The 57,671-nt window shown below is 36.0% G+C and carries 49 protein-coding genes (1 of these 49 running past the window's edge); 33 read left to right on the forward strand and 16 right to left on the reverse strand.

Annotated features, from left to right (window positions below):
* Positions 1-661 precede the first annotated feature (661 nt).
* The 4 genes from WC614_10825 to WC614_10840 all read right to left on the reverse strand — a co-directional run bounded on the left by WC614_10825 (position 662) and on the right by WC614_10840 (position 5,480).
* Positions 662-1,006, reverse strand: coding sequence for a DUF488 family protein (locus tag WC614_10825; protein MFA5033497.1), 345 nt, complete (start codon positions 1,004-1,006; stop codon positions 662-664).
* 94 nt (positions 1,007-1,100) lie between these two features.
* Positions 1,101-4,430: a P-loop NTPase fold protein gene (locus WC614_10830; protein ID MFA5033498.1), complete on the reverse strand. Its 3,330-nt coding sequence runs from the start codon at positions 4,428-4,430 to the stop codon at positions 1,101-1,103.
* A gap of 257 nt (positions 4,431-4,687) precedes the next feature.
* Positions 4,688-4,960, reverse strand: a complete 273-nt coding sequence (locus WC614_10835) for a hypothetical protein (GenBank protein MFA5033499.1) — start codon at positions 4,958-4,960, stop codon at positions 4,688-4,690.
* Positions 4,961-5,057: 97 nt separating this feature from the next.
* A complete protein-coding gene (locus tag WC614_10840) occupies positions 5,058-5,480 on the reverse strand; it encodes a hypothetical protein (protein MFA5033500.1) in 423 nt (140 codons plus the stop codon).
* Positions 5,481-5,642: 162 nt separating this feature from the next.
* On the opposite strand from WC614_10840, the gene WC614_10845 reads away from it, so the two are divergent.
* Together WC614_10845 and WC614_10850 are read left to right on the forward strand one after the other, a co-directional pair.
* Entirely contained in the window at positions 5,643-5,822 is a 180-nt protein-coding gene (locus WC614_10845) for a hypothetical protein (protein MFA5033501.1), read from the forward strand.
* Between the two features lie 200 nt (positions 5,823-6,022).
* The gene (locus tag WC614_10850) at positions 6,023-8,761 is read left to right on the forward strand and encodes a hypothetical protein (GenBank protein MFA5033502.1); all 2,739 of its coding nucleotides are present in this window, start codon (positions 6,023-6,025) and stop codon (positions 8,759-8,761) included.
* On the opposite strand, the gene WC614_10855 is transcribed toward WC614_10850, so the two are convergent.
* Positions 8,758-9,411 (reverse strand): hypothetical protein, encoded by a 654-nt coding sequence (locus WC614_10855; GenBank protein MFA5033503.1) that lies wholly within the window; start codon positions 9,409-9,411, stop codon positions 8,758-8,760. The genes WC614_10850 and WC614_10855 overlap by 4 nt on opposite strands.
* Before the next feature lie 127 nt (positions 9,412-9,538).
* Between WC614_10855 and WC614_10860 the strand changes: the two genes are divergently transcribed.
* From WC614_10860 to WC614_10895, 8 genes are all read left to right on the forward strand, one after another.
* Positions 9,539-9,772 carry a hypothetical protein gene (locus WC614_10860; protein MFA5033504.1) on the forward strand — a complete coding sequence of 78 codons (234 nt, stop codon included), beginning with the start codon at positions 9,539-9,541 and terminating at the stop codon, positions 9,770-9,772.
* Entirely contained in the window at positions 9,751-11,304 is a 1,554-nt protein-coding gene (locus WC614_10865; GenBank protein ID MFA5033505.1) for a hypothetical protein, read from the forward strand. The genes WC614_10860 and WC614_10865 overlap by 22 nt, the downstream gene beginning before the upstream one ends.
* Positions 11,301-11,771 (forward strand): hypothetical protein, encoded by a 471-nt coding sequence (locus WC614_10870; GenBank protein MFA5033506.1) that lies wholly within the window; start codon positions 11,301-11,303, stop codon positions 11,769-11,771. Before WC614_10865 ends, WC614_10870 begins: the two co-directional genes overlap by 4 nt.
* A gap of 8 nt (positions 11,772-11,779) precedes the next feature.
* Positions 11,780-12,298, forward strand: coding sequence for a hypothetical protein (locus WC614_10875; GenBank protein ID MFA5033507.1), 519 nt, complete (start codon positions 11,780-11,782; stop codon positions 12,296-12,298).
* Positions 12,295-13,557 (forward strand): hypothetical protein, encoded by a 1,263-nt coding sequence (locus WC614_10880; GenBank protein ID MFA5033508.1) that lies wholly within the window; start codon positions 12,295-12,297, stop codon positions 13,555-13,557. Before WC614_10875 ends, WC614_10880 begins: the two co-directional genes overlap by 4 nt.
* Entirely contained in the window at positions 13,547-14,503 is a 957-nt protein-coding gene (locus WC614_10885; protein ID MFA5033509.1) for a hypothetical protein, read from the forward strand. The genes WC614_10880 and WC614_10885 overlap by 11 nt, the downstream gene beginning before the upstream one ends.
* Positions 14,504-14,564: 61 nt before the next feature.
* Positions 14,565-14,747: a hypothetical protein gene (locus WC614_10890; protein ID MFA5033510.1), complete on the forward strand. Its 183-nt coding sequence runs from the start codon at positions 14,565-14,567 to the stop codon at positions 14,745-14,747.
* 49 nt (positions 14,748-14,796) lie between these two features.
* The gene (locus WC614_10895) at positions 14,797-16,608 is read left to right on the forward strand and encodes a recombinase family protein (protein MFA5033511.1); all 1,812 of its coding nucleotides are present in this window, start codon (positions 14,797-14,799) and stop codon (positions 16,606-16,608) included.
* 113 nt (positions 16,609-16,721) lie between these two features.
* Here the strand turns inward: WC614_10895 and WC614_10900 are convergent, their stop codons facing one another.
* Together WC614_10900 and WC614_10905 are read right to left on the reverse strand one after the other, a co-directional pair.
* Positions 16,722-18,224, reverse strand: a complete 1,503-nt coding sequence (locus WC614_10900) for a hypothetical protein (protein MFA5033512.1) — start codon at positions 18,222-18,224, stop codon at positions 16,722-16,724.
* A 1-nt stretch (position 18,225) separates the two neighbouring features.
* A complete protein-coding gene (locus tag WC614_10905) occupies positions 18,226-22,932 on the reverse strand; it encodes a P-loop NTPase fold protein (protein MFA5033513.1) in 4,707 nt (1,568 codons plus the stop codon).
* A 406-nt stretch (positions 22,933-23,338) separates the two neighbouring features.
* Here WC614_10905 and WC614_10910 point away from each other — a divergent pair, with 406 nt between their 5' ends.
* The 7 genes from WC614_10910 (at position 23,339) to WC614_10940 (ending at position 30,086) form a co-directional block, all read left to right on the forward strand.
* The gene (locus WC614_10910; protein ID MFA5033514.1) at positions 23,339-23,917 is read left to right on the forward strand and encodes an ATP-binding protein; all 579 of its coding nucleotides are present in this window, start codon (positions 23,339-23,341) and stop codon (positions 23,915-23,917) included.
* Positions 23,918-24,254: 337 nt separating this feature from the next.
* Positions 24,255-25,460 (forward strand): aconitase/3-isopropylmalate dehydratase large subunit family protein, encoded by a 1,206-nt coding sequence (locus tag WC614_10915; protein MFA5033515.1) that lies wholly within the window; start codon positions 24,255-24,257, stop codon positions 25,458-25,460.
* Between the two features lie 95 nt (positions 25,461-25,555).
* Positions 25,556-25,936, forward strand: coding sequence for a four helix bundle protein (locus WC614_10920; protein ID MFA5033516.1), 381 nt, complete (start codon positions 25,556-25,558; stop codon positions 25,934-25,936).
* A gap of 64 nt (positions 25,937-26,000) precedes the next feature.
* Positions 26,001-26,492 (forward strand): 3-isopropylmalate dehydratase, encoded by a 492-nt coding sequence (locus WC614_10925; protein MFA5033517.1) that lies wholly within the window; start codon positions 26,001-26,003, stop codon positions 26,490-26,492.
* A 212-nt stretch (positions 26,493-26,704) separates the two neighbouring features.
* Positions 26,705-27,244 carry an HD domain-containing protein gene (locus WC614_10930; protein MFA5033518.1) on the forward strand — a complete coding sequence of 180 codons (540 nt, stop codon included), beginning with the start codon at positions 26,705-26,707 and terminating at the stop codon, positions 27,242-27,244.
* Between the two features lie 223 nt (positions 27,245-27,467).
* Positions 27,468-29,030 (forward strand): L-aspartate oxidase, encoded by a 1,563-nt coding sequence (gene nadB, locus WC614_10935; GenBank protein MFA5033519.1) that lies wholly within the window; start codon positions 27,468-27,470, stop codon positions 29,028-29,030.
* Between the two features lie 93 nt (positions 29,031-29,123).
* On the forward strand, positions 29,124-30,086 hold the full coding sequence (locus tag WC614_10940; GenBank protein MFA5033520.1) for a PfkB family carbohydrate kinase: 963 nt from the start codon (positions 29,124-29,126) through the stop codon (positions 30,084-30,086).
* A gap of 178 nt (positions 30,087-30,264) precedes the next feature.
* On the opposite strand, the gene WC614_10945 is transcribed toward WC614_10940, so the two are convergent.
* A complete protein-coding gene (locus WC614_10945; GenBank protein ID MFA5033521.1) occupies positions 30,265-32,190 on the reverse strand; it encodes a S8 family peptidase in 1,926 nt (641 codons plus the stop codon).
* 454 nt (positions 32,191-32,644) lie between these two features.
* On the opposite strand from WC614_10945, the gene cutA reads away from it, so the two are divergent.
* The 6 genes from cutA (at position 32,645) to hypF (ending at position 40,326) form a co-directional block, all read left to right on the forward strand.
* Positions 32,645-33,028: a divalent-cation tolerance protein CutA gene (gene cutA / locus WC614_10950; GenBank protein MFA5033522.1), complete on the forward strand. Its 384-nt coding sequence runs from the start codon at positions 32,645-32,647 to the stop codon at positions 33,026-33,028.
* 158 nt (positions 33,029-33,186) lie between these two features.
* The gene (locus tag WC614_10955; GenBank protein ID MFA5033523.1) at positions 33,187-34,341 is read left to right on the forward strand and encodes a hypothetical protein; all 1,155 of its coding nucleotides are present in this window, start codon (positions 33,187-33,189) and stop codon (positions 34,339-34,341) included.
* Entirely contained in the window at positions 34,341-34,478 is a 138-nt protein-coding gene (locus tag WC614_10960) for a hypothetical protein (protein ID MFA5033524.1), read from the forward strand. Before WC614_10955 ends, WC614_10960 begins: the two co-directional genes overlap by 1 nt.
* A gap of 92 nt (positions 34,479-34,570) precedes the next feature.
* Positions 34,571-35,821, forward strand: a complete 1,251-nt coding sequence (locus WC614_10965) for a 3-isopropylmalate dehydratase large subunit (GenBank protein ID MFA5033525.1) — start codon at positions 34,571-34,573, stop codon at positions 35,819-35,821.
* Between the two features lie 159 nt (positions 35,822-35,980).
* Complete coding sequence (locus WC614_10970; protein MFA5033526.1) at positions 35,981-37,459, forward strand: T9SS type A sorting domain-containing protein; 1,479 nt, start codon at positions 35,981-35,983, stop codon at positions 37,457-37,459.
* Entirely contained in the window at positions 37,456-40,326 is a 2,871-nt protein-coding gene (gene hypF / locus WC614_10975; protein ID MFA5033527.1) for a carbamoyltransferase HypF, read from the forward strand. Before WC614_10970 ends, hypF begins: the two co-directional genes overlap by 4 nt.
* Before the next feature lie 122 nt (positions 40,327-40,448).
* Here the strand turns inward: hypF and WC614_10980 are convergent, their stop codons facing one another.
* Complete coding sequence (locus WC614_10980; protein ID MFA5033528.1) at positions 40,449-41,720, reverse strand: citrate (Si)-synthase; 1,272 nt, start codon at positions 41,718-41,720, stop codon at positions 40,449-40,451.
* A gap of 220 nt (positions 41,721-41,940) precedes the next feature.
* On the opposite strand from WC614_10980, the gene amrB (WC614_10985) reads away from it, so the two are divergent.
* The 4 genes from amrB (WC614_10985) to WC614_11000 are packed head-to-tail and all read left to right on the forward strand — an operon-like array spanning position 41,941 to position 45,056.
* Entirely contained in the window at positions 41,941-43,467 is a 1,527-nt protein-coding gene (gene amrB, locus WC614_10985) for an AmmeMemoRadiSam system protein B (GenBank protein MFA5033529.1), read from the forward strand.
* A 1-nt stretch (position 43,468) separates the two neighbouring features.
* Entirely contained in the window at positions 43,469-44,287 is an 819-nt protein-coding gene (gene amrB, locus WC614_10990) for an AmmeMemoRadiSam system protein B (protein MFA5033530.1), read from the forward strand.
* A gap of 2 nt (positions 44,288-44,289) precedes the next feature.
* Entirely contained in the window at positions 44,290-44,721 is a 432-nt protein-coding gene (gene smpB, locus WC614_10995; GenBank protein ID MFA5033531.1) for an SsrA-binding protein SmpB, read from the forward strand.
* A gap of 2 nt (positions 44,722-44,723) precedes the next feature.
* A complete protein-coding gene (locus tag WC614_11000; GenBank protein MFA5033532.1) occupies positions 44,724-45,056 on the forward strand; it encodes a hypothetical protein in 333 nt (110 codons plus the stop codon).
* 9 nt (positions 45,057-45,065) lie between these two features.
* Here the strand turns inward: WC614_11000 and WC614_11005 are convergent, their stop codons facing one another.
* The 3 genes from WC614_11005 to WC614_11015 all read right to left on the reverse strand — a co-directional run bounded on the left by WC614_11005 (position 45,066) and on the right by WC614_11015 (position 47,923).
* Complete coding sequence (locus WC614_11005) at positions 45,066-45,746, reverse strand: fibrobacter succinogenes major paralogous domain-containing protein (protein MFA5033533.1); 681 nt, start codon at positions 45,744-45,746, stop codon at positions 45,066-45,068.
* A 106-nt stretch (positions 45,747-45,852) separates the two neighbouring features.
* Positions 45,853-46,746 carry a D-2-hydroxyacid dehydrogenase gene (locus tag WC614_11010; protein MFA5033534.1) on the reverse strand — a complete coding sequence of 298 codons (894 nt, stop codon included), beginning with the start codon at positions 46,744-46,746 and terminating at the stop codon, positions 45,853-45,855.
* Positions 46,747-46,774: 28 nt separating this feature from the next.
* Positions 46,775-47,923, reverse strand: coding sequence for an alanine--glyoxylate aminotransferase family protein (locus WC614_11015; GenBank protein MFA5033535.1), 1,149 nt, complete (start codon positions 47,921-47,923; stop codon positions 46,775-46,777).
* Between the two features lie 203 nt (positions 47,924-48,126).
* On the opposite strand from WC614_11015, the gene WC614_11020 reads away from it, so the two are divergent.
* The 3 genes from WC614_11020 to dacB all read left to right on the forward strand — a co-directional run bounded on the left by WC614_11020 (position 48,127) and on the right by dacB (position 50,663).
* On the forward strand, positions 48,127-48,666 hold the full coding sequence (locus WC614_11020) for an FxLYD domain-containing protein (protein MFA5033536.1): 540 nt from the start codon (positions 48,127-48,129) through the stop codon (positions 48,664-48,666).
* A 237-nt stretch (positions 48,667-48,903) separates the two neighbouring features.
* Positions 48,904-49,242, forward strand: a complete 339-nt coding sequence (locus WC614_11025) for a cupin domain-containing protein (GenBank protein MFA5033537.1) — start codon at positions 48,904-48,906, stop codon at positions 49,240-49,242.
* A 26-nt stretch (positions 49,243-49,268) separates the two neighbouring features.
* Positions 49,269-50,663, forward strand: a complete 1,395-nt coding sequence (gene dacB, locus WC614_11030) for a D-alanyl-D-alanine carboxypeptidase/D-alanyl-D-alanine-endopeptidase (GenBank protein ID MFA5033538.1) — start codon at positions 49,269-49,271, stop codon at positions 50,661-50,663.
* Between the two features lie 30 nt (positions 50,664-50,693).
* Here dacB and WC614_11035 read toward each other — a convergent pair whose 3' ends face one another.
* The 3 genes from WC614_11035 to WC614_11045 all read right to left on the reverse strand — a co-directional run bounded on the left by WC614_11035 (position 50,694) and on the right by WC614_11045 (position 53,688).
* Positions 50,694-51,590, reverse strand: coding sequence for a PorV/PorQ family protein (locus tag WC614_11035; GenBank protein MFA5033539.1), 897 nt, complete (start codon positions 51,588-51,590; stop codon positions 50,694-50,696).
* A gap of 35 nt (positions 51,591-51,625) precedes the next feature.
* The gene (locus WC614_11040; GenBank protein MFA5033540.1) at positions 51,626-52,408 is read right to left on the reverse strand and encodes a UbiA family prenyltransferase; all 783 of its coding nucleotides are present in this window, start codon (positions 52,406-52,408) and stop codon (positions 51,626-51,628) included.
* 122 nt (positions 52,409-52,530) lie between these two features.
* Positions 52,531-53,688, reverse strand: a complete 1,158-nt coding sequence (locus WC614_11045) for an NAD(P)/FAD-dependent oxidoreductase (GenBank protein MFA5033541.1) — start codon at positions 53,686-53,688, stop codon at positions 52,531-52,533.
* Between the two features lie 123 nt (positions 53,689-53,811).
* On the opposite strand from WC614_11045, the gene WC614_11050 reads away from it, so the two are divergent.
* From WC614_11050 to WC614_11060, 3 genes are read left to right on the forward strand one after another with little or no spacing between them, the layout of a single operon-like run.
* Entirely contained in the window at positions 53,812-54,699 is an 888-nt protein-coding gene (locus WC614_11050) for an electron transfer flavoprotein subunit beta/FixA family protein (GenBank protein ID MFA5033542.1), read from the forward strand.
* A gap of 5 nt (positions 54,700-54,704) precedes the next feature.
* Positions 54,705-55,742 (forward strand): electron transfer flavoprotein subunit alpha/FixB family protein, encoded by a 1,038-nt coding sequence (locus WC614_11055; GenBank protein MFA5033543.1) that lies wholly within the window; start codon positions 54,705-54,707, stop codon positions 55,740-55,742.
* Between the two features lie 2 nt (positions 55,743-55,744).
* Positions 55,745-57,490 carry an acyl-CoA dehydrogenase family protein gene (locus tag WC614_11060; GenBank protein ID MFA5033544.1) on the forward strand — a complete coding sequence of 582 codons (1,746 nt, stop codon included), beginning with the start codon at positions 55,745-55,747 and terminating at the stop codon, positions 57,488-57,490.
* Between the two features lie 58 nt (positions 57,491-57,548).
* Here WC614_11060 and WC614_11065 read toward each other — a convergent pair whose 3' ends face one another.
* Positions 57,549-57,671 carry the end of a hypothetical protein gene (locus WC614_11065; protein ID MFA5033545.1) on the reverse strand. It continues 645 nt past the right edge of the window, so the window shows 123 of its 768 coding nt (coding positions 646-768); its start codon lies off the right edge, out of view — the gene reads right to left on this strand; its stop codon occupies positions 57,549-57,551.

Consider the following 57,671-nt stretch of genomic DNA (forward strand, 5'->3'; position numbering starts at 1 on the left):
TCTTATTTCCGTTAAATTCCATTCAGTACTCTCCAACCGCTATGGAGTACATCGAAAAATTTGGAATTGAACCTGAAAATTTAAGCCTGATGCTGACATTTGTAAACGATTAAATTCCACTGATTATTTAATTCCAATTCCATAGCTCATATATCTCTCTCCCCTCTCCTGGAATCAAATCAAAACCTCTATCAATACTCAATCTATACAATCCCACACACTATCTCCTATCACGTTCCACGTACACACCCCGTCGGGCATCAGCCCGACGCATATATTTATTATATCGGTCTATTATTTTTCTCTGCCAACTGCTCTCTATTTTCCTCTATTTATTTCTGCCTTATTCTTACTCTTTTTTTACCCTATTCGTTTACCTCTCTTACTAGCCATTGCTATTTTATCTTATTCTACCTATTCTATTTTGCTTGTACTATTTTACTACTCTATCAATATCAATCTGCGAGCCTCAGCGAGCACTAACAGCTGAGCGGAGCGAATGCTGTACAGCTCCTGCAAGAAGCTCTATCTTATCTGTGCGCCCTCCTGCGAGGTGTAAGTTAGACCTCCAACTTTGAGAGTGGAGCAAAGCGACCTCCAAAGGTGAGAGCTGGAAAACTGACCTCTGCGAGCGGAGCACACTAATTATTCTATAATATCTCTATGTTTTATCAATCAACTCTTTCAATAATCTTCTATGACAATGTTCATCGGACTTCTCCCAACAAAGCAAGGTTACTGCCTTTTTCTCTGACAATTCGGCTATCTTCTTAATTGCCTGCTGTCTTTCAGCATCTTCTATTTCCCGTTTGTATCTTTTTTCGTATTCTACCCAGTCAATCCTGTGTTCAATCCAATCTTCTAATAGTTCTGTGCTTGGTCCCAATTCTTTTATCCATCTATCTACATTAGCCTTCGGCACACCTCTTGGCCATTTTCTCATAACTAATATTCTTATCCCGTCTTCCGGTTCTTTATCTTCATACACCGATTTCGTTTTTAACATATCTTCTTTTTATTTTTTATGATTAGCTGAACTGAAGTGAAGCGCCTTTTATGTTTTTTTGATTAGCGTATCAAAAATATGGGAACACTTACTATTAATACATTTTGTCTTTCCACTTTAAATATCTCAATCCTTCTTCATAATATGTTTTTATATATTCAGGCACTACTACTTCTTTTAATATTTTATAAGGTCCGATTTTTGAATCAAAGTAATGTTCCTCTGCTGAATTAGGCCACATTCCTATGTAACAATCCCCACTGTAATCCTCTGGCCAATCAAAAACTCCCTCAATTTGACCTCTAAGTTTATTATCTATATAGAATCCAATAAATCCTCCATGTTTTGTTTTTGACCAGCAAACAGTAAATAAATGCCACTCTTCAGAAAGTTTTTCAGAATCAGGTGAGCCAACAAATAATCCTTTATGTTCATGTTTTCCCTTGCTCCAGAAACTCCAAGATTTTTCATCTCCAAATCTGGCAATTGCAAATACATTTATATAAGTATTTTTACCACCTATGTTTGTATACTCCCCTTTGTTTGTTGCATATCCTATTATATACTTATTTCCTGTAGTGGAGTTAAGTTTTTCTGTAACTTTAGCCCATATAAAGAAAGTGCCTTCACTATTGCTAATAAAAGAGTTATTAATTTTAACCGCATTCTTACTAGAATAACTAATATCTTTAATTTCTAGAGATTCCCCTATATATTTCTCATAATAGGTTGAAAATTCTTTTATTATATTCTTCTCGTCATCACTTAGAAAGTCATTGTTTTTAAACTTCTCCGCTAATTTTTGAAGTTCAGTAAGATAACATTGCTCATTAAGAGAGGTTAAATCTATATATTGTGGATGTCTAGATGAATTAAGGAATTCAATAAATTTTTTAGCATCTTTTTCAAGGAGAGAGACTATATATTTGCTTACAGTTTCCTTATTATTTTCTGTAGGTGTTTCCCAGTTAGTTGCCCATTGGTACAATACGAACCCCCATTTCCTTTTAACCAGCAATTCATCAAATATATCTCTTCCACTGTCGACAAAATATTTCTTTAACCTATCATTAAGCTTATCTTGCAAATCATCAATTTTTACTGTTTTATAAATACTTTCTTCTTTTCTTTTTAAATCATGTATAATGTTAACAGCAAAATAAAGGCTTGGCGTTTCAGTAATTATTTTTTCTAACATACTTTGTGTTTTTTTTGTATCTATCGTTTCATTAATTAATTTCATTAACAAAATATCTGCCTTGTCGTATTCGGAAATAAAATTCTCTTGTTTTTTTGTCGAGAAATTATCTACATTTGCATAGATAATTTCTATTATATCAATAGCCATACTTTCTTCTATTTGATATATAAAACTAACAAGTTTGTTGAAAAAATTTGAAAGCCTATTCTCTTTTTGCAATTTAAAAATCTGATTGCGGATAGCTTCTTTTCTATCATTATTATTTGTTATTTGCCGCCAATTACCTAATGTCGTTTCTATATATCCGTCAGCCAATTCTAACAAAGGGATTTTCCCAATAAAATATTTTGGGAAATATTCAGAATGCATAAGTCGCTTATCTTTCCTGTTCTTTTCTGTATCTCTGGAATATATTTCTCTTTCAGCAAAAGCATCTTTTACTTCAGTAAATATAGCTTCAAGTAAGTTCATTAAAATATCTTTATCTTTTTCATTATTAAGAATCTCTTCTGCATGTTTTTTTATTTTTGGGTATCTATCTTTTTTATCTATTGCCCAAAATGGAGAAGAGAGATAATTATATTCGGGAACATAAAACCACCAATTCTCCCATATATCATCATAAACCTTTGGATAAAAAATTCTTATTATTTCTAAAATAAAAAAATCATATAGATTTACTTCTAACTTCCCTTCAGTTACAACCGATGGAAGAGTTGAATATACGCCATTTAAATATCTTTTGATTATACGTAAAGTTCTAAATAGTCTTTTTAATTGAAAAGTATAGATATTGGAGAATTCTTTTGCAAAGGATTGCCTATCTTTTTCCGTAATCTTAAGCTTATCGAAAAGATTATTTTTTGATTGCGCCCATAATTCTAATATTTCATTTCTATCTTTTTGGTTTGAGATAAAATTGAAATCCTTTTCTATCAGTTCACGCTTGAAATAAAGATAATCATCTTCCGGTTCTATGTTAACGAATATTTTAACCCAGTCATTTTTAATATCGCCAATTTTCTTAAAAATATCTTTAAGTAATTCTATATGAAAACTTCCATCAATATGAATATTAAAAAATTGTTCAATATATATATGTTCTATAGCTGGTAAATTAATAGGACATTGAACGATTTTATCGATAAACTCTGATTTTACTACAGATTCATGGCTAATATCATGTTTTTCTTTCAAAATTTCCTTAATTGCGTTTACATCGAAGCTTAAAACAAAAATCGTATTTTTGAACTTTGTGTTTAAACGGATAAGTTTGAAAACCAGCAATACTTCTTCTAACTGAAGCCTATCAATATCGTCAATAAAGATAATAATTTTTTTCCCCGTCCATTCGATATATTTACCTATTTTTTCTCCGATTTTTTTCGCAGATTCATCTGAATGTGGAAAATTAATCTTAATTCCTGTTTGTGGAATTCCCACGGAGATAAGATTCAGATATTTTTTAAACGTCTTATTAAACTCTGGCGAGAAAATAAATTCTTTGCTTAAAGTATTCTCAAGTTGAGTATAAAAGGCAGTTAAAATCGCCTCTTCGTCTTTAAAATACCAAGGTTCAAAACTCATAATTAGATATTCGGCATTAGCTTCAAGTTTGTTTTTTAATAGATTAATCACTGAGGTTTTACCTTCACCCCAGCTTCCATAAAGCCCATAAACAAAGGAGTCCTTGAATGGAAGGTTTGTAATAGAATTATGGAAGTCTTCAATAAACTTACCTCTTCCAAATAAATCCTGTTTAGAAGTCTCAATGGGTTCATCAGAAAGTGAAAAGATATTTTCCTCTTTTGTATTGGTCCCTGCTTTTTTATTCCAGAGGTAACTTGATAAAAACCATATAAATACAAATATGAAATTTAGCGCTATTAATTTAAAAGTATTGCCCCCCATAAAAATGGGTATAGGTTTAGGAAAATAAATCAAAAAGCAAGTTAATAAAAAAATAAAACTAAAAAAAATAGTTAAAATTATACAATTGAGACTGCTTAAAACTTGTCTATTTAATTGTTTAGTATTCTTATATTTCTGCCAGAATTCTTGTGTTTTACTCCAAGAATGAAAAAGGAAAAACAATAGGAGAGAAGAAATGGCTACACTTATAATTTTATTAGAAAAATTTTTTATTAAGCCACAATTTATCCAAATAAGTAAAATCAGACAGGTAATAAAGATAGATAATAAAAGATATTTAATTTTTTTCATAAAAATTTGTAGCAATAATATTATTTTTTTTATTGTATATAGAATAAATAATATAAATTCCAATATAATCAAGGATTTTTTTGTATCCGAGAAGATAATTTTTAGAGTATTCCTAAAGTTTCTCTTTATAAAAAACGTATAAAAAATATTATTTTGTATATTTTGACAATATTTCACATACATAAGGAATAGATAATGTTTTTTCTATAAAAGACAAGCAAAATAAATAAAAAAATCATCATTCAAGCAGTAGCGGGCTATCTGCCCGCTACTATTTCGTCTATACGCTTGGAAGCTTCCGCTTTCGTCATCCCTTCGACTGGCTTTATGCCAAGTTTTTTTAGATAAGCCATCTGCTTGGGTGTTGCCGGCTTATTGCCGTTACCGTTCCCATTGGCTTTTATCTCTTCCATCCTTCTGTCTTTCGCAAGTTCCTGCATTATCGCTAATGCTATCCCTTCCTTGTCTTTCGCTTCCGGAAGCTTCTGCTGAATGCTTTCAAACAGCTCTATGTATTCTTCTGCGTTCATTTTAATCACCTCCTGCCAATTTTATTTGAAATTACCTCGCAATTCGAGGCGTAATAAAAAAACAAAAAAATAAACAAGTTTGCCGGATTTGCTATCGTCATCTTAATGACATATCAGCAAACTCGGAGTTCCATAGCTCACGGTGCAAATCTGACAAACAGGCATGAGCAGCAGTCAACGCATCATTGTCTATTGCACGAATTGCATATCCGACTTCGCTTTTCACGTTCTCGACGAAATTCCGCACTCGCTCAAGCGAAACCCTTTTCGCTCTTGGCTTTGCTTGTAAAACGTTGCTCCTGCGTTGTTTGACGAAGTTTTTCTTCAAGCCAATCAGCGATGTCAAAAAGCTTATAAGTTTGCTCGCTGAATAGCTTGTAACTTCATTTTGCAAAGCTTTCTCTACAAACTGCTTATATCTTTTTTCGATTCTCTCTGACTTCAGCAATTGCTCAATCAAATGCCTCTGCTTCTCTGTAATCAGCTTCATATTGCTCTGTTCTATGATTTCAGTTTCCATTTTTTGTTCGAATTTATCCTCCATATCAATTTAGTTCCAGACTTGACGGTCTGATTCACCCTTTGAATTGGGCTTAAACATTATCTCAAAAATCCCGAAGGGATTGGAGCGGTTTCTCGAGCGGTGAAGAGAACTGAGCCACAAAATATTTAATGTCCCTGGATGCGAACAAAGTATCGCACCGAAATTGCGAATAGAAATTTCGGCTTTAAATATTTTAGAGACACTGCGGGTTCTTGCGAGATTGGGGTGCTTGCTCCCAATCGTGCTTCTTACAGAAGAAGCGAAACCGAACTCGTGGTTGATGGGGACTTGGACACATCAAAAATTATTATAAGTTAAGGGCTGGTGTGGCTGGCTGAACTTGTAATAGTTTAACGAGTTCGGAGAAATAGAAAGAGTAGGAAAAGTTCAAAAGAAAAACCATAGAGAAAACATCGGTTGTCTTTGCGGTTTGTCTTTTTGTAGAAAGATGCGAAAAAACTTGCCAAATTAGAATTATGTATGTAATAAAAATTATATATTTTTTCAGGGATAAAGAGATGAAAAACAAAGGAGAGAAAAAAAAGAAAAAATTTGAGAAAATATTAACACTTATCAAGAAAACCATATTAGACTCTACTGAATGGGCAGGTTCTTGGTATTACGAAGTCGCAAAAATCTACTATATAGAACAACTTTCCGGTGAAGCCCAAAAAATATTAAAAAGATTAGTACAATTGTATGATAAAAAAATACTGGAAGAGAGGGCAAAACCAAGTATAGGAGTTGGATATCTGGGAATACTTGAGGAAAGTGTAAAAGCTTACAGCCTCTTAGTCTTAATCTTCATAGAAAAGAACGAGAAGCAAGAAATTATAGAACTCTACCCTAGAATAGTTGAGATAGGGACTGAAATCGCTATTTGTGAAAAATGTCAAAATACGGCATTTTATTTAAATTCCCGATATGAAGAGACGGTGCATATTTATAATAATTTGATAAATGTATTGGTTAATTATCCTTTGGAAAGGCAATATCTTAATGACAATTATTCCGAATTGACTTATGAAAAAGCGCTGAATTTACTCAAAAAAATAATATCAGTGGATTCTATAGAAGTATTAGATACTGGTCAGAAAACTACAATAGAAATCCCAGAAGTTAAAATTGAAAAATCTCCCGAAGCACTTGCGCTAGACAACTTTATTATATTAAAACATCGGGAATTAATTAAAAAAATAAGTGACGGGAGACCAATAAGCAAAAAGGGATTCGAATCCCTTGTAACTAACTATAGAAAAATACAAAAGAATAAATCTGCAAATATTGAAGAACTTTGGTCTCTTGCTATAAAGCTTTCCCAAGAGAGATTGTATGACTATGCGATAGAAATTTGTAAGAAATTAATAAAAAACAAACCAGATTGTGCTGAGTTTTATTATTATATGGGATTGGTGTATTTTCAATCCGGGGCATGGGATTGGTTGAAGATAACTAAATCTAAAAAAGCATATAAACTTGGAATAATTGCTTTTAAGAAATCCCTTAGTTTGGGCAAAAAATCTTATGAAGTTTACCCTGAGCTATTAAGGGGATATGGAATATTAGGAGATAGGGAACATTTCAACAGAATTGACAAAAAATGCCTTTCTATAGAATTTAAAGACAAAGTAAAGAATTTGGATTGGAGAGAAGAAGTTTTGGCATCAATTATTTATGTAGAAAGGACACGACTCCAAGCTGTTTCTATGTACAAAATGTTAAAAGAAGAAAAATATAGAGACGCTTATATTCTTCTAAATCAAGCTATAAGAGTTTGCCAGGGAAATCTATATTTTTCAGCATACTTCTTACTTTCATCTGTTTGTGATTTACTAAATAGACCTTATGAAGCAGTAAAAGCCTGTATAAAGTGTAGAGAATTGGAACCAAGGTTTGGATTCTCTTATTATAGAATTGGCCTTTATTTACTCCATAGGCTAAAATTTAAGTCTGCTGCTCTATATTTTAAACACGCAGCCGAAATATGTTATAGATATCATGATATAGAAGGAGATATCTCTACGGCAAAATATCACTATGCTCTCGGTATGTTAAGTTGGGAAAACGGCGCTTTACCGGAGGCGTATCAGCACTTTTTGAAATATAAAGAATTTATAAAATATTCTAAAACTATTAGCGAGATAGAATTTGAAAAACTTACTGAATTAGTGGATGTTGACAAAAAAATAAATAATTTTCCAAAATGCAACAATTTCCATGAATTAGAAAAAAATGTAATAGATGTATTTATTGATTTACAAAAATTATTTCCGAACCCACATTCTGTAAAACAGCCTTTAGGGTTATTAATTTTGGCAAAGTTTTGGTTCCTTTTTGATATGATTCATGTGCTTGACCCAACTTTTGAGGGATATAACAAATTGAAAGAATCAATAAATCAATATCCTCCAGAGGATATTGTTCCCTTTTCTGAAAAAAGGCTTGGCGTCCATCTTTCTAAAAAATTTTATACTCAATTACACTTTATAAAAGGGATGCAAGCAGTTAATAGACTTGAAAATTTTATTTTGGAAATAAAGTCTTATTCGGAACCAAGTATAATTCCGCAAGAAAAACAGATTCAATTGATAAAAACCCTTAGTGACCTTGCTACAGTATGTGATGGAGAAGCAAGCAGATATGTTGGAAGCAGATTAATAAGCCAAGTTTCAATTATTGAAAACCTGCAAGAACTACAGAGTCAATACAATGAGCTAAAAAAAGAAGTAAAAGAAGGTTTTATCCAAGAATATAAGTTAATAGAAGAACATTTTATGAAAATAAATTCTATCGTACAAGAACAGAAAACCAAACTGAAAATTCAAGAGCCAGAAGAAAAATTTACAAAAGTACCAAAAGAAAAAGCTGATTATGAAATTATAACTAACAAAGGACCTATTTTAGAAGGGTTTTGTACTCGTAAAGATTTTGAAAAGTTTGAGGCCAACTTTGATAAATCACATTATAATTTATGGTTACATAAAACAAAATATGAGTTTTTTATCAATGGCAAACAAAAAATTATTTTACCTCCTGAACAAGAGTACCTAATTGCTGTTCTCAAAGGAAAAGGAGAACTTGTTAGCAATAAAGAACTTACATCTATATTTGGCACTTACGAGAATGCCCGTAAGTACAGAGCAAGTGTGAGAAAAGACCCTGTTTTAGAAAAATATATAAGGCATATCATTCCAAAAGGAGATAAACTCGAGGCAGATGTTTCTTTTTGTCTAATAATTGAGGTGAAAAAAGATTAAAAAGAATTTCCCACTTCTAATTTGTAATGTAGCACATCATAACACGCTTTTGTAAAATTTTTGTGAAGTTCAAAAAAATATTCGCCTTTTTCTTTCACCCTAAAATTCAATTCACTAAAACATTTTTTTAAGCATTTATCTATTCCCAAACATTCGGTATCAGAGGTTGTTTTATGCACTATTACATTTTGAATATAGCGTTTTTTTCGATTTTCCCTGTCATGTTCATATTCTGTTTTAAGAACATTTGCATGCTTGTTAACTGCAGGCAGTTTTTGTAGCCTTTTTTCGAGACTATATGGATTCTCTCCGGAAGTATAATAATTGTAGGTACATTTTAATTGAGAACCTAATAAAGGACAAGATGAATCACGCATTATCCTCATAAGTCTTGCAAAAATTAAAATTTCCTCTTTTTCTGGTAAGAATTTTTGTTCAAGAAGTGTTGGCAATGTTTTTTCAAGATAATGACTATGATTGATTAAATACGTTTTTTTATGTGTAATGCTATCTAAATTCTTTACATATAACTTTTGGAGAGCAGATAAATTCAATCTTTTATAATAGGTAAAATCGGGGGCATATCCATCTACCATAACTGCTTCTTTCCACTGCTCTTGTTCCTTTTTTTCGAGCTTTAACCATACCATGAAAAACAAAGATACAACTGGTTTTTAATCCTTTCGTTCACAAATAAGTACAAATTTTCTCAACAAAAGAACTGAGTATTTTTTTCACTATGTTATGGTTCACCCGATGAATAAAAAAGGGGGGACAATGAAAAGAAAAAATATCTCCGCGAGCAAAATAATGTTTTTGGGATTCATACTCTTCCTGTTTGCATTAAATATGCTTGTTCCAGCTGTTGAGCTCCACGAACCTGTTGAAATATGGAAGTATCCCAACCGTAGGAAAACGCTTCTGCATAAAATAGATAACAACATTACCTGCATTTGTTCAGCAGATAATACAAAAAAAAGGGGGTGCGTATGTACGCATTTTTATGGATAGCAGTAGCAGTTCTCGTAGGCTCTCTGATAATATATGCTTTTCAAAAAGAGCTTACGCAGCTGGTCTCAAAAGTCCTTGACCTTGTCAAAGGTCTACTTGAGACATCTGAGTCGAAACTGGGTGTGGCAGTCACTAAAGTCTCCCGTTCGCTCAAGGGAGTCTTGCCTTTCATGGTATATGTTTTCGCGTTCGGGATTGCTTTTGTAGGAATAGTTAGCTCCTGTGTGGATTTTTCCTTAATCAAATTCTCTGTCAATGTAATTGGTCTTGCAAATACAACCTTATTTCACACAAACCACGGGAATGTTTCCGCAGCATCTGCTGTTGCATTATTTATTGTCATGATGGAATGGATTCTGGGCTATCTTAATAACGAAAAAACGAAAAGAGAGAGACAAAATGATGGTCAATCTAAAGCCAAGCCATCCGGTTTTTTGCTTGCTTTCATCGGTATTGTTGTGGTATCCGCATTTTTGACTTTTGAACGCGTGATAGAGATGGAAGCGGGGACAAGAGTCCCAATAGTAGGCGCTTTCAGAGGTGCACCAGTTGAATTATTGGCTTTTATCAGCGCATTTTTAACAATTCTTACTGCAATCACGATATACTGGACCAGTCCTTCCCTTGATATAGCACTGCATGGTTTGATGTTTCTTGTTGTAATTGTAGTTATTGTGGTTTTAAGCGTTCTCCGTGGAATGACATGGCTAGTTCTTAAACTGATAGAAGGACTGCGTCCTATCTTGCTTATCATAACAGATTTACTCAGCAAAATCGGGAAATTTATAGTAAGCGGTTTAAAATCCGCTAAAAAGAGAAACAAAACTGTTTCTAATGTTCTGATACCTGTTGTTATCGCCACATCAGTTCTGACTTCTGGATGTATATCAACTCCTGCCAATTCTGGCAAAACAGAAATTGTAGTTATTTTGGACACAAGCTACAGTTTCAAGAGCCTGCTCGGCAAAGCAGTTAAAAAATGTGAGGAAATCATAGATTCATTATCACCGGGGTCAGAATTCATTGCAATAAGCATAAATGCCTCTTCATACCAACAGCTCGATGAACTGGCGTATGTAAAAATACCATCAGATGAGACAGACAGAGAAAAATACTGCAAGTCGGCGAATGCTGAATATACCGAAAGAATAAGCAAAATTAAACAGCCTGCCATTGATAATTTGAAGAAAGTCATAACTGCGAAAAGCTCCCCCAAAACCGATATTTGGGGGAGTATCGCTTATTCCAGTAGCCTGTTCTCGGACAGCACTGCAAAAAGAATACTCATTATCTTATCTGATATTTTGGACAATGTGGGGACGGATTCCGATTCATGCGATTTCCGCGGAGTCAAGGTCTGGGTGCTGTTTGTTATCCATACAGATTCTCCTTCGGAATACAAAAAACGCATATCCCAATACGAAGAATATTTTATTAAACATAATGCGTCATCTATAGAGTTTTTTGACCCGATTCGGAGCTCTGCAATAGATGTAAATGAGATTCTGGAGATTAATAAGGAGGAACAATGATAACCATAGACACATTGATTAACGCAACCATATTTTCTATTTTATTGGTTGTGGCAGTTGCTGTCTTTATTTTTGTAACATCAAAAACAGGACCTGACTTGATATCATCCGTATTGTTTTCGCTTGCGACAGGGCTTCTTATTGGAGCTTGCATCGTTTTTTTCTGTAAGGGATTTATTCCTTTCTTCCGCGGAATTCATATTCCTTTCAAGGGCATATTAATTATATGGCCCATTTGTTCAGTTATTTTGGTTCCTTTTGTCGGCTACAATGTGGAAATAACGGGAAATGTGGTGCTGGATGTTTTACTGAGCGGAGGACTATTGGCATTATGGATAGCGGTTATGGGGACAGGATACGCCGTTACGCTTCATCAGGGATGTTGGGGCAAGGTATTGCAATCAATGACATTTATAGGCTTATTTTTAGGAGTGATAATAAGAGCCATCTTTTGGGCTCTGGAATAGGGGGTAAAATGAAAATGGAAGACGAAGAACTAAATTTTATTACAGATAAAACCCAAAAAAATATAAATCTGGATTTGGGTGATGTAATAAAAGAGTATATGCATGTTCATGCAAAAACAAGAGATAAAGAAATAATTTCCGATTTGCTAAAGCACACGGACACCCTTAATCACGAGTTTACAATGAAATTGGTGGATCATTACGGGAAGATAACAGAAAAAGCTATTGAAATTTATGAGAAACGGGAAATACAAGGCGACAAGATGCAAAAGGTTTTTGGATTTACTCGCTGGTCAACTATTTCCACAAATGCTTTCGGGACAGCTTTGTCAGAGGCGAAAGAGCTTATACGCATATCCAATCCAACGGACAATCCGGAAGTAAAAGAGATTTTGTACATACGAAAACAGAATCTGATTATGCTCGGGAAGCATCTTTCGGATATGCTTAGTGATAATAAATCCACAGAGAAGCTCAATTTTAAGGGGATTGGCAAAATGTTAGGCTTTAACGAGGAGGAAGAATGAACATACCCGAAGGATTTCAGGATATTGTAAAAAAATCAATGGAAAGTAATCCGAGACTGAAAAAAGTATTTATACTTTCATCTCTTGCCGGCGATAAAGAAGCCGTTGCTTCGGTTATGGAAATGGCAACGGCTTCGTCTCTCCGCCAGATACTAAAGCCAACTGTTCCAGAGGCTTTTTATCCTCCGCCGACTGCCAAAGATTTTAAGGGGAAATTCTATCTTGGTACAGGCGTAGGATATAACCCTTCTACTGAAACAGATGATTTGACAAAAGGGATAGTAACTCTTGGGTCTATTGGTGTCGGCAAGACTAATAGCGCGTTTTATGATATGCAACAATTTCATTCCCTTGGTAAAAAATTTCTACATCTTGGTTTCAAACAAAGCGTCCGTCATTTTGAAGAAATTCCTATTCTTACTCTTACTACAGGAACTAAAGTAAACTTTTACGGGCAGATATTTGATTACCCGCCTCCCGGGGTAGATGTTATTCAGTGGGATTTGTTGAGTTCAAGGGTATTCGGCGGAACAACCTATATTCTTGACGCAGGTCAATCGCTTTTATTGCAAGTGATTACAGAGCTTAGAAGAGAGGGCAAGCATGTTAATCCAACGACTATATTAGAAAAACTGAAAAAAATAAAAACAAGTTTCGGAAGAGAAGGCGAATGGAAAGCGACTCTTATCAACAGGTTTACGGAGTTTAATATTGTCTGCGGCGGAATGTTCAGCAGAGAAGTCAGGTTTCCATTGGAGAAACTGATAGAATCCCATAATATAGAAATTGAGTTGGACAGTGCCGGCCATTTTGCGCCATTTATTGCTACTATGATTATTGCGTATCTCTATGAATACAGGAAAGCGAACAATATCAGAGGAAACAAGTTAATAACTCCCATTATGTGCGATGAGTTGCATTCACTGGTAAACACCACGATGGCTCAGTATTTTCAAAAAGAGGAGTTACCTCTGCTTGATTATATGAGGAAAGGAAGGGAGTTCGGCATCGGGCTTGTGCTTTTCACAAATGAAATAAAAACCATACCTTCAGCCATCAAGACGCAGGCGCATATTAAAATAATGATGCGGTGCGCTGATTTTAACGAAATCCAGGCAATGGGCTCTGCAATGAATCTAACACAGGAACAAATGGAGCTCTGCCTTGATTTGCCGGTGGGATGGGGAATAGTGAAAATTCCGGAAATTGCCCCGTTTCTTACATATTTTCCACTTGTGGGAGGAAAAGATGATAACTGATAGTCAGATAAACGAACGAAATAAGCGTCTTTTAGCCGGCACTGAATTTGAATCAATTTTACGGAAATACGAGGAAGTGCCTCCTAATGCAAATCAGGGAAAGGAAACAAGTGAAACAGTAACGGCAAACGAAACAATAGGAACGAATGAAACAAGTAGAGCACCGAGAACGAACGAACCTAATGAATCTCCCACACCGCAAGCGGCGGGGTATCAAACAGAAACAAACAACACAACATGCAACATCTCATCCCACGCCCCAAGGGGCGGGGAATTCCAAGTTAAAAAGCCTGAGAAAGTATTCATCAAACAAGAGCCAACCACTCAGCTTACCAATGAAGAGCGAAGTTTTCTTAATGATGTTTACAATCATGAGTTTGAATCGCTTGTAAACCGCTTCAGAAACTTGGGATTATCAGCAGGAAGCGGAAGCAGGCTTGTTGCAAAACTTGTATCTTTGAACTTAATCAGAAAACTAGAAATTAATCTTGGTGGTCGTGGAAATTCAATAACACTGCTTGAACTGACAGGCGAAGCCTATCTGTTGCTCAAACTAGAGCCCAAAAAATACGGAAGAGGGAGCGGGATGGAACACTATTTTTGGCAGGTCAAAGTCAAGGATACTTTAAAACCGTTAGGCAGTGCGGAAATTGAGGAAAATGTTAAAAATAAATTTATTGACGTAACATTAAGACTGCCTGATGGCAGTCTTCTCATCGGAATTGAGATAGAAATATCTTCGGCAAAAGAGCATATCGTTGAGCAGATTAAGCGAGATATTGAGGCAGGTATTGATTTTCTGATTATCGGATTCAAAGACAAAAGGCTGTTTGAGCAAATGCAAAAAACAATAAGTGCATCAAATAAGTTAATACCGGACAAGGTAAGATTATGCCTGCTTCCAGAAATAGTGAAAGAAGCAATGAAATTAGCAAATAAAAAATGAAGAAGTCTGTTTTAGAAAAATTTTTTATTCCTTTTTGCAACAAGTTTGTAAAGGGGGAAACATGGAAAACAGCACTTTGCATAATGATTCGGACAACGAACAACAAACCCTTGAAAAACTCATTGTCAAGGCAGTGTATAGGAAATACCAGAAACAGGGGCAAAGGCAAGATGCCAAAAAACATGCAGTTGAAAAGGAAGCTGACAAAACCGATGCTCCTGTTGCAGTTGGCTCTGAAGTATAGGTTACTTTAGTGGCACAATGTATTTAATTGACTTTTGGACTTTATAAAAATGTATAAAGACAAATTTATAGCGGGATACATCCGTGTGAGCACGGAGATGCAGATAGAACGGGATAGTGTAATTCAACAGGAAGACGCGATAAAGGCTTATGCTAAGGCAAAGGGAATGCCATACAAGATTTACAAAGATTTGGGCATATCAGGCAAAAACACAGAAAGACCGGGATTTCAAAATCTAATTCGGGATGTAAAGTCAAATCAGGTCAGTTCTGTAATTGTGACGAGGCTGGACCGTATCACCCGCAGCCTGCTTGACTTGATAAATCTCGAGAAAATATTTGAGCAATACGATACCTCTTTTGTTTCATTAACGCAAAATCTTGATACATCAACACCTATGGGACGGTTTTCTTTTTACATTTTAGGCTCAGTCGCCCAACTCGAAAGAGAGGTTGATGCGGAGCGGGTTGCGGAGAATATGACTGCGAGAGCGATAAGAAAGAAATGGAACGGCGGAGTTATTCCCTGGGGTTTCAAGTATGTTCCTAAAGAAAAAACAATAGCAATAGAGCCAAAAGAAGCAGAAGTAGTCAAAAAGATATACGAGCTCTACTCGGAGCATAAAAGCTTTAGGAAAGTATTGCAGTTGTTAAATTCAACAGGCTACAGGACAAGGAACGGCAGTTACTGGGCTGGCACATCTATCCATAGAATTTTGAGTAACCCCATATATGTCGGAGCTCTGACTTACAACAAGAGAAAAACCAAGGGCAACACATCCGTATCAAGGCCGAAAGAAGAGCATACAATAGTGGAGAATGTTTTTGAGCCGATAATTGAAAAGGAAAAATATCAGGAAATCCAGGCAATGATAGACAAAAACAAGCCCATAGCTTCAAGGACAAAGGGGTCAAGACATCTGCTTTCCGGATTAGTGAAATGCGAATTATGTGGGACTAAAATGTTCGGCTGGAGCGGGTATACTAAGAGAGGCAATAGATTTTATTCCTATTACAAGTGCAATGGGGCAATATCAAAAGGAAAAAGCTTTTGCGCCGGCAACAACATAGATATGAAAACACTTGAGAACATGGTTGAGAGTGAGCTTAAAGAGTTTTCGTTAAAGCCTGAGAAATTGACCGAGAAACTGGCACAATATAAAAACGAGTTTGAAGCTTCTGTGGAACCATTGCTGAAAGAAAGAAAAACATTAGAAAGCGAGATGTCAAAGCTTGAACAAAGAATCGAAAAGACATTCGGGCTTTACGAAGAAAGCATTATCACAAAACAGGAGTTTGTAGAACGAAAGAGTAAGATAGACAGCGAGAAAGCTTTTTGCAAAACTCAGTTAGAAAGCTTGGACGACAAGTTTTCTTCTCATGATTTGACAAGTTTCAGCCCTGATAATGTATTAAAACAAGTAAGAAACTTTGCGGATGTTTACAAAGAATTGAACTTTGATGAAAAACGAGAATTTCTGAAATGCCTGTTTCCGGAGATAAGGGTTGGCAAGAAAGAGATAACTTACAGCTTGAGACTTTATCCGGGTTTGTTTAACTATGACGCTGACTGGAAGAGCTTGAATCGCAGAAACGTTAAAGATTCGGGGGCTGTGACGATAGAGTATAAGACTTTAAGAGACCCGATAGGGCAAATTGAGATTTCCGGGGAACAGATTAAACAATTTAGGAAGGAGAAGGGATTAACTCAGAAACAGTTTGGTGAGATAATGGGAGTGGACAAGATATCTGTATTTTGTTGGGAGAAAGGGAAATATAGTCCATTAAAAAAACATAAAGGGAAATTGATGCAAATTTTTAATCAAGCTCTATTTAAGGGAAATAACAAGAGAGCAAAATGATTTTTTGTATATTTGTAGAACAATTACATCTTTTCTTGAAGCTATAAATGAATATTGGCATTAGCTCTTTTATTAAAAAAACTGGTTCAACTATATAGCATAGAGTTGCCAATCTATATCTTCACTATTTCAAAAGACAGCTGCTTGTATTTGGCATTTTTGCTATTATAAGGATACTCTCGCCCTAAATTACCTACTTTCCGTTTCCAAATTTCCCCTACAGCAATTAACTTAAGGTTATTTTTCAATAAATACCTCTTAAGATATTTGGAGCTGATAATAAGGAGATACCCGTAGTTTGCCAATTCAAATTTATCTTCTCCATAACCATCAATATTTCTGTGATAACCACTTTCCCAATTAATACAGTGAATAACAAGTTGTTTCCCTTTATAATATTCCAAAGAATTCTTCTTTTGAGTTAGTTTAAAGTATTCTACTATTTCTGGTGCAGGAAAGAGTTTTACATAGCCTCCAAAATCTTCTGATACGGTTCCGTAAGAAGGGATTAGCCTGTCTTCTAAAAAATCAGAATGGCTGTACTTATTCGTATTCAATAATTCTTTTTTCTTTGCTTTAAGGGGAAGTTCATTTATATAACAGCTTCTACAACTATAATCTACTGGAATTACTTTAATCTTCTTCGAGAGTTTTTCTGTTGGTGTACGAACAAAGCAAGTAGTTACACGCTTTTCAAAAGACTTATCTTCAGTTTTAAAATAAGTTCTTTCATACAACGGTATCCATTCAGCCTTTGAATTCAAAAGTTCGTATGCATCTGCTTTCTTGATTCTCTTTTTAAGCCATGCTCCCGCATCTACCTGAAGATCAGTAAACTTGATAAATTCAGGTTTTTCTTCTACGAGTAAATCAGGAATAGAAGCATCCCACTTACGTTCATTAACCAAAAAATTCTTCCAAGTCTCAATAGAAACAGATAGATTCTTCACGCACCACATTAAGAACATTTGAATAGCATGTCTTGCATAGTAATGAAGACGAGTTTTGTAATGCTTGCCTTCGATATCGTAGCGCAAACTAGAAGGACTCTCTTCCCAATACTGTACCCCTTTTTTGTACCCAATAATTTTCATATAATACGTGACTTGTCTAAATGCTTTTTTACAATCATATTTAAAAACCTCACATATGTGAGAGAATTCATACATGTTATTTTTCCCACCAAGCTCGTATTCAATAAAATGGTCACAATTAGTATAAAATATATCGTTGGAATTATTAGCATATTTCATTGCAGGTGTTACCCTTGTGGAAATCAAATCTATAGGATGCTGAAGGGAAAGATTAACATTTATGAGGTTAGCTAAAATGTCTTTACTTAAATTTGCAATTCCAAAATGACCTGTCTGTTTTCCAAGAGAAATAATCCCTTTGATTAAAGGCTTTACTTTTTCCGGGGCTCTCAAGCTAATAGCAAGCAGGATTCTTAAACTACCGAATACGATATCAAAATTTTTTGAACGTAAATTTAAACCGAGTTGGCTTACTGCCTGCGAATTTGTTAATGCTTCCTGAAATAAGCAAAGTGTTGCTCTGTTACGATGAGCGACAATAGGAGAGGCTAAATATTGCGAAAGAAATTCAAGTATGTCCATATTATTTTTTTGATAAAGATAGACTCATTGATGTTTCTACGATATTTTTCCAGCTTGCAAAAGAAAACTTTTTAATATCAATAAAATACTTATCTATGTATTTGGAAGCATAAGTAAAAAACTGTGGCAAAGAATAACTATCTCCTGCAAGCCTACGAATTCCTGCTAGTAATAATTTTCTGATAAAAGCTTGCTTGTTAGGAAAATCTATCTTATCCAGCGCTTTGATAATCCCATGGATTTCATAATTATGCTCCGAATTATTTATAGCTCTAAACACGTCGGATTGCGTCTTGGCAAGCAATGATTGATTACTTGTTGCCACAGTTTTTCTGATAAGGGTAGAAAATAATTCTGCCCCTTCTATATTTATTTTATTGGACACAGCCCATTCTCTAACGTGCTGTAAGTCAGCATAACTAAGAAATGGGACTAATTCTGCAACTAACCTATCCGTAAAGTAGTTTTTTTGTTTTGTATATTGGTCTAAAGTTTTCAGAACTGACTTTATGCGCCCCTTTTTAGCAGAAGTTTTAAGTTTTTCAATATCAATGCTGTCATAAGTTACCTTAAATTCGGGACTTTTTTTCATAGCCGCCGAATAGCCTTCTTGCCGAAGGGCAGCGAGATAAAACTCAACATCTCTCCTAATGCTTTTCAGTTGAGAATAAGGAGTGATAAATAAGATTATATCTTGTAATAGATTTATTCGATCAGTAGGCTCAATATATTTCTTCAAAATCTCAAAGTATCGCATCATTAATTCTTCAGCTCTCTGGTAATCATTATTAATTAAAGCCCATCCGCAAAGTTTAAAATAAACTTTTGTGATGTTTTCGAAATACTCGTAAGAATTTTCTTCTTTGATGTGCATTAAACCCAAAAGCGGTAGAATATCTTTGATAGTATGATAATGATAACGTTTTATATAAGTCGAGATAACTCGTCTTAAAGCTTCGTTTTGATTGACTTTCCCTTCAACTATAAATTTGTAGAGATAGTCTAGTGCCATCCTGAAATCTTCATAAGTAGCAGATTCTAGAAAATCCAGCCTTAAATATCCTGCTCCTTCGATTATATCAGAAACACGTTCTATATATCTCAAAATCAATTTAAATTGCTCTGACTTTTGCGTTCTAAGACAATCTACAAGGTTATTAAATCTAAAGTCTTCTTTGCTCCATAATCCACGAGAGTATTTCAAACTCTTAATAAAAATATTATCCGCCATAATCAAGAATCCCTTTTGTGCAGCAATGACAGCTAGATTCTGTAAATTACTACTTTTACTAAGGTTATCAAGCCTTTCTTTTTGGCGTATTTCGAATGTTTTTCCCAGATAACTTTCCAGTTTTTCCTTAATTATAATAGTTGTCGGCACAGACACTTCTATCAACTTTTCTAAAATATCTGCTCTCTTGTTTATATAAGCAATTCCCAAAATATTCTCAATTTTATTGAGGAAAGATAAAGTTTTGTTTGGAAATCGAACGCTAATGATTTGTAAGTTATCTCTAATAAGATCTAAGAGGTCATGACTGTATGGATAAAGATTTTTCCTTGTTTCATAGTTATTATCCTCATTGGGGTTGATTTGGTCTATTTTTTGTTTATAGAGCCTAAGGGAATTTTCTAAGACTTTCCAAAAACCTTCCCATGTAATTTTTCTTGCTTGTAGTAGCAATCTATTTTTTTCCAAATCGCATTCTATTGAGAGAACATTTAAAAACTCTGGATTTTCATATTCTGAATAATCCCTTGCCCTTGAAAATTTTTCCTTTAGAGAGTCAATGTAAAACTCTTTCAAGTTAAACTTTTTATCTATTAACCCCTTTAAAGCAATCCATTTGAGGAATAATTCACGAGTCCTTTCTGGCCCTCCCCAATCTGTATAACCACGATTGCAATAAGGGAGTTCAATCTCTACTTTATTCAAAAGTTTTTGAGTTCTTTTTTTAAAGTTTTTCGCTCCATGAATGAATAAAGCTTCAGCAAAATCTAGACGTTGACTTTCATGTTTATTGTCGTAAAGAAATCTCTCTACTTTCTCGTCATTAAGTAATCTTCTAAAGTCCCAATTATCAGAAATCTTCAACCCATTTTTCTCCTTCTCAAGGTAGATTAAAAGACGTTCTATCTTGGAAGACTTAGATATTGTCTTTAGCGTCTCTTTATTATTAATTTTCAGGTTCTGTAGATGAATTTTTGTTAACTTAATACCTTTAAAACCCCCCTCTAATCTTAAGCTAGGCTTCTGGAAAGAAATTCCTTTTTTAACGAAATCCAATGCTTTTTTATACTGATGTGCATTAACTAGAGCACGGGTAAGAACTTCAACATTATTCCAGAATTCATCATTTGCATCTTTGCTCCAAAGCAATTCAGGATTTAAATTAATTCTAAATAAACTATCATCAATAAATCTACGTGCAAGGTCAATACAATTTTTATCTGCTTTCTCTATTAGAATATTTCCAACCGCCAACCGCTTAAACACCCATTCTCGCTGGTACCATGGTTGATTTATTTTTGGAAGCAATAACTCTTTTTCTACTTCTGAAATCAACTTTTCTGTTCCGATTTGTGCTTTTTGAAAGACATCTTCATCATGAGTAATAGAATAGATATTACTTGTGAGTATTGCGTAGTGAACCAGTTGTTCTACATTCTGAACGTGATAGAAGTAATTTACAAAACTTCTACCGATTTCAACTTTGGTAGGTTCATCTATATTTGACCTAAGAATTTTGTTAAAAAATCCAGTTTGATGAAGTTTTTGGAAAATAGTTTTTACTGAAGAGTCTTTTATACCAACAACCTCTAAATGTTTAATGATATATTTTTTACCATATAGAGATAAAGCATTTTTTGAATAATATTTACCAAGGATTCGATGATAAGACTTTTTATCTCTCATAATCTGAGCGATAACAAATCGTCTGAAACTATCATGATAAGGCTCAATAAAACCACCCGACAAGTGGAGAAAATGATCAACTTTCTTTAAAAGGTCATTAAATGTAGTAATATTTAACTGCCTATAATACATTAACTGTTGTAAATCTTCTCGTTTAACACTGGCAAAATGAAAACAAAGATAACCAAAACATTCTTTTTCTTTTTTACTTAAGCTATCCCAGATAGGTCTGTACCAGTCAAATACTTCAGTATATTGCGAGGGGGAGCGAATTATGTTATCAGGGGTGCCGGATTGTTTTAGTTTTCTGCTTAGATAAAACAGTGAAATAGCTAAGCCATTAGTCTTTTTTTTAATAATTGCAATTTGGTCTCTATTAAGTGGTATATCAGCTTGCTTAAAATATCTTTCAATCTCTTTTTCGGTGAAATATAGATTTATGCCAGTTTCTTTTTTTGTATTTGGAGTTAAATTTCTAATTGACTTGGGAAGATATCTTTCCCCCCAAGTGCTCAACAAAAAAACTATACCTGGGTAATTAACTGAAGGGATAGCATCTAGAACTGACTTGTCTCTATAGTTATCAGTTTCTACCTGGTCAAGAGCGTCAATTATAATGACAATCTTCTTGCTATGCCTCTTTAGTGCGTTATCGCTAAGTTTTTTTAATGCCTCATCAAAAGTTTTATCAATGAAATTTTCATCGTCCTTAATGCCAATAGTTTTGTCAAGCAATCCAAATTCATAACATCTTTGAATAATGTCTGTTTTGAACCAAGAGCTTTTAAGTCGGTTATTATTCGAGTATCCTGACTTTCCTTTCACTGCCTCAAAGGGACGAATACGGCAGAAATAAGGGAAAAAATCTGTGTTCTTTTCTGCAAGATGAGAGAGTAAAACTGTTTTTCCTGAACCGGAGGGAGCAAAAAGCAAAACAAAGCCACCTCTTTTTTTCTTTGCTTCTATGGCTTGTAGAATTTTAGTTTCCAGATTAGGACGATCAATATAATTTAATGGAGTAGCAATTTCTTGTATTAACCCTGTTTCTAATCGGTCAATGAATTCAATTACTTTTTGAGGAGTAACTTCTATTTCATTTGAGACAAAAAGTCTTGTAATCCTAGTTATAAAAGCATCTCCTCTTTCATTATCAACAACACCTTCTCTTTTTAACTTCATGCGGAGCTCTTTTTCCAATACATCTATCGCTGGGATTTCTTTGAAATGGAGCGCTGAGAGAAAACTCTTTAACTCCTTGTTATTAACAAATGGGCTTGCATTACAGTTAGCTTTAATACTTTTGATTTCAGAGTTATGCCTATTATGAAAAGATTTCCATGATAGCTTCTTTTCCCGTAGTTTTTTGATATCCCTTAAAAAATCAAATAGCTCATTTGTTAGGATTTTATTACTTGCAATAGTTAGTCGAACAGATTTATTTTGCTTCTTGTGAACACGCCAACTTTTTAGAAACTTAAATATATTAGTTCCTTCTTTTCGACAAGATTGACGAGTATTTGTTTGATGCAGGTTTGTAATCCACAAATCACCGAATCCCAATTTACTTTCTGGTCTTAGTGTATGTTTTATTTGGATAACCTCAACTTGTACATTCTTATAGAACTTTGTTAAGTCCTCAATTCGTCTTTTCTGCCCATATTTCCTATCCGGTTTAATTTGTATTTTCGTAACAAAAGAATCTTTTTCCAGAAGATTTAAAAATTCAACTCCCGCCAATAGGATCTCAAAATAAAATGGTGCGTTTTCGTTTCTGATTATTTTTTGAGCCATAAAAACTTTTATAAATATATACTATCCATGCTTTTAGACTTATAGAATTTTTTATCTCATAATATATCCATTATATTAACTATTAATATTTTAAAATTCCGATTTACGCTTAGTAGACTCACAATTTTTTAATAATATGATTAAAAAGTATATTGACAAGTTTTTTATAAGAATCTTCCAAATATGTTTGGATATATAATATATTACATATAAACATAAATATGAAAAAAAAGCGGATAGTTTTTCCAATGCTCTATCTGTAATAATTATTTGAGATTCTATATGCTAAAATGGGGATAAAAATAACACTGAAACACAAATAAAATATCATTTCAAAAGTAATGATTTTGAAAAACTTGTTTTAATTTGACAAAGTTAATCTCCAAATATAATATACTTTTTTAATATGACTACTTCTATAGATAAGAATTATAAAATAAGGAACAATCTACAATTTGAGCAGCAATATAAAATGTTTAGTAGTTTGGAACCGCATGGATGTCCGTGTGGATATTTTGGGGACTTATATCATAACTGCACTTGTTCTCCTGCAATGATTCAAAAATATATATCCAAGATTTCGGGGCCATTGCTTGACCGCGTGGATATTCATATAGAAGTTCCGTCACTTCCTTACAAAGAACTAATTAGTAAAGCAACGGGAGAACCTTCCGTAAAAATCCGTGACCGCGTAAATAAAGCGCGCAAATCTCAAATTGAGCGGTATTCGGGACATAAGAATCTTTATTGTAACGCTCAATTGACACAAAGGGATTTGAAAAAATATTGTGTTCTGGATTCAACGTCTGAAAACCTTTTAAAACTTGCGATAGAGAAATTTGGCTTATCCGCAAGGGCTTATAGCCGTATTCTTAAAGTCAGCAGAACTATAGCGGATATAGAAGGGGCAAAAGATATAAGCTCGGCGCATATTTCAGAAGCAATACAGTACCGCACATTGGATAGAAAGTATTGGTTAAGGTAAAAAAACAGAAAGAATTTTTAGTCACGGATAAAAGAAAAAGCAACCACAGAGGGCACTGAGAACAAATCACAGAAAAAAACATAGAGTTCAAAGAAAACATAAACAGACATCGAAATATAGAGAGCACAGAGATAAAACTCACAGAGGTCACAGAGAACGGAATGCGGATTATAGGCACGAAGGAAACTAATTTTTTCTATCACCTTTAACCAACCACAATATTCTTGACAGATTATAACTTATATAGTAGGGTACTCGTTAATAGTATATTAGTGTAATAGTTAATAGTTAAATGAAGATAGGAATTTAAGTAAAGTGACTCCAACTAGATAAAGTTATGGCAGGCAAAACCGTTATCGAGAAAATATTGTCTAAGAAGTTAGGCAAAGACACACATATAGGCGACCGTGTATGGTTACCTACCGACCTCGTTGCAATGCGGGATTTTGGCGGGCCAAATGTAATTTTGGAATACAAAGAAAACTTTAAAGACTCTCCCCTATTCGATAAAGACAAAGTAGCCATAACTTTTGACTTACACATTCCGCCAAGAGATGAAAAAGTAGCAAACAATCATAAAATCTGCCGTGATTTCGTCAAAAAAACAGGATGTAAATTATTTGACGTTAATGAAGGTATCGGACAACATATTCTATTTGAACACAATCTTGTTCACCCGGGTGACGTCATAATCGGAACTGATTCTCATATGAACTTGCTTGGAGCATTTGAAGCACTTGCAATGGGCGTAGGAACAACCGACATAACCGGCGCGATGAGATACGGGAAACTATGGTATCGGATTCCACCTACAATAAGAATTGAAATAAACGGAAAAATAAAAAAACCTGTTTGCGCAAAAGATGTCATATTATATGTTCTAAAAAATCTAAAAACGGACGGCGCCATAAATAAATCCGTCGAATTTACCGGCAATACCGTTAAATCTATGAATACGGCAGAACGAATCACACTGACAAGTATGGTAACCGAAATGTCCGGGGAAATCGGGTTTGTAGAATCTAAAGACTCTATTTTCACGGCAGATAAAGATGCAATTTATGAAAGCAAATACGAGTTTGACGTTTCAAAACTTGAGCCGCAAATCGCCTGTCCACATTCACCGGACATGGTAAAACCGGTCAAGGAAGTCGCAGGGACACCGATTGACCAGGTTTTTATAGGCAGTTGCACTAATGGCAAATATGAAGATTTAAAAGCTGCCGCAGATATATTAAAGGGTAAAACGGCAAAGATAAAATTGATAATAGTTCCTGCAACAATGAACGTGGCAAAAGAAGCATTGAAAAAAGGTCTTTATGAAATATTCCTTTCTGCGGGAGCGGTAGTCGTAAACCCGGGTTGTGCATTATGCACGACAGGACATCCCGGCATTCTCGCAAACGGCGAAACAATGGTTTCAACTTCAAATCGTAATTTTATAGGTAAATTAGGTAAAGGCGGGGAAGTGTATTTAGCTTCGCCTGCTACGGCTGCAGCTACGGCTGTGGCGGGAGTCATTACAGAACCAAGGAATAGTTAATAGTATAATAGTGTAATAGTTATTAGGAAAGAAATTAGAAACAGGGAATAGTTAATAGGATAATAGTGTAATAGTTATTAGGGGAAAAAATGACGATGAGTAAAGTAGAAACTTTTGAGGATTTAGATACTTATAAAATATTTAGGGACTTACGAATAAAAATATCAAAAATAGTCCAAACTTTTCCTGATGTAGAAAAATACAGACTTATTGACCAAATTATTCGTGCTTCAAGGTCTATTACTGCAAATATAGCTGAAGGCTACGGAAGGTATCACTATCAAGAAAACACACAATTTTGTAGACAAGCACGGGGTTCAGCTTATGAATTATTAGAACATATCAATGTTGCCCTAGATGAAAAATATATTTCAACTGACGTTTATAATACTTTTAGAAAAATAATATTCAACGGAATAAAAACTATTAATGGTTATGTACGATATTTACAAAAGCAAAAACTTAGTACCGATTAACTAATACATGATTAACAAGTATATTATTTTAACTATTAACTAATACCCTAATATACTAATAACTATGATAAAAGGAAGAATTTGGAAATTTGGGGACGATATTGATACGGACCAAATATATCCCGGAAAATACTTACCGTTAACCGATAAACAGGAAATGGCAAGACACGCTATGGAAGGTGTGCCGGGTGCAGAAAAATTCATAAAAGAAGTACAACCGGGTGATATAATGGTTGTAGGAAAAAACTTTGGTTGCGGGTCATCAAGAGAACATGCAGGCGTTGCAATAAAAGGACTTGGAGTATCTCTTGTTATCGCAGAATCATTTGCAGGTATATACTACAGGAACTCGATAAATATTGGGTTACCGTTATTAGAATGCAAAAATATATCCTCAATTAAAGAGGGTACTATTATATCCGTTTATCCCGAAACAGGAAAAATCATAGATTCTGAGACGGGGAAAGAAATTTACCAGGCAAATCCACTTGCAAATCTTGAACTCGAAATCATTAACGCAGGCGGATTACTTAAATTTTTGATACAAAACAATTAAAACCACAGAAAACAGAAAAAATTTATAGCCACGGATAACGGACACGGATTTGCACGGATAAAAATTTACACCGCAGACCTGCCTACCGTCAGGCAGGGACGCAAAGTACGCAGAGAATAGAAAACGGAAAGCCTAGCGGAGCTGGATACCAATCTCTAATCCAGCAAAGCTGGAAAGAGCTTGAGTAAAAAAATTGAAAAAGGTGGTATAAAATGATAAACGCAGAATATATAAAAAAAACTTTTCCAAAATTGGAACTTATAAAAAATCCTGCATTGAAACAGGGAGTTGTAGATGCATGGCTTTTAGGCGTTAAAAGAGGTAATTGGGAAAAAATAGACGATATTCCTTTTACTTTACTAATTCCTGCAAAAACTTCATTGATTGAACATACTAATAAAGTTACGGAACTTGCAGTAAACATTGCTAATACGGTATTAAAAGACAATCCTGCAATTAAAATAGATATGGATATTCTTATCGCCGGCGGATTAACTCACGATGTAGGGAAACTCATTGAATACGAACGTAAAGATGGCAAAATCGTAAAATCTTTTCTTGGCAATAAAGCAAGACATCCTGCGATAGGTTACGCTCTTGCGCTTGAAGTTAAACTGCCAAATGAAGTAGCTCACATAATACTTGCGCACTCCCACGAAGGCGACACGCTTGAGCGTTCAAGGGAAGCAATTATTATTAATCACTCTGACTTTATTGATTTTGACCTCGCGAAGACTTGTAAACCGAATTAACATAATACTTCAATAATTCAAATCCAATATCTTATTTATAAACTTATTGACAATATAGGTTTTTGAGAATCGTTAATAGTGTATTAGTATAATAGTTATTAGGAAAAGGGAATGACAGACAAACCCAGCTTTGCTGGATAAGTTGGACTAATGCTCCTACGTCGCAAAGTCCAACTAATAAACTTATTGACAATATAGGTTTTTAGATATTGTTTTTGTATTAATGGAAACGGATTTTTTAGTTATCGGAAGTGGAATCGCGGGGCTTGCTTTTGCCGTTGAATCCGCAGCTTACGGCAAAGTGACGATAATCACCAAAAAAGGTCGGAGCGAAGCAAACACTAACTACGCGCAAGGCGGTATAGCCGCGGCGATTGACTCAAATGACTCCATAGAATACCATATAAAAGACACACTACATACCGGAGCCGGACTTTGCAACGAAAAAGCAGTCAGGATAATGGTAACCGAAGCGCCCTCTATAATTAAAAGACTTTGTGAATTAGGCGTGGATTTTACGAAAGCAAAAGACGGGAAATTAGATTTGGGAATGGAAGGCGGACATTCTATGCGCAGAATCGTCCATACAAAAGACGCAACAGGCGCACAGATCGAAAATTCACTGCTTCATAATACAAGCTCCGAAGGTATAACTTTGCTCGAAGATTGGATTGCAATTGACCTTATATTAAAAGATGGGAAATGTATAGGCGTTTGGGCTTTGGATGAAAAAAACAATAAAATATTTTCCATATTCTCGAAAATAACTTTAATAGCGACCGGTGGAGCAGGAAGCGTATATTTGCACACGACTAATCCTTCAATTGCCACGGGAGACGGAATTTCAATGGGATATAGAGCAGGCGCAACAATCGCAAATATGGAATTCGTGCAGTTTCATCCTACAACTTTTTACGGAAAGAAAATAGGAGAAAGAGCATTGCTGTTATCCGAAGCTATAAGAGGCGAAGGCGGAATACTAAAAACTTCTAAAGGGGATACTTTTATGGAAAAGTATGATGCCAGAAAAGAATTAGCTTCAAGAGATATAGTAGCTCGCGCCATACATTTTGAACTTAAAAGCACCGATACTGATTATGTGTTGCTTGACGTAACGCATCTCGGCGAAAAATTCGTTAATAAATTTCCGAATATTTATAATTCGTGCCTCTCTCTCGGATTAGACCCGTTAAAAGAACCTATTCCCGTAGTTCCGGGCGCCCATTATCTATGTGGAGGTATTCTTACCGACCTTGACGGGAAAACAAATATTCCCCGTCTTTATGTAGCAGGAGAATCCGCTTGCACAGGCGTTCATGGCGCTAATAGGTTGGCATCCAATTCTTTACTGGAGTCTATTGTTTTTGGTTTTCGCGCAGCAAAATCTGCAATAAAAGGAATCAAAAAAATTCATCCGGAAAATTCTACATCAAAACCTATAAAGAAAAACCTTAATTCTTCAATCTGTGATAATAATATAATTAGCGAATACCTGTCCGATATTCGTTTCATAATGTGGGAAAAAGTAGGTATAGTCAGGAATACAAAAGATTTAGAAGATGCGTTATCCAAAATATCTCAATATAAAAAAGAAATAGACAATTTATACAAGAAACATACGATTTCGTATGCGCTTGTAGAACTTCGTAACGTCGTAAATACGGCGATGCTTATTACAAAATGTGCTATTATGCGAAAAGAGTCCAGGGGGCTTCATTATGTTCTTGACTACCTAAAAAGAGATGATATTTTGTATAATAAAGATACGGTAATTGAGAATCGTTAATAGTATAATAGTGCCCCGAGCTTTGCGCTGGATAGGAATCCCTAATCCAGCAGAGCTGGAAAGGGCTTTTTATAATCGTTATTAGGAGAAAAGATGAAAAAAGAAGAGATTATTAAAAAGTTTCAGGGTAAGAAAATTCTTGTAATCGGAGATATAATGTTGGACAAATACGTGTGGGGCAGCGTAGAACGTATTTCTCCCGAAGCTCCTGTTCCGGTATTAACCGTATCACGCGAAGTATATGTCCCGGGAGGAGCCGCTAACGTAGCCTGTAATATTAAATCTTTAAGAGGTAATTCTTTTATGGTTGGAATAATAGGAAATGATGAGGCAGGGCAAAAACTGAAATCTTCTCTGAAAGAAAAAGGCGTTGATACTTCCGGTGTTTTTGTCGATGATACCCGCCCGACTATAACAAAAATCCGTTTTGTAGCCGAAAAAAGAACCCAACAACTTATAAGAATAGATTATGAATCAAAACGCCTCATAAATGAAAAATTACAAAAGAAAATAATTGAATTCGTGTCTTCCTGTGCTACAAAGTTTGATGCTATACTCTTTGAAGATTATGATAAGGGAATGCTCCAAAAAAACTTAATCAAAAAACTTATCAGTATTTTTAAGAATAAAATTATAACCGTTGACCCTAAATTTGATAACTTTTTTGCCTATGAGGGCGTAACTTTATTCAAACCCAATAAGTATGAACTTGAACGCGCCGTAGGCGAAAAACTCACTCACAATAATATAGAACCCATATGTAAAAAAGTCCGGAAACAGTTGAATTGCAAAGCAGTATTGCTTACACTGGGGAAAGAAGGGATGTTACTGGTTGATTCCGTTGGAGCACATAAAATTCCTGCAAAAGTTCGTGAAGTTTATGATGAAACGGCGGCAGGAGATGCGGCTATCGCGGGAACAACTATCGCATTGGCAACGAATGCAAGTTTGATAGAATCTGCCGGAATCGGGAATATAGTTGCAGGAATAGAAGTAAGTAAATTCGGGACAGTTCCCGTAACTTATGAAGAGTTACTGAAAGATATAAGAGAATAGCTTCGGGAATCTTTAATAGTATAATAGTTAATAGGGTATTCGTATAATAGTTATTAGGGAAACAGAAACCACAGAAAACAAGATTGAAACCGCAGATAAACACAGATAAGCGCAGATTAAAAAAGATTTTACCACAAAGGTCACTGAGAAAAAACAAAATTTGATTACTATCCAGCCCCTATTTTATAAGAATTACTTTTTGAGATAATTGTTTATTGTCCATTTTTAGGACCACAAAATACACACCTGTTTTAAGTCCGTTTGCGCTGATAGCCATATTATAACTGCCGGGGGCTTTTCTGCTTTCAAGAATATTTTTCACCACTCTACCTGCGGCATCAAGGAGAGTTAACTTTACATTTGAAGGTAACACAATAGAATAATTTATATCTATTTGTTTGTTCTTGGCATTGAAAAAAGCTTTAAGAGATAGAGGACTGATTACATTATTTTCTTCTACGCCAATCCCAACTAAAAGAGTTACAGGAACAGGATACGGATTAATGGGGTCATTAGAATGAATCCATAAAGTATCTTTATAAGTACCGGATGATAAAGCACCACCCGCAACAACCGTTACCTGTCTTGTCCCCCCCGGAGCAACTCCAAAACTCGTAAGACTTATAGATATTATCCAGTTTGCTGATTTAGTAATGCCGGAAACTATTAAATTATCAGCGGCTGAATCTTTATTATTAACTGTCAATACGGCGGTATCCCGCGGTCCGGAAATAGAAAGCGCTTTTTGGACTGCAGCATAAGCATTCGGTTTTCCATAACCATGATACTGATCTCTCCCTGCCGTCCCGAGATCAGTTGCGGTTGAATCCAGAATATCTCTTACTTCCTGATTTGTAAGAGTTGGGCTAGCAGACAAAACAAGCGCAGCTATACCGGCAACCTGCGGACAGGCTTCTGAAGTTCCTGCAAATAATTGATATGAGTTTTCGCCGCGAAGCGGGATAGTTCCAATAACTCCTACCCCCGGCGCAATAAGTTCGGTCTCCGAACCGTAATTACTATACTGCCATCTTGCGCTAGTGCTGTCTATAGCGCCTACGGCTATTACCTGTGAAAGCCTTGCAGGATACATCATAGGAGTCGTCCCGTCATTTCCCGTTGCGGATACAAGTAAACACCCTGCATTCCAAGCATTCAGACAGGCTTGACTAATTTGGGACACTAACGTATAATTGCCCCAGCTCATTGATATCACGCGAACTTTTCTATCGGCACACCACTGGATAGAATTTGCACAAGAAGCAGAAGGAAGGGTTGTTGAACTACCCGCCCTTAAAGAATAAAGCCTTGAATTGGATATTCCGGCAATTCCTTTGCCATTGCCTATAACGGCAGCCGCAACTCCGGAACAGTGTGTACCATGGGCTTCAAGTGTATCAAGAGGAACAGGGTTGTTATCATTATCGAGAAAATCGTATCCCAATGTATCGGTTTTGTAGTGAGCAGATAAATCCTGATGATTATAGTCTGAGCCCTGGTCAATTACCGCAATGGAAATATCCATACTTCCATATCCTAAATCCCATGCTGCCGGACAATTAAGCAACCTTTTATCCCATTGATAACCGCCGTAATACGTATCATTCGGGGTAGCTAAAATATGCATAGGTCTCTCGGGTTCTACGAATTTTACGCAAGGATTATTCTTCATAATTTGCATAAAACTTTTCACATTATCAAGATTCCCGGGGACATCAACGACTATAAAATTAAGCGGGCTCAATCCCTTATCAACGATTGTTATGCTTTTATCAAGTATACCTAATTCTTTATACGTCGCATTATGAACATCAACAGAAGAGTTATAAGTAATTATTACTTTCCCGGGTGTAATATCTTTCCAGTAATCTTCTTTTGCCCATAGAGTATCCATATTGGGAAGTTCTATTTCTTTTTTTGTTATAGTTTTGCTTTCACATTTATAACTACTTGAATCTATGCGGAATACCAAACTTTCAGGAATTACTTCTATTGCGGATGATTTAGAAATGTTTTTGCTTATGGGCTTTACTATGATAGAATTGTCCGCCCCGAAAACATAACCACTTAATATTAAAAACAAACTTATAAACCCATATTTCATAATTCCCCCTTGTGTCTATTATAATGAATATGTATTTTTAGTTTCTTTGTCAAATGATTTGTTGGGGGGAGGACGGGGGGAAATATACTGGGACATATCCTCCAAAAAAAGGCGGACAAGAAAGCCCCCAGCTACCAATAAATAAAAGAACGGGCGAACATCCCGCCCACCGCCACAACGGGATCTTCGACTTCTTCGGGATAAACTCTGGTTCGCCCCTACAAAGAAAAAACTTTTTTATTTGACTTTATTATAAAGTCAGGTTATTTAACCCTGTAATATCTTTTGAATTGTCCTTTAAAGGGTAGGTTGGAGCCGTTTAGTTAGAGTTCGTGATAAAAGGAACGTTACTCTAACTTATCCAGCTCTGCAGGGCCGCTCCAACCGATGAGAGCAGAGGCTCTCATCTACCCAGCGATAGAATTTATGTTTTTTCAAGTTAAAACGATATAAAATGATAGAAAAATATATTCAGGTAATTACCACTATCGACAGCAAAAAAAAGGCAATGGAAATTACAAAAACTGTCGTATCAAAAAGGTTATGTGCCTGTGCCCAGATTGTAGGTCCAATAATTAGCAAATACTGGTGGAAAAATAAGCTTACTACATCCAAAGAGTGGTTATGTATTATGAAGACGAAAAAATCTCTTTATACGCAACTTGAAGCGGAAATTAAAAAACTTCATACTTATACCGTTCCTGAAATAATTGCTACATCTATAATTGCAGGAAATAAAAATTATTTAGACTGGATAGATAAAGAAACAAAGAAACAAACAGACAAGAGAAATTGGACGCAGATGAACGCAGATAAGCAGGATAAACAAAACAAATAGTTTAGACACTAAAAGACAACAAAAAAGAAAAACTAGATAAGGATAAAACAGAAATGATAATCGCAGAAAAAATTCAAAAATCATGGGAATCTGCGGAAATCCCTGCCTGCCGTTCTGTTTGGCAGGTGCGTCCTAAAAAGAAATTTAATGGATAACATATGAAAAATTGGATAGCTTTTATAACAATATTGATGTTGGGACTTTCAGGCTGTATGCCTAAAGACCAAATCAGACAGGCAGAAGAACCAATATCTCCGGATGGCGTAATGCAAACGATAGATTCGCTTTATCAAACTGGATTTGAGTTTAAAATAGAATTTAAAAACCCGAATGTCTCCGGGACTTCAAAAGGCATTAGCTTAAACAACAAAACTCAGGTTAATATAACACGTAAACTTGGTGCGGAAAAAGAAAAAAACAAACTTATCGGCATAGATGAGATGGAATACAGTCAGGTAAAAGGAAAGTGGCAAACAGACACGAGAACCTTTGATACGCAACCCATTGAATTACTCAAAACTATATGCGGACAGAAAGATTTTAAACTAACAGAACAAAAAAACGGAGTTTTTGTATATACTTTTACACCAAATTTATTATTTATGGATCCCTCTTCTATGGACAAACCTGAAACTACACAAGGTTTTGTTTACATAGACAATAAAACTCTAATGCCCGTTAAAGTGATTGCAAAAACAGAAACGGCATCGTGGAGTATGACAATAAAAAACACGGGGAAAAAGTTTTATATTCGCAGCCCGAAAAGTAAGTTATGGAGCTTAACAATAGATACAAATAAACCAAAAGAGGTAATTAATATTTTGAAAAAAAGATTGGAATCCTATGGAATTGAAATAGTATATTCTGAATCAAAAGATACGGACATAATATTTAAGTTTTATTCGGAAAACGAATTACCGGGAAAGTTATTTCAATCGGGCAAAACAGAGCTTTATATTGCAGAATATCCAAAACAATCCATTTATGAATTGTCCTCTTCCGAGGAAAAAGATATTTGTTTCGTAAACAATGAACCGACTAAGCCAATTTTATTGAAAAACAAGATAGACGCTAAATTAATAGGTGCTGAAATTGATTCTGGGCAAACAGGTATTAAGCTTAAATTCAATACTACTTTGCCTGAAACGACTAAGATAGCAATATTGTGTGATAAAGAGGTTGTTGGATTCACTCCACAGACGTGGGGAAAGGAGTTAGAGATAAAATGCAGTAAAGAAACAGCATTAAATATAAAATTTCCCTTGCCAGATAGTTGTTTAATTGCTAAAGTAACACAAAAGTCTTTGAAATAATGAACAAAAACACAGAGATGATAGCCACGGATAAAGGACACAGATTAACACGGATAATAATGGAACTAAGAATGTCAATCGCAGCTAAGCTGGATAAGTCAGAAACACTGATAGCACAGGGGATATTTGATTTTTGATATTTAATATTTTTAGAAACCCTTTCCCCGCCAAGGTGGGGATTAGGATTTTTTATCCAGCTTTGCTGGGAATTTAAAGAATAGGAGGAGAGATGGGTAAAACATTAGCAGAAAAGTTATTATCTGAAAAAAGCGGAACCGATGCAAAAGCAGGTAACCTCGTCATATCGAAAGTTGACGTTGCCGCTTTTCAGGATGGCACAGGTCCACTTGCCATTAAAAAAATTCAAAGTATGGGATTGAAAAAGTTATTAGCTGACCGGGCAATCCTTTTTATAGACCATGCCGCACCTTCACCAAGAAAAGAATTATCAAATGACCATATCGTGATTAGAGAGTTCTGCAAAAATATGGGTGCAACACTTTCAGATGTAGGCGATGGCGTAATTCATCAAAGACTAATAGAATCATTCGTCAACCCGGGGGACGTAGTAATCGGTTCAGATTCGCATACCTGCACATCAGGTGCTCTTTGCGCTTTTGCAACGGGTATGGGGTCAACGGACGTAGGTTTGGGGATGGCGCTCGGCAGAACATGGTTTAAAGTCCCGGAAACCTTTAAGATAGAAGTAACCGGTAAATTTCAGAAAGGCGTTTATTCAAAAGACGTTATACTTTATCTTATAGGGATGATCGGAGCAGACGGTGCTACATACAAAGCACTTGAGTTCTGCGGTTCTGCAATTGAAGATATGAGTATGGATTCAAGGTTTGTTTTGTCAAATATGGCAGTAGAAGCAGGCGCAAAAGTAGGGTTATGCGAATCGGACGAAAAAACAAAAGCGTGGCTTAAGTTATACGGCAGGGAAGATAAATACCGCGAAATCAAAGCCGATAAAGATGCAAAATATGAAAGAGTAATTAAAATAGACGCGAAAACCCTCGTTCCACAAATAGCATTCCCGCACACGGTTGATAATACAAAAACGATCGACGAAGCAAAAGGGACAAAAATAGATCAGTTCGTCATCGGGACTTGCACCAACGGCAGGATGGAAGATTTGCATATAGCAGCAAAAATCTTAAAAGGCAAACATATCGCACCGTATAAAAGACTTATCATAGTCCCGGCATCGAGAGAAGGATATCTAACCGCCATAAGAGAAGGGCTTTTGGAAACTTTCGTCGAAGCAGGCGGAATAGTAATGGGACCCGGATGTGGACCTTGTGTAGGCGTTCATGAAGGCATTCTCGGGGACAATGAGAGTTGTCTTTCAACTGCAAACCGTAATTTCAAGGGCAGAATGGGAAACCCGGACGCGTTCGTTTATCTGGCTTCACCTGCTACAGTAGCTTATTCGGCATTACGAGGCGAAATCAGCGACCCAAGAGAAGTGGTGTAAAGGGAAACGTTATTAGTATAATAGTTAAACGTTATTCGTTGTGAGGCAAGGACATTGCGATAATTATTCCACTTCAGGTGGTTTGGTATTATTATATTTTCTGAAATGCTTTCAGAAATCAAAATAAAAATCGTTTGACTTTTCAACAAGGAGTCAACTATGCATAAAAAATTAGGAGCTTGGATTTTTGTGGGAGTAATTGGAGTTATTAATCTTGCGCTCGCAGGCGCGCCGGACACCCTTTGGACAAGAACTTATGGTGGGACTGATAATGATTGGGGTAATTCTGTTTTAGAAACGCAAGATGGCGGGATTGTTGTTTCCGGATGGACGGCTTCCTTTGGTGTAGGTTCTCAAAATTTTTATCTTATAAAAACAAATTCTTCGGGCGACACACTTTGGACAAGAACTTATGGTGGACATCTATTGAATAATGGTTATTGTGTTTCCGAAACGCAGGATAGTGGGTTTGTTATCGTTGGAGAAACTTTCTCATTTGGTGCAGGCGCTCCCAGTTATTCAAATGCCTATCTTGTCAGAACAAATTCATTGGGAGATACGTTATGGACAAGAACTTATGGTGGAACAAAGGGCGAGTGTGGCTGGTCTGTTTCCAAAACATATGATGGTGGTTTTATTATAACAGGAGAAACAACTTCATTTGGCGCAGGCTCTCCCAATTATTCAAATGTCTATTTGGTCAAGACAAATTCTTCAGGAGATGCTCTCTGGACTAAAACTTTTGGCGGAGCGACTGGGAATTCTGGCTGGTCTGTTTCCGAAACGCAGGACAGTGGGTTTATTATTGTTGGAACAACAAACTCTTTTGGTATAGGCTCTCCCAATTATTCAAATGTCTATTTGGTCAGGACAAATTCTTCGGGAGATACTCTATGGACCCGCGCTTTCGGCGGAACTGACAATGATGGATGCTATTCTGTTTCTGAAACGCAAGACAATGGCTTTATTATGGTTGGGACAACATCCTCTTTTGGTGCAGGCGGACACGATGTTTATCTTATTAAAACAAATTCTTCGGGCGATACTTTGTGTACAAGAACTTATGGCGGGGCTAAAGATGATTGGGGAGAATCTGTTTCTGAAACACAGGACAGCGGGTTTATTATTGCTGCGAAGACAGTTTCTTTTGGTGCAGGTCATTTTGATGTTTATCTTATCCGAACAAATTCTTCGGGCGATACTTTATGGACTAAAACTATCGGTGGGGCTGAGAGTGAATGGGGTTGTTCTGTTTCTGAAACAAGGGACAGAGGATTTATTGTCGCCGGAGCAACTTATGGGGACGACTATGAAGATGTTTATCTTATCAGACTTAAACCGGAAACTGGAATTGAAGAAAACTCAAATATTAAAAATCAAAAATTAAATATGGAAATATTTAAAAATCCATTTATTGAAAATACAACCATTAACTATTCTCTCACACTTAAATCTAAAGTTTCTCTCTCAATTTGCGACATCTCAGGCAGAACTGTCAAAACTCTATTAAATGAACAAAAACCTGCTAGTAGTTATAGCATTAACCTGAACGCAAAAGAACTAAAAACAGGAATATATTTCCTAACCTTGAATGCCAATGGGGCAAGAACTAATAAGAAACTTACAATTATAAAATGAAAATAGCTTTTGTTGGCATAGGTAATCCTCTTAAAGGCGATGATGGCGCAGGCCCCATATTCATATCAAAAATTAAAAATAAAAAATCAAAATTAACAGATAAGAACAATGAGGTTTTGTTATGGGACTGCGGGACTGTTCCCGAAAACTATCTCGGGAAAATAATAAAAGAATCTCCCGATGTGCTTATATTCGTTGATGCGGGAATCTTTAATGCTCCACCCGGAACTATCAAACTTCTCAATCTAAATAATATAGATACTAATTCCATTTCCACACACAGTCTTTCATTAGACTACATTATAAACTGGATTAAAACCGAAATCAAAACACAAGTTTTCGTAATCGGAATTCAAGCAAAAAGCACCAACTTCGGAGCCCCTATAAGCCCTGAAGTTAAAGAATCCATAAAATTACTGTCTTCCAATAAAATAGGCGCAGAAATAATATTAAAAGGATTAGTTCAGGGAGTAGGAATGAGACCTTACCTCCACAAGTCATCAAATAAATTCTCACTGAAAGGCAGGGCAAAAAATTTTCCCGGCGGAGTAAAATTATGGGTAGAAGGAAATTTAATTGATGTATTATTGTTTTTTGATACCTTAGATGGGAAAGATTCCCCGGCTCTTGCTAATATACTCGAAAAAGAACTATTTTTCAAACAACCAAAATCATTTAAGGAATTTAAAATAGACACAAGCGATGAAACCGGAACCGATTTTGTTCTCATTCCGCCGGACATTGCTATTTGCGACGAATGCCTAAAAGAGCTACAAAACCCTAAAGATAGAAGGCATAATTATCCTTTTATAAATTGCATAAATTGCGGACCCCGTTTTACTATTATCAAAAACATCCCGTACGACCGTAAAAATACTACTATGCAGAAATTTACTATGTGCAACAACTGTTCTGACGAATACCACAACATAAAAAACAGAAGATACCACGCTCAACCCAATGCCTGTTATGTATGCGGACCTGACGTGGAAATATCCAAAAAATCAGGGAATAAAGCGTTGACTGAAACCATCAACTTATTAACAAAAGGGGAAATCATAGCTCTTAAAGGGATTGGCGGATTTCATCTTGTATGCGATGCTACGAATGAATCTGCCGTTAACAAACTGCGGAAATTAAAATCCAGACCGTTTAAGCCTTTTGCAGTGATGTGCTCAAGTATAGATAAAGTAAAACAATTTGCAGAAGTTTCCAAATCGGAAGAAGAATTATTAACTTCTAATAAAGCACCAATAGTGCTGTTAAAGAAAAAAAGGGACAGCAAAATAGCCAAATCAATAGCTCCCGATAATAATTATATCGGCGTTATGTTAGCTTATACACCTCTGCATTACTTGATTGCCGACAAATTTCTATGCATTGTAGCCACGAGCGGAAACATAACGGATGAGCCTTTAATCAAGGATAACACTGGAGCAAAAACTAAATTATCAAAATTTACCAAACACTTTTTACTTCACAACCGCCCGATTGAAGTCAGATGCGATGATTCCGTAGTAAAATTCATAACGGACAAACCTGTTATATTCCGGAGAGCAAGAGGATACGCGCCTTTACCTATAAAGCTTCCTTTTAGTTCTCCATCCATACTTGCCGTTGGAGCAGAACTGAAAAACACTTTTTGTATTACAAGAGAGAATTTTGCGTTTTTATCCCAGCATATAGGAGACTTGAAGAACTATGAAAATTATGAGATGTTTACATCTACGATTGAACATTTCAAAAAACTTTTCAAGATATCGCCTGATATAATCGCTTATGATTTACATCCCGAATATTTATCAACAAAATATGCATTGGAGTTATCGGAGAAAGGCATTACTAAAATAGGCATTCAACATCATTGGGCACATATTGCAAGCTGTATGGCAGAGAATAACATTGATTCGCAAGTGATTGGCGTAGCATTTGACGGAACAGGATACGGAACGGATGGAAATACATGGGGTGGGGAATTTTTACTCTGCACATATAAGGATTTTGAACGAATAATGCATTTTAAGTATGTGGGGCTCCCGGGAGGCGATATTGCTTCCGCTGAAACCGGCCGAATGGCAATCAGCTACCTGTTTGATATATATGGAACATCCCGCCATATCGTAGATGGTACATCCCGCTCAGGCGGTGATCCAGCTATGGCGGATGGAGAAAAATGTAAAAAACTTATCTCTAAATGGAAAAACTCCGACCTAATTTATAAAATGCTTGAAAATAAGTTCAATTGCCCGATAAGTTCAAGCGTAGGCAGGATTTTTGACGCAGTAGCCGCTATAACGGAAGTATGCCAATTAAATACCTGTGAAGGTGAATCCGCGATGAAACTTGAAAAATTGGCAGAGGAACATATAAACTGTAGGGACATAGCGTGCTATGTCCCCAAACCTTATACTTACAAAATAGTAACTCAAGCTTCCAGCTTGAGGGATAAAAGTAACTCAAACTTCCAGCTTGAAACTTCTAACCACAAGCAAGTCAACGCCACAGCGGACTCCGCAAAAGGCGGAGATGCTTGTGATACAATAGATATTTCTCCTGCTATCATTGAAATAATAACTAAAGTCGGAAAGTCAACTCCTGCAAAAATATCTGCAAGGTTTCATTCTACAATGGCTCATATAGTAAAAGACGGGTGTATAAACATACGAAATAAATATGCTATAAGTAGAGTAGCGTTATCTGGCGGTGTATTTCAAAATAAAGTCCTAACTGAAATTACCGTTAAATTATTAAAAGAAGAGGACTTTGAAGTTTATACGCATTCGATTGTGCCTCCGAATGACGGCGGAATATCGCTTGGGCAGGCAGCAATCGCGCAGGCAATAAAAGAAAAGTCGCAGGACATCTAAAACCACTTATCCGGAGTACGAAACATTCTATTGAATATTATCATCTTTTATGTAGGGAACAGGCAACAAAAAAACGAGCCTCGTAAAATATAAAATTCTACAAGGCTCGTTTTAAAAACAACTTATTTTGCTATATTATCTTTCATCCATTTTGTGGTAACGGATTTCGGTCTCTCTATTGATTCGCCCCATGCTCTGCTCATAACAAGTTGTGCGCACATTCCGAGCGCTCTTGATACTCCGAACAATACCGTATAATATTCAAATTCCTTGACTCCGAAGAAATATAACAAGCTTCCGGATGCTGCATCAACGTTTGGCCATGGATCTTTTGCTTTGCCATGTTCCGTCAATACCTTCGGAACGATGTCATATACTTTTTCCACTATCTGGAATATCGGGTCATTCGGGCAAGCTTTCTTACCAAAAGCTTTGAAAGCAGCAAATCTCGGGTCTGTAATTCTTAATACTGCATGTCCATAACCCGGGACAACTTTACCTGAATTAAGCGTATCCCATGCAAACTGACGTAACTGTTCATCGCTTGGTACTCCACCGAATTTATCTTTTACCATAAGAATCCAACCAAGACATTCCTGATTTGCTAATCCGTGTAACGGGCCTGCTAATCCATTTAATCCTGCGGATATTGCATAATAAGGATCTGACAATGCGGAACTTACGCAATGACAGGTGTGTGCGCTTACGTTTCCACCTTCATGGTCAGAATGTAAAACCATATAAAGACGCATTAAATCTGCAAAATCTGGACTATCTATTCCCATCATATGAGCATAATTTGCAGCCCAGTCTAATTTAGGATCCGATGGAATCTTTTTGCCTTTTCCAAATTTCATTCTATATATTCCCGCTGCAATTTCGGGTAATTTAGCTAATAAATCCAAACAATCTTCCAGTGTTGCGTCCCAATATTCTTCTTTTCTCATTCCTTTGGTATATTTGTCTCTGAATATTGATTCTTTTTCCATCGCCAGAACTGCAGTATTGAACATTGCCATAGGATGTGCATCTTTAGGTAATGCTTCTAAAACGGCCCATACATAAGCCGGAACTTTTGCGCGTTTTTGGAATTCTGCTTTCATATCTTCTATAGCAGCTTTATCGGGTAATTCACCCGTGCATAATAAATAAAAAGCCTCTTCTGACAATTTACTTCCTAAATCTGCTACCGGATGCCCTCTTATTATTAATCCTTTTTCAGGTGGCACATCCGAAGTATCACATATTAAACCTTTTACTCCTCTCATCCCTCCGTAAACCTGGGCAAGAGTCACCTGCGATACAACTTTATCCCCGTGAGCCTTAACCATTGCCTTGATGTCCTCTTTCATTACAGGGATTTGTTCCTTCAATCTTTCCTTTAACGTAGCCATTTAGCCTCCCCTCCTTCTAAGTCGTACATTTATTTATAATATTTTTACTTTCACTATTTTCAATTTTAGATTTTATACAACAAAAAGATTCCCATATTTAATAAACAGGCTACCATGATAATCAAGAATTTTTTCCTGTCAACTAATGTTTTTTAACATCTGCACAAGTTAATCAATTTCATTGAAATGTATTGACAAAATAAAGAATCCCCATAATTTTATGAGTGCTTTATTAAAGATAAAATTGAATTTTAACAAAAAATTGACACGGATGATATCAAGTTTCATATTATTAGGTGTTTTAATAGTATCCGGATGTACTACAAATACCCCAAAGAAACTAATCAGGGAACCTGCAGTCGCAGGAATGTGGTACCCTACAGATAAAACGGAATTACAAAATACAATCCAAACATTCCTTAATAATGTACCCTCTGAGCAAATAATTAAAGATAACGTATATGGAATTATCGCACCCCACGCAGGATACGCTTTCTCCGGACAGACTGCAGCTTATGCATTTAAACAACTTATCGGAAAAACTTATGAAACAGTAATAATTATAGGTCCAAAACATCCGCCGAAAAGTAACACCATCCCGGATTTAACTCTTAGGGGGATTTATGTAGATTGTGCATATGGATATAAAACTCCCCTCGGAACTGTAGATATAGATACTTCTATCGCAAAAAAACTTATCTCCTGTGATAAAATCTTCTATCCCATACCCGAAACAGGCACGGATGAGCATTCTGTAGAAGCCGAAATTCCATTCTTACAAGCGACTCTTACTCCCAACTTCAAAATTGTTCCAATAATCATGACCGACCATTCTTACGAAACCTGCAAAATCCTCGCAGAAGCCATTATTAAGACAATTAAAGGGAAAAATATTCTTATTGTAGCATCCTCTGACCTTTATCATGGCTATGATTATGAAGAATGCAAAACAAGTGTAAACGAAGCTTGCAGTTTAATTTCCCAATATGATATTAATAATTTTTATTCCGCATTAATAAACAAAAATATAGCCTGTGGAGGTGCACCAATAATTACATTAATGCTTATATGTAAAGAATTAAATGCAACAAATGTTATTCCTTTATATAAAACAAACTCGGGAGATGTAACAGGTAAAAAAGGGGGGTGGATTGTGGGATACAGCAGTTTTGCTTTTACAAAAAACACTAAAACGGAATTCAAACCGTTAGACGCTCAAGCACAAAAGGAATTGCTCAAAATGGCAAGAAGCACAATAGAAAGTTATGCAAAAAAGAAAGAAAGATTAAAATTCAAACCCGCTTTTCCTATTTTAAGTGAAAAAAGAGGAGTATTTGTTACTTTGCTTACTAAAGATGACGATCTCCGCGGTTGTATAGGTCATCACGAATCAGACACTCCGCTCTACGAATTAGTCCCGGAAATGGCGCTTGCATCGGCATTCCAGGATTTCAGGTTTTCACCGCTAACAGAAAAAGAACTTACCAACATAAAGATAAAAATATCCGTCTACCTCACTAATGTTTATGAAATAAAGGATACCAGCGAATACGAACTCGGAGTTCACGGAATCATTATGGAGAAGAATGGCAGGGCATCTACGTTCTTGCCTGAAGTCCCGACAGAGCAAAAATGGACAAAAGAAGAAACTTTTTATTATCTTTCCCAAAAAGCCGGGTTACCTGTAGATGCTTGGAAACAAGGCGCAAAATTCCTTGTCTACAAAACACAAGTATTTGGAGAATAATATGAATAGAGAACCTGTAGTAGCAAACCAGTTTTACCCGGGGAATCCCACCCTGTTAAAAAATATGATACTTTCGTTCTTTGAAGACAAGAACATTCCCGACATAAAAGAAAATGTTCACGCTCTTATCGTTCCACATGCAGGATATACTTATTCCGGTAAAACTGCAGCTTATGCATTTAAACAAATCCAGAACAAACAATACGATTCCGTTATAATAATTGGTCCGTCTCACAGCGCAGTTTTTGACGGAATCTCCGTATACCCCGAAGGCAAGTTTAAAACCCCTTTAGGAAATATAGAAATAGATAAAAACCTAACGGATAAGATTATTTCTTTCGATTCACGCATTATTGATGCCACAGACCCCCATCTCGAGGAACATTCAATAGAAGTTATGCTTCCTTTCTTACAGGTAACCCTTGATAATTTCAAAATTGTGCCGATATGTATGGGAAGCTACGACTTCTCAACCTGCAACATACTTGCAGACGCAATATTCAATGCTATAGGGAACACAAAAAAAGTTCTGATTATAGCCTCTTCCGATTTTTATCACGGGCATAATTATGAAGAGTGCAAAAAAAGCACAACCGAATCAGCAAAGCTTATTGCTTCAAATAACATAGAAGAATTTTACAATCATTTTTATCAAAACAGTGCTGCCTGCGGGGGCGCGCCGATAGTAACTACAATGCTTGTAGAAAAAAAATTACAAAACAACAAAACAACTCTTTTGAATTTAACGAATTCCGGTGATATTACGGGAGTAAAAACAGGTTATGTCGTAGGATATGCAAGTTTTGCAATAACGAAATAAAAATGAAAGTAGACAATAAAAAAGCTTTTTTTGAATATACCGTTATTGAAAAATACGAAGCAGGTATTTCGTTGGAAGGGCAGGAAGTTAAATCCATACGGATAGGTCAGGCATCTCTTGCAGACAGTTTTTGCAGGATTATAAAAGACGAAGTTTTTGTTATGGGAATGCATATAACACACTACGATAAAGCAAGAACTATGTTGGACTCAAAACGAACCCGTAAATTACTTTTACATAAAAGGGAAATAAATTACCTGACGGGTAAAGTCAGTGAAAAAGGATTTGCGCTCATACCATTAAGCTTGTACTTTAATAAACGTGGGAAAGCAAAACTGTGTATAGCTTTATGTAAAGGGAAAAGACAATACGAAAAAAGAGAAACAATTAAAAACCGTGAACTTGAAAGAGAAATGAGAAACTTTAAAAACTAAATATGATAAACCTTGCCATTCATACACAAATGTTGGAAATAACACAATCTTTAAATATTGCACTTAAAAAAGCCTGTGAAAATTTTGAAAACCTTGACGAATTACAGGAAATATTAAACAAAAGAGAAGAGTTGATAAAAAAACTATTGCAAACAAGTAAGCCTTCGACAGAAATGTCAAAAAAAATATTACTAATTGAGGAAGACAATTTGAAATTATTCAATCAACTTATAGCAAACACCTCAAATGAAATTGACAACATAAAGCAAACAAACAAATTACTTAAAGAATATACAAATAGTTCCCCGGATAGCGGTCTTGATATAACAAAATAAGAACTGTTGTCAATTCCTGACGCAGCGTATGCTAAGAGCACACCTTTTGTCGTAGCTATTACGGTGCACACTAGTGTCATGGTAACTCATCGGATGACACCACGCACTTACAGTATCAAACTCCGTAGTTGACCACCATCCACCGCTGTGCCCCATACAGCCGAACGAACCATCAGGACTGCGAGCACTTCCCGGAAGCGCCGAAAAACCACTTTCGTTGGTTGCACCGACATTAGGACTTGTCCAATGAGTTGTGTCTGACTCTTTCAGTTTCCCGCCTGCTACGTCTTTTCCACCCAAACAGTCGGTAAGAATTGTCCACTCGTCATCGGCAGGTATGTGCCAGCTTTCGGGAGCCAAACCACGTGGGTCGTTTACGGCATACCAATTATATAACTTGCCGTAAGTTTTTTCATGTTCCGCATTGTTTTTATAATAACACCATGCACTTGTGGTTAAGTTTTTCCATTTCTCCGCGTCTTGCACTTGCGGTATAGAGTCGCCATTACGATAACAACTTACGTTCAGGTTTTCTGCCATCCATTCCTGCTTGCCTATCTTTATCGTCTTACAGGTGTTACCACCACCTTTATCAGTCAACGGAATGATAACGCCGCCTGTTTTTATTGGCTCTCTTGCACAACTCAAAAAAAACAATCCTAATACGACTACAAGATAAGCACTCTTCATTCTATCTCCTCCCTACTTTTTTATACTTTTTACTCCTATAAATGAAAGAACTATAAAAAATGGGCGAGACATAAATCCCGCCCATTTATTATAATTTTCAAAAAGACTAAGCTTGTTTAACGATTTTCACTACTTCTTCGCCTATTCTTGTCTGCGCTTCCCCGGTCTGAGCTCCGATATGCGGAGTAAGTGTAACGTTCGGGAAACTCAATAATTCGCTTGCTGCAGGAGGTTCGGTTTCAAACACATCCAAACCGGCGCCTGCCAATTTACCGCTTTTCAAAGCTTCCAATAATGCTGATTCATCAACCGTTCCACCACGAGCACAATTTACGACAATTGCGCCTTTTTTCATTTTATCAAATTCCGTTTTCCCGATAAAATGTTTGGTTTCTGCTGTCAATGGCGTATGTATTGATATATAATCCGAGCTTTGTAATAATTCATCAAAAGTTGCATTTTTTATACTTCCGGTACCTTTAACATTCGGGTCATATCCTAGAACTGTCATTCCGAGCGCATTTGCACGTTTCGCAAGTTCCTGCCCGATTCTTCCTATCCCTATTATGCCAAGTGTTTTTCCCGATATTTCAGTGCCCTTGAATGCTTTTTTCTCCCACTGTCCGCCCTGGATGGATTTTGTAGCCTTAGCTATTCCCCTGGACAATGCAAACATATGAGCAAGCGCTAATTCCGCAACGGAAGCAGATGATGCACCGGGAGTATTCACAACTTTTATACCCTTTGCTTTTGCATAATCTGCATCTATGTTATCCATACCAACTCCGCCTCTTATAATCATCTTCATACTCTTCATATTGTCTATCATTTCCTTACGGACTTTAGTAGCGCTGCGAACAACCAAAATATCAAAATCTGCTACTTTAGTCACCAGTTCTTCTTTAGGTAATGCAGATAAATCTTCCACCTGGTGTCCCATTGCTTGTAACCCTTTAATCCCCTGGGCATCAAGACCATCAGCTATAAGTATTTTCATTATTCCCCCTTTAACATCCGTTATAAATCAATTATATAGAAGCTTTAGCAAATACTTCCTGAGCTGCTTTTAAGCCTTTACCAAGTTCAACAGGATGTTTCAAATCGTGAAGTGATAATTCAATTGCCGCTATTGCCGTAATAATATCAAACTGGCAGATATAACCAAGATGCGTAAGTCTTATTACTTTCCCTTCAAATTGGTCCTGCCCGCCTGCTACCATAACACCATATTTTTTCTCAAGAGTTTTCTTAAGTTCTTTGCCATCTACTCCATCCGGCGCAAAAATTCCCGTAAGAGCTTTTGCAGGATGTTTTGAAATAAGCTTTAATCCGAGTGCTTTCATAGCTGCCTGAGTCGCATCTCCCATTACCGTAACTCTTTCAAGAATCTTATCTATTCCACCATCTTCGTTTATCATTTCCAATGCTTTTTTCAATCCCATAATTAAAGAAACCCCCGGTGTAAATGGAGTATCTGATTTTTCAAGTGCTTTGCGAGCTTTTTTGAAATCAAAATAAAATTTTGGTAAATTAGATTTATCCATAAATGGCCATGCTTTGTCGCTTACCGACGCAAATGCCAATCCGGGTGGTAACATAAGTGACTTCTGTGAACCTGATACACACACATCCACTCCCCAGTTGTCAACCTGAATGTCACAAGCTGCAAGTCCCGATATTGCATCAACAACAAATAATGTATTTGGCCTTGATTTTATAACTTCACCATATTCTTTTATAGGAAATTCGGTAGCGGTACTTGTTTCACAAAGTGTAGCAAATACAACTTTAATATCCGGATTATCGTCCAAATGTTTTTTAATTACTGCAGGATCTGCTACGTCGCCCCATTCTATGTCTACTGAGATTGCTTCTACTCCATAAGCTTTGCAAATATTACCCCATCTTTCTCCAAATTTACCGCCTTTAACTACCAATGCTTTGTCGCCTTTCGATAGTAAATTACAAACTGCACCTTCCATTGCCCCGGTTCCTGAAGCTGCAAAAGTAAATACGGAGTTCTTTGTCTTGAAAATAGGTTTAAGTCCTTCCGAAACTATTTTTATAGTATCTGAAAACTCTTTTGTGCGATGATGAATAATTTCTCGTGCTTCTGCTAACCTCACTTCACTTGGCACAGGAGTCGGCCCCGGCGTCATTAGATATACTTTTTTCATTTTACCTCCTTGTAAAATATTCTACAACTTAAAAACTTAAACTCAAAAGTCAAGAAAAAAAACAAATTACCCGATATTCCTTAGTAATAAAAACATAAAAAAAATGATTTGGGCAATAATCTCTATGTATAACATCAAAAAAACTTGACAAACATAATCTTTTAAATAATCTGACAAATAGAATATTGTGTAAAGGGGGAAAAATGAAAAGCGTTATTTGGATAGTTGTAATTTTAGTAGTTATCGTAGGAGGAATTAAAGTATTTAATTCTGTTACAAAAAATGCAAGAGAAACAGCTCAACAGGCAGAAATTCTTTCTCAAATGAGAGCAGGAAAATATGAAGAAGCGAAAGATTTAATCAATAAATACAGCAAAGATACGGATAAAGGAAAAGAATTATTGGCAACTATAAAAGAAAAGGAAAATGAAATAGAATTAGAAAACTATACGGACAAAATTAAAATTCCGGATGACTGGGAATGGAAAGCAGATAAAAAGAACAGCAAATATACTTCTATCAATGGAAAAATTAAAAACACAGGGGATAAAACGATCACTTCTTTCACAGTTCTGGCAAAATACCAGGATGCAGCAAATAAAACACTAAGCACAGACTCTGCAAGTTGTTCGGAAAGTGTCCCGGCAGGGCAAACAAGGAACTTTGAAATCAAGCACGGATATTCTGCTGATTATAAATCAGTCGTGCTGTCAGTCAAAAACTTCACCTTAGACCAGCAGTAACTTTCATTAATTAGGAATTAGGGAAGTAAAGTTTAGGTATACGTAAGAAATTTTGTTAATTCACGGTTACGATTAAATTCTTTTATCCTCGTTAATTTTTTGAATACTCGGTCATAGCAAGCGACTACGAAATTAATCATTCAGCACGTTAAAAAACAATTGACTTAGTAAAAAATATACTCTAACTTACTTACAGTAGAAACTATTATCATTAAAATTATAAACTACGGGGGCAAAATGAAATTACTAAACTGCGTGGATGTCCAACTGGCAGAAGTAAAAATGGAAGGCGCCAAAGATGCATATATGAAATGGCTCATTGCTAAAACCGACGGCGCGCCTAATTTTGCAATGAGATTATTTGAAATCAAAGCAGGTGGCAATACACCGCTCCACACTCACGCATTTGAGCACGAAGTATACATCCTGGAAGGAACCGGCATTTTTGTATGTGAAGGGAAAGAGCATAGTTTCAGAAAAGACTATTGCATATTTGTTCCCGGGGATAAAATACACCAGTTCAGAAATACCGGAAATACTTCTCTCAGGTTCCTTTGCTGTGTACCGAACGATTAATCTCTTCCCTGACTAATCAGGTAAATATGTTAAAAAAAAGAAAGCTATTTATATCCTTTTTAATTATAGGGATTTTCGCCTCTCCTTTATTGTTATCTTTTCTGCCGACAAATGTTTATGCAGACTTCGAGTCTGATTTCTACGATATTATTGTAAGAAGCGGGCTACAAAAAGTAAATTTCGGACTTGAAGTAATGAACGTAGACAGCCAGAAAATAGTATATTCCAGAAACTCTGAAGCTCTTTTTATGCCTGCATCCAATGTTAAAATTCTTACTTCTTTAACTGCATTAACAGTATTAGGTGCAGAATATACATTTAACACGGAAGTTTTTTACGATGACACAAACCTTTTTATCAAAGGTTATGGGAATCCCGACCTCAATCTTTCGGATATTATAGAACTTACGGATATTATATCGGATTATGGGATAATTACAATAAATGACATTATTTATGACGACTCCTATTTCCGCGAAGAAGAATGTGGTAAAGGTTGGGTAAACGAGCCCCAAACATCTTTAGTTGCGCCGAAAGTATCCGCGATATCTTTAAATAAAAACCATATTTCAATACTGATAAAACCGAGCAAATCAGGCAAAAAAATATCTTTATATCCTAAAACAAATTATTTTACCGTACTTGACTCCACAAAAGCAGATAAAATGGGATTAACAATCAATTTGAAATCTACAGATGACAAAAACTACATTATAATAAAAGGGGATTCCAGTGCTTCCGGGGAATTTACGAGGAATGTAGATAATCCTGCTTCTTATATGACAACAATATTAAAAGAAATGCTAGAAAAAAAAGGAATTACAATAACGGGAAAAGTCACCAGGGGTACCGTTAAAGATAGTTGTAAAAACATCTGCACACACTCGTCAAATCCACTTTTATATCTTATATACTATATGAACAAGAACAGCGATAATTTTTATGCAGAGCATATTTTAAAAGCTATAGGAGCTAAAGGCGGGACGCCGCCGGGATCATTTGAAAAAGGGACAAATGAGGTATATAAATTATTAAAAGGCATCGGATTATCAAAAGATGAAATCAGAATATTTGATGGATCAGGTTTATCAAGATATAATTTAATTTCACCTCATGGGCTCGTAAAAGTCCTTGCTTCTGCAATATCGGAATGGGGCATAAGAAATGAATTTATAAGCTCCCTACCCATTGCAGGGGTAGACGGGACATTGAAACACAGATTACGCACAAGCGAATGCAAAGGAAATGTTCGGGCAAAAACAGGTACAATGCTTTCCGTAAGCTCTCTTGCAGGCTATGCATATACACAAAACAACAATCTGATTGTGTTTTCAATTATGATGGATAATTACGTTCTAGATACGCCAAAAATAAAACAGGCAGAAGATAAAATTATAGAACTAATTATAAAGAATTTTTAGGATACAAAACCACGGGGCGGGGGCAATAAATTAGAAGCAAAGTGAACCTGATAATCTTTTTACGAGCCCCAAATCAGGATGAAACTTAAAAGCATAATCCACTTTAAGATTTTGATAAATTATTCCGCAACCTAAAGTAAGATTCCCCCTATCTTCACCGATTCGTAAAGCAAGCTGTTGTTTCCACCAGTACTCCATTCCCAAATAGGCATCGGTATTCAAAGAAGTAAATTCTGCAATTCTATCTTTTAATGACGTATCAAACCCCAAACATATATTTACTTTAGAATTAGCATTAGCCAGATTATGTTCTAAGGCTACGCCATATTTTAAAACAACAGGCAACCTATCATTCGTGGAAAGCGTATCAGACCAATACAAAGGAGTGGTTACTAAATTTTCTACACTCGCACCATAACTAATACCATTAAATTTTGAATTTATTCCAAAATCCACGGCAATACCTTCCGCATTGGCAACAAACCAGCTTCTGTATATATATTTTAGAGTCAACCCCAAATTTACCGAACCAACCGGAAGAGCAAAAGCGGCATAATAAATATAATCTTTTGCATTAATTGTCCCTGTATCTATGGGTACATCTGTCGCAATCGTATCAGTTAAAGGAATATCCGGCATAGAAAGCATATAAATACCTGCTCCAATAGTGCATTTTTTTAAGGGATACGCAAACATACCACTATTTAATGTTATCGCACCATCAAAATCTTCCGAACGCATTAGAAACAACTCTTTTTTCTTAACTTTTGCCAATCCTGCGGAATTCCAATACACTGCGGTAGCATCATCCGCAAGTCCAATAAATGCATTTCCCATGCCGAGAGCTCTTGCGCCGACACCAAGCCCCATAAAATCGTTCAAATATGCATCTCCGAGTCCAAGGAGCAAACAAAATAATATCATCATTTATCTTATATTAGATATATATAAATTCCCTGTTGTCAATCATTTATTTTTGGGTATATTATATTAAACCTGTATTTATAGTATATTCTCATTCCCCAAAATATAATTATTAATACCAGTGCAAACCATAAAAATTTAACAGCCGTTAAAAGAACAAGAATTGGCGCGCTTATCCTTATGGAAAAAAAACAATAAGTTAAATTACGCTTTATATACGCAAGCAAGAACAACGGAATTGCTACAATAGAAGTAATTCCGCACAACCAATCTTTCAAGTAAACAGAAAGTATGAACGAAATTATAACCAATATAGTTGAAAAAAGATACGCATTGTTCCCCATCAACACACCGGTAGTTATTTTCCCTGATTTTTTATCACCTTCCATATCCGGGATGGTAGTATTTATAAAAACTGCTCCAACCGCAAACAAATAAGGCAGCGCATACAAGACGGTATTAAATGAAATGTGTTTCACTGCAGACCAGCCAAGTGAAAAAGCGACCAATCCATACCCGAAAGAATTTGAAAAAAGGTCAAGAATTGGTCGTCCTTTAAACTGGAACGGTGGCACAGAATACAAAATTCCGCCGATAAAGGATACGAACAAAAGCAACTTAAATCTAAGAGGATACGGAATGGCGCAAACAAAAGCAAGTGCAAACAAAAGAATAGCTTCTATCCATGCTTGTTTTACAGAAATATATCCTTCCGGTAAAAGATAAAGTTTTTTATTTATCCTGTCCGATTCAATATCCATAATTTGGTTTATGACATAAATCCCGCCCATCATAAGGGTAGCGGAAATAAAAGCTAACATAGGTATATGTTGGGATATGCCTGTTCTATAGAAGCCAATTAAAAAGAAAGTCCAACCGGGTATAAGAAGCGTTGGCCGCATTAAAAATATATAATCAAGAAAATGTATCACTGGAGCAGTTTTTAGCTTTTGAGCAAATTAAAGCCCATTTTTAAAAATCGCGGACTGAATTTAAGTATGCTTTTAATTACATCTATTTCGTTCGGCATTTTAGTTAAATTGCGACCGGCAAAGTTTTCTTTACAGAAATCAAACAACAACTCAATATCTGCATCTTTGAGTTTCATAGCTATTTTACGAGCTTGCAGTTTAATTTTGAAGTTTTTTCCTTCCCATTTTTCCCAATCTTTTTCGTATAATTTAAGCTTTTTGATATCGTCTTTTTTTATGGCATCGGCTGCAGCTTTGCCAGCTAATTGTCCTGTCAATAAAGCATTCCCTATACCGCCTCCAGAAATCGGGTCAATCAGCCTGCCAGCATCCCCGACCAAACACACGTTATTTTTGACGAGAGTTTTCACGCCCTTGGAAGGCACCATACTCATAGCTTCCGACAATATGCTATATTTTTTGAATCTCCACTTTAAAAAGTTATCAAGCACCGTTTTTGGAGATTCCCTTGTAATCGCAGGACACACACCTGCACCGACATTGGCAAGATATTTTGATTTCGGGAATATCCAGATATATCCGCCCGGCACAGTTTCTCTTCCTGCAATAAGTTCGACTATATTTTCGGTTACTTCAGCCGCAAGCAAATACTCGCAGGTCGTCCAGAAATCTTTTTTCTCAAGTTTAGTATCAATACCTGCCCATCTAGAGACTCTTGAAAGACCTCCATCCGCACCAATAATTATTTTCGCATCTATTTTACCTTTATTTGTATCTATACCTGTTTTAGTCAAGCCGATTGCTCTTGTTTTGACTCTTACTTCAGCACCGGTTTCCGCTGCAAGTCCTGCAAGATCACGGTCAAAAATCTTTCTTTCAAGAATATAACCGACACCGGGGTAATAGACTGTCAACTGTCTGCGGGAAGGAGAAGTAAAAGTTACGCCATCAATATTTGAAGCAATCCAGGAAGGTTTCATATCTACGAATTTTGTTATCCATTCTTTGGATATGCCTTCGCCGCAATTAAGAGGAGTTCCGACTTCGGGATGTTCTTCTATTAAAATAGTTTTGATCCCTGCTTTAGCCGCAGTAATAGCCGCCATTGAACCTGCAGGTCCAGCTCCGATAACAACCAAATCATAAGTAGCCATAAATATATAAATCATAAAATAACTCTCAAATGAATTTTTGCAAGTAAAATTTAAAAACCTCACAGTAAAAATCTTATATTTTCTGTTTATTTAGTACTTTTTGCTTGCAAAAAGTAAAAAATAGGATATAAAAGCAGAATGTATCAAATTATTGTTCTTGCGAAACAAGTCCCCGATACCAGAAATATTACTACCAAAACAATGAAAGAAGACGGGACAGTTAATAGAACGGCTCTCCCTGCCATTTTTAATCCCGAAGACTTAAATGCTTTGGAAGCGGCGCTATTAATCAAAGAAAAATATGGAGCAATAGTTACGGTTATTACAATGGGCCCTCCTTCTGCTGCAGAAATTTTAAGAGAATCCCTTTATAGAGGCGCAGATAAAGTAATCCTTTTAACCGATAGAAGATTTGCCGGTTCCGATACCCTCGCTACAAGTTATATTTTATCAATGGCTATTAAAAAAATAGAAAAATTTGATATTATATTTTCCGGAAGACAAGCAATTGACGGGGATACTGCTCAGGTTGGCCCGCAGGTCGCAGAAAAATTGAACATTCCCCAAATTACCTATATGCAGGAAGTTTTACACTTAAATAAAAACGAAATTAAAATTAAAAGACTCATTGACAACGGGATAGAAATCTTAAAGTCAAAACTCCCGGCGCTCATTACAGTTACAAATACTTCCAATGCCCCAAGGTTTCCCTCCATAAAACAAATGGCAAAGTTTAAAAAAGCCATATCCAATAGCGAACTTGCTAAAGTTTCAAACACCTTGAAATACTTATCTCCTGAACGCTATTCCGAAGAAACTCTTATACAAGATAGACTCTTGATAAATGAGTGGAATATGGAAGATATAAACGCAGATCTCGCTTTGTGCGGAATTTCAGGTTCCCCTACAAAAGTTTTTAAAATTAATTATGTTACTCTTGAAACGCAGGAAACAAAAGAAATACCTCCAAATGAAAAAGGAATACAAACGTTAATGCAGGAATTGATAAAAGAATATATTGTCTAAAATAAATGAATAAAAAACAAATATGGGTTTACATTGAGAATACAAATAAAGGTATTGCGGATGTTAGCAAAGAACTCCTATCTAAAGGCAAAGAATTAGCAGGGCGGTTGTCTTCTTCTAACCAGAAAACGGAATTATGCGCAATATGGTTAGGGACCAATGTCAAAAAAAGCGTTCAAGCGCTTTTTGATATGAGATGTGATAAAGTATATCTGGTAGAACATCCGGAATTAAAAGATTTCAAAGTATTGCCCTACACTACTAACCTTGTAGAAAACATAAAAAAATATAATCCTTATATAATACTTTTTGGAGCCACTTCAATCGGGCGAGAATTGGCACCGAGAATAGCTTCAGCAGTTAGGTGCGGACTTACAGCGGATTGCACCGATTTACAAATAGGCGACATTGAGTTTAAAACAAATAAAAAAGCATATAAAGACTTACTCTTACAAATCCGACCGGCTTTCGGAGGAAATATTATCGCAACAATTATTAATCCCGAAATGCATCCTCAAATGGCGACTGTAAGACCGGGAGTTATGAAAACTCTTGAACCACTTCCAGCCGGTACAGGAAAGGGCGAAGTTATCACATTGGAAGCAAAAATAAAGCAAGAAGATTTTATTGTTGAAATTATACAAAAAATTCAGGAAGAAAAAAAGATAAATCTCATTGGTGCGCAAATTATCGTATCAGGAGGGATAGGAGTCGGGAATAAAGAAAACTTTAAATTAATAAACGAATTAGCGCAGACTTTAGGCGCTGAAATTGGAGCTACCCGTGCTGCAGTTGATATCGGGTGGATTCATAAAGACCATCAGGTGGGACAAACAGGCGTTACTGTAAGACCAAGACTTTATATCGCTTGTGGGATATCGGGTTCCATACAACATCTTGCAGGAATGCAGGAGTCAAAACAAATTATAGCTATTAATAAAGATGCGGATGCACCCATTATGAAAATCGCTCACTATAAAATTAACGGGGATTTAAACAGGATAATTCCTATGATGATAAAAGCTTATAAAGAAAAGGAGTAAAAATGGCAAATTTTTTCACGGAAAATTCCGATAGATTGTTTCATTTTAACTCCCTTGATATAAAGAAAATAGTCGAAAGTCTTGAAGATAGTTTTAACGAACATAAAAGATTTGATTACGCTCCGGAAAATTATGAAGATGCGATAGATAATTACAAAAAAATATTAGAACTCGTAGGACAGATTTCTGCTGAATGTATTGCTCCTCTTGCTAAATCAGTCGATGAACAAGGCGCTTCTTATAAAGATGGTGAAGTAGAATATGCCGAGGGAACTAAACAAGCCTTTGAAACTCTTAGAAAAGCAGACTTAATAGGCGGAACGTTGCCAAGGAAATATGGTGGTCTAAACCTCCCTAATGTAATTAATAACATTGTCATAGAAATGGTATCCGAAGCAGACGCCAGCTTTATGAACATATACGGGCTACAGGATATTGCCGTCACTATTAATAAATTTGCATCGGAAGAACAGAAAGAAAAAATTCTTCCTTTATTTTGTAAAGGGGAAGTAACGGGTTCTATGGATTTAACCGAACCTGAGGCAGGTTCCGATTTGCAGGCGGTCCAAGCAAAAGCAACTTTTGATGAAAAAGAAAATTGCTGGAAACTCAATGGCGTTAAAAGATTTATTACGAACGGAGGCGCAAGAGTTCATCTCGTCCTTGCAAGAAGCGAAGAAGGGACTCAGGATGCGCGCGGATTGTCTATGTTCCTTTACTTAAAAGATGGTGGTATGAAAATCCGCAGGATAGAACATAAATTAGGTATTCATGGTTCACCTACTACCGAATTGGAGTTTAATGATGCCAAATGTGAACTTGTAGGAAAAAGACGTTTTGGACTTATTAAATATGTAATGCATCTGATGAATGGTGCAAGATTGGGTGTCGCAATCCAGGCTCTGGGCATAGCTCAGGCCGCATATAATAAAGCCCTTAAATATGCCCTTGAAAGAAAACAATTTGGGAAAAAAATTATTGAATTGCCTGCAGTATACGATATGCTAACTAATGACAGAATGGATATTGAAGCAACACGTTCACTGATTTATCATACGGGTTTAATCGTTGATGAATTGGAAAGTATCGAAAAAACACTTGAAGAAAAACAGGAAAATTTCTTCAGTGAAAAACCTGCTAACCAGAGGGAAAGAGCCAAGAAACTTAGCGAAAAAGTGGAGTTGTTTACGCCTCTTGCAAAATACTATTCAACAGAAGCCGCAAACAGGATTTGCTATAACGCAATTCAAATTCATGGAGGTACAGGTTATATGCAGGATTTTGACGTGGAAAGATATTACAGAGATGCGAGAATTACAAGCATATATGAGGGAACTACACAGTTTCAGGTAGTTGCGGCAATTGGCGGGGTTATGACAAAACAAATGGATTCTGAATTTGAAAAATTCAGGAAATCTGCACAAGGGCACGAAGGGGAATTTAAAGACGTATACGATGTTCTTCTTAAATATGAAAGAATGTTTAATAAAGCAATTGATAAAGTCCGTGAACTTAAAAATAAAGATTTCCGCGACTATATCGCAAGAACACTTATTGATATGGCGCTTTTGCTGTATATGTCATACAGCTTTTTGGACGAAGCAAAAAGGAACCCCAAAAAAGCGCTCTTTGCGAGAAAATTTGCAATGGAACGATTACCCGGGTTTGAATCAAATTACCATAAAGTAATGGAGGTGGACGAAACCACGATAAGAAATTACGAACAACTTCTGGAAATTAAAATTTAGCACCAAACCGCTTTCAGAATAATCATTCTTTTTCATAGGTACGAATCTCTGTGGTAGGTCAGACATTCTTGTCTGACTTTCTGTTCGGTTGCGCAAATTCCAAAATTTCTTTTTCGTTCTGTAGGTATTTTCCCCAGCCTCTTTCAAAATCTTTAATTGTTTTACCGGTTATTTTAATCAC

The sequence above is a fragment of the bacterium genome (assembly GCA_041649255.1).
Lineage (GTDB): Bacteria > Hydrothermota > UBA3073 > JACQXS01 > JAQTXJ01 > JAQTXJ01.

Bases quoted from the DNA above. Each gene is read 5' to 3' on its own strand.
- WC614_11045 (MFA5033541.1), bottom strand. From the start codon at position 53,688: ATGATTTATATATTTATGGCTACTTATGATTTGGTTGTTATCGGAGCT.
- WC614_10930 (MFA5033518.1), top strand. From the start codon at position 26,705: ATGATAAACGCAGAATATATAAAAAAAACTTTTCCAAAATTGGAACTT.
- WC614_10845 (MFA5033501.1), top strand. From the start codon at position 5,643: ATGCGAACAAAGTATCGCACCGAAATTGCGAATAGAAATTTCGGCTTT.
- WC614_11050 (MFA5033542.1), top strand. From the start codon at position 53,812: ATGTATCAAATTATTGTTCTTGCGAAACAAGTCCCCGATACCAGAAAT.
- WC614_10970 (MFA5033526.1), top strand. From the start codon at position 35,981: ATGCATAAAAAATTAGGAGCTTGGATTTTTGTGGGAGTAATTGGAGTT.
- WC614_10920 (MFA5033516.1), top strand. From the start codon at position 25,556: ATGAGTAAAGTAGAAACTTTTGAGGATTTAGATACTTATAAAATATTT.
- WC614_10850 (MFA5033502.1), top strand. From the start codon at position 6,023: ATGAAAAACAAAGGAGAGAAAAAAAAGAAAAAATTTGAGAAAATATTA.
- WC614_10910 (MFA5033514.1), top strand. From the start codon at position 23,339: ATGACTACTTCTATAGATAAGAATTATAAAATAAGGAACAATCTACAA.
- dacB (MFA5033538.1), top strand. From the start codon at position 49,269: ATGTTAAAAAAAAGAAAGCTATTTATATCCTTTTTAATTATAGGGATT.
- amrB (MFA5033530.1), top strand. From the start codon at position 43,469: ATGAATAGAGAACCTGTAGTAGCAAACCAGTTTTACCCGGGGAATCCC.
- WC614_11005 (MFA5033533.1), bottom strand. From the start codon at position 45,746: ATGAAGAGTGCTTATCTTGTAGTCGTATTAGGATTGTTTTTTTTGAGT.
- amrB (MFA5033529.1), top strand. From the start codon at position 41,941: ATGAGTGCTTTATTAAAGATAAAATTGAATTTTAACAAAAAATTGACA.
- WC614_10885 (MFA5033509.1), top strand. From the start codon at position 13,547: ATGATAACTGATAGTCAGATAAACGAACGAAATAAGCGTCTTTTAGCC.
- WC614_10875 (MFA5033507.1), top strand. From the start codon at position 11,780: ATGAAAATGGAAGACGAAGAACTAAATTTTATTACAGATAAAACCCAA.
- WC614_10895 (MFA5033511.1), top strand. From the start codon at position 14,797: ATGTATAAAGACAAATTTATAGCGGGATACATCCGTGTGAGCACGGAG.
- WC614_10890 (MFA5033510.1), top strand. From the start codon at position 14,565: ATGGAAAACAGCACTTTGCATAATGATTCGGACAACGAACAACAAACC.
- WC614_11015 (MFA5033535.1), bottom strand. From the start codon at position 47,923: ATGAAAAAAGTATATCTAATGACGCCGGGGCCGACTCCTGTGCCAAGT.
- WC614_11040 (MFA5033540.1), bottom strand. From the start codon at position 52,408: ATGTTAGCTTTTATTTCCGCTACCCTTATGATGGGCGGGATTTATGTC.
- WC614_11000 (MFA5033532.1), top strand. From the start codon at position 44,724: ATGATAAACCTTGCCATTCATACACAAATGTTGGAAATAACACAATCT.
- WC614_10880 (MFA5033508.1), top strand. From the start codon at position 12,295: ATGAACATACCCGAAGGATTTCAGGATATTGTAAAAAAATCAATGGAA.
- WC614_10860 (MFA5033504.1), top strand. From the start codon at position 9,539: ATGAAAAGAAAAAATATCTCCGCGAGCAAAATAATGTTTTTGGGATTC.
- WC614_10915 (MFA5033515.1), top strand. From the start codon at position 24,255: ATGGCAGGCAAAACCGTTATCGAGAAAATATTGTCTAAGAAGTTAGGC.
- WC614_10980 (MFA5033528.1), bottom strand. From the start codon at position 41,720: ATGGCTACGTTAAAGGAAAGATTGAAGGAACAAATCCCTGTAATGAAA.
- WC614_11060 (MFA5033544.1), top strand. From the start codon at position 55,745: ATGGCAAATTTTTTCACGGAAAATTCCGATAGATTGTTTCATTTTAAC.
- WC614_10925 (MFA5033517.1), top strand. From the start codon at position 26,001: ATGATAAAAGGAAGAATTTGGAAATTTGGGGACGATATTGATACGGAC.
- WC614_10840 (MFA5033500.1), bottom strand. From the start codon at position 5,480: ATGGAAACTGAAATCATAGAACAGAGCAATATGAAGCTGATTACAGAG.
- WC614_10905 (MFA5033513.1), bottom strand. From the start codon at position 22,932: ATGGCTCAAAAAATAATCAGAAACGAAAACGCACCATTTTATTTTGAG.
- WC614_11035 (MFA5033539.1), bottom strand. From the start codon at position 51,590: ATGATGATATTATTTTGTTTGCTCCTTGGACTCGGAGATGCATATTTG.
- WC614_10835 (MFA5033499.1), bottom strand. From the start codon at position 4,960: ATGAACGCAGAAGAATACATAGAGCTGTTTGAAAGCATTCAGCAGAAG.
- WC614_10855 (MFA5033503.1), bottom strand. From the start codon at position 9,411: ATGGTATGGTTAAAGCTCGAAAAAAAGGAACAAGAGCAGTGGAAAGAA.
- WC614_10960 (MFA5033524.1), top strand. From the start codon at position 34,341: ATGAACAAAAACACAGAGATGATAGCCACGGATAAAGGACACAGATTA.
- nadB (MFA5033519.1), top strand. From the start codon at position 27,468: ATGGAAACGGATTTTTTAGTTATCGGAAGTGGAATCGCGGGGCTTGCT.
- WC614_10965 (MFA5033525.1), top strand. From the start codon at position 34,571: ATGGGTAAAACATTAGCAGAAAAGTTATTATCTGAAAAAAGCGGAACC.
- WC614_10870 (MFA5033506.1), top strand. From the start codon at position 11,301: ATGATAACCATAGACACATTGATTAACGCAACCATATTTTCTATTTTA.
- WC614_10865 (MFA5033505.1), top strand. From the start codon at position 9,751: ATGTACGCATTTTTATGGATAGCAGTAGCAGTTCTCGTAGGCTCTCTG.
- WC614_10945 (MFA5033521.1), bottom strand. From the start codon at position 32,190: ATGAAATATGGGTTTATAAGTTTGTTTTTAATATTAAGTGGTTATGTT.
- WC614_11020 (MFA5033536.1), top strand. From the start codon at position 48,127: ATGAAAAGCGTTATTTGGATAGTTGTAATTTTAGTAGTTATCGTAGGA.
- WC614_11025 (MFA5033537.1), top strand. From the start codon at position 48,904: ATGAAATTACTAAACTGCGTGGATGTCCAACTGGCAGAAGTAAAAATG.
- WC614_11055 (MFA5033543.1), top strand. From the start codon at position 54,705: ATGAATAAAAAACAAATATGGGTTTACATTGAGAATACAAATAAAGGT.
- hypF (MFA5033527.1), top strand. From the start codon at position 37,456: ATGAAAATAGCTTTTGTTGGCATAGGTAATCCTCTTAAAGGCGATGAT.
- WC614_10940 (MFA5033520.1), top strand. From the start codon at position 29,124: ATGAAAAAAGAAGAGATTATTAAAAAGTTTCAGGGTAAGAAAATTCTT.
- cutA (MFA5033522.1), top strand. From the start codon at position 32,645: ATGATAGAAAAATATATTCAGGTAATTACCACTATCGACAGCAAAAAA.
- WC614_10830 (MFA5033498.1), bottom strand. From the start codon at position 4,430: ATGAAAAAAATTAAATATCTTTTATTATCTATCTTTATTACCTGTCTG.
- WC614_10825 (MFA5033497.1), bottom strand. From the start codon at position 1,006: ATGTTAAAAACGAAATCGGTGTATGAAGATAAAGAACCGGAAGACGGG.
- smpB (MFA5033531.1), top strand. From the start codon at position 44,290: ATGAAAGTAGACAATAAAAAAGCTTTTTTTGAATATACCGTTATTGAA.
- WC614_10955 (MFA5033523.1), top strand. From the start codon at position 33,187: ATGAAAAATTGGATAGCTTTTATAACAATATTGATGTTGGGACTTTCA.
- WC614_10900 (MFA5033512.1), bottom strand. From the start codon at position 18,224: ATGGACATACTTGAATTTCTTTCGCAATATTTAGCCTCTCCTATTGTC.